Source organism: Falsiroseomonas oryzae, assembly GCF_027856955.1.
In the GTDB taxonomy this organism is placed as follows: domain Bacteria; phylum Pseudomonadota; class Alphaproteobacteria; order Acetobacterales; family Acetobacteraceae; genus Falsiroseomonas; species Falsiroseomonas oryzae.
Window position 1 is genome coordinate 1 of the sequence record NZ_JAPSMD010000002.1, and the last position, 55,898, is coordinate 55,898.

Below are 55,898 nucleotides of genomic sequence, written 5' to 3' on the forward strand. Positions count from 1 at the left end.
TCCGCCCGGCCGCGCCCCTCGCCGATGCGCCCCTTGCCGACGCGCCGCTTGCCTTCCTCGTCCCGCTCGCCGTCTTGGTGCGGGTGGTCTTGGCGGCAGCACCGCCGCTGCGGCCCGCGGTGGCGCGCTTGCTGCCCGCGGCGGCGCGGCGCGTGCCCGTGCGGCGGCGCCGTGGCTGCTCCTTTTCGGGCTCGGCCGATCCGCTCTGCTGGTCGTCGCCCGTTGCCGGCATCTGCTCCGTCTCGTCGCTCATGTGCTGATCCTCCTCCGTCAGGTCGTGTTCGCCGAGGTAACGCCGCTTGTCGCCAGCGTCGCCTCGTCCTGCGCGCGCCCTGCGCGTCACCGTCCCCCCGGAGTGCCGGACCCAGCGGCGTCGCCTGCTGCGAATCCGTCGGCTCCACGGTGTCGCGCGCCGGCTCGGCACGCCGCCGCGCGCTGCAATGGCGCGGGTGCCGAGGCGAACGTCACGTCGCGGCGATTGTTCCCGTGCAGGGACGCGTCACTGCCAATGAATCATCAGTGAGGCGGAGAGCGTGGCGCCTGGGTCGACTACGTGCATGGCGCCATGCGCGGCGGATGCGGCCCGGTTCGGCGCATCCGGTGCGTGGCTCACCGGCTCGACGGCCAGCACGGCGGCATGCGGCGGAGCGAAGACCTGGAGGTTCGCAGCCCACGCACCGGTGGCATGAAGGGTCAGCGCGTAGCCGTCCGGCCAAGCGATTCGCGCGACGCCATCCCAGCCAGCGAAATGCGTGTCGAGGCCCTGCAGAGCTTCATCGCTGCCATCCACTCCGGCGCTCGGGCGAGGTTCGATCGGCAGGTTGCGCTCGTCCCGACGGAAGGCGACGCGCGCTGCGGCGCTTAGCCGCGTGCCTGCTGGCCGCGGAAAATAGGGATGCCAGCCCAGGCCCATCGGTGTCGGGACGCCGCCGCGGTTCGTCAGGCCCACCGAGAGATGCAGCGCGCCTGCCGAGAGGTTCGCCGCGAGCCGGGCCTCCCCGGCGAACGGCACATGGTCGAAGGTACACGCCAGCAACGCCGAACCGTCATCCGCCCGTAGGACCGTCCACGGCATGTCGCGGAGAAAACCATGGATGGCAGTGCCCTCGTCGGGCCGGTTGACAGGCAAGCGGTGCTCGGTGCCGGCCACCACGATCCGTCCCCCGTCGAGCCGGTTCGTCCAGGGCGCCATGAGGAAGGACCCGTGGAAGCCGCGATTCGGGTCCTCCCCCGGCGGCACCGGCACCAGCAGATCGCGACCGGCGTGGCGCAGAGCGGCGAACGCGGCGCCCTGCTCGGGCAGGATGACGGCCTCGGCGCCGACGGCCCGCAGGGTGATCATTCCAGGCTGAAGGGATCGCGCGGGGAGAAGCCGCTCTTCCGGGAATACTCGATCGGGCAATAGAAGCCGCCCTGATAGCGCTCCTCGACGGGGTTTCCGCTGACCACCTTTTCGATTTCGGTACGGTAGGTCTCGGCGCTGTCCTTCGGCTGCCAGCCGATGCGGTCGCGGTGGTCCTTCGCCCAGAAGCTCTGCGGATTATTGGAGGCGCCCCAAATCACGGCGTGCCCGACGCGCTCCGCCTCAATGCAGCGGATCACGCAACTCGCCAGATCGGGGTAGGAGAGCCAAGTCGAGAGGCCGCGGGCGTTGTTCGGCTTCGGCAGGCAGGAGCCGATGCGGATGTTGACATTCTCCAACCCGTGCTTGTCCCAGTAAAGGCGGCCCATCAGCTCGCCATAAGCCTTGGACAGGCCGTAGTAGCCGTCCGGACGGAACTGGCAGTCGAAGTCGAGCTTGCCTTCGTTGCCGCGCGGCCGCTCGTGGAAGCCGATGGTGTGGTTGGAACTGGCGAAGACCACCCGCGCGCCCTCGCGCCGCGCCGCCTCGTAGATGTGGTAGAGGCCGCGGATGTTGGGCTCGATGATGGTCTCGAAAGGCTGCTCGGTGGCGTTGCCGCCGAAATGCAGGATGGTGGAGCATCCCTCGGCCTGGCGGACGATGGCCAGGGCCTCGTTCAGGTCGGCCCGGACGAAGCTCGCACCCTTCGGCAGCGGATCCGGGAAGGGGGCGATGTCGGTCAGGCGCAGCGTGTAGCCGGCCGCGCCCAGCTCGCGCGCCAGCATGCGGCCGAGCGCGCCGGAGGCGCCGGTCAGCAGGATCGGCTTGGTGTGCATCGGTACCTTCCTCTATCCGCCGTAGCCCAGCAGAAGGCGCGGCAGGGTCAGCGAAACGGCAGGCACGTAGGTGGTCAAGGCGAGCGCCACCACGATCGCCCCCCAGAAGGGCCAGATGGTGCGCATCACCTGCTCGATGGATATTCGCCCGATCGCGCAGCCGACGAAGAGCACGGCGCCGACCGGCGGCGTGGTCAGGCCGAGGCCGAGATTCATCATCATCACCATGCCGAACTGCACGGGGTCCACGCCGATGGCCACGACCACCGGCAGGAAGATCGGCGTGGTGATGAGGATCAGCGCCGCCATGTCCATCACGCAACCCAACAGCAGCAGGCAGAGATTGATCATAAGCAGGATGACGATGGGGTTGCTGCTGATCGCCAGCATCCCCTCGGTCAGCAGGTCGGGCAGGCGATACAGCGCGAGGAGGTAGGCGAAGGCGGTCGCCGTGCCGACCAGCAGGAACACCACCGCTGAGGTCCGGACGCTGGCCGCCACCGCGACCTTGAAGCTCTCCCAGCTCAGGGCCCGGTAGACGAGGATGGTCACGACCAGCGCCCAGATCGCGCCGAAGGCGGCGCTCTCGGTCACGGTGAAGATGCCCGAGAGCACACCGCCCAGGATGATGAAGGCGGTGAACAGTCCGGGCAGCGCATCCACGAATGTCCAGCCCAGGTAGCGGAAGCCCTTCCATCCCTCCGCCGGATAGCCGCGCCGCACCGCCATGACGTAGGCGGCGGCCGCGAGGAAAAGGCACATCATGACGCCCGGCACGATTCCGGCGATGAACAGCGCCGAGACCGAGATGCCGCCGCCCGCCGCCAGCGAATAGAGGATCATGTTGTGGCTGGGCGGGATCAGGATGCCGGCAATGGAGGAAGTGACGGTGAGGCTCACCGCGTAGTCCACCCCGTACCCCTTGGCCTTCATCGCCGGGATCAGGATGGTCCCGGTCGCGGATGTGTCGGCGACCGCCGAGCCTGAGATGCCGCCGAACAGCATGGAGGTGGACACGTCCACCATGCCCAGCCCACCCCGCATCCAGCCGACGCAGGCGGACGCGAGCGCGACCAGCCGCCGCGCGATGCCGCCATGCAGCATCAACTCGCCGGCGAAGATGAAGAAAGGGATCGCCAGCAGCGAGAAGATGCTCATACCCGACGTCATCTGCTGGAAGGCGACCGCGGGGTTCAGCCCCTCCCACAGGAAGCCGGCCAGCGCCGCGATGCCCAGCGTGAAGGCCACCGGGATGCCTGCAACCACGCCGAGGATGAAGACGGCGATGATCAGGAGCAGTCCGAATTCCACGCGCGGCTACTCCAGGAAGGCGGCCTTGATGCCGCGCTGCTCGGGCCCTTCCTTGCGGAGTATGTCGAGCAGCACCTGCTCGATGGCGAAGAGCGTTATGAGACCTCCACAGACCATCAGCGGCACGTAGGTCCAGCCTTGGCTGATGCCGAGCAGCGGGATGCGGAAGTTCCAGACCATTTCCACCAGCTCCTGCGAATAGATCATCATCGCGAAGCCGAAGAGACCGACCAGTGCGTCACAGGCCACAGCGATCCAGCGCTGCGCCGCCATGGGAAGCGATTCGCGGAAGCCGAGGACCGAGAGATGGAAGCGTTCCCGGACGCCGACGGCGGCGACAGGCAAGGCGATTGAGAGAATGGCGAGCGTGGCGCCGCGTTCCACCCAGGTCGGCGTGTCGTTCAGCACGTATCGTCCGAAGACCATCCACCCCATCATCGCCACCAGCGCCACCAATGCGGCCCCTGCGGTGATGATGACGAGGCGGCAAAAGATGTCGAGCATGCGCGAGAACAGCGCCATGACTGGTCTTGCTCCGGAAGGATGGGAGTTTCGCGCATGCTCTGGGCGTAGCCGCCTTGGCGGCCGCGCCCAGCCTGCATCATTCCGTCTCTCGGATGCGCCGGACGAGTGCCTGGAGCTGCGGCGTCCCGGCGTGCTTGGCGTACACGCTCTCCATCAAGTTCGCGAAGGGACGGCGGTCCGTGATGTCGACGACCGTGACGCCGGCTGCGACCACGATCTCCCGCGAACGGCGCTCGCGCTCGGCCCAGAGTTGACGCTGGAAGGCCGCAGACTCACGCGCTGCATCACGAAGGATGTTGCGCTCCTGATCGTTCAGCCGCTGCCAGCGCTGGCGAGAAACGGCGAGCACCTCCGGCACATTGGAATGCTCAGTCGTGGAATAAATCCGCGCGTGCTCGAAATGCCGCTGGCTCTCGTAGGAAGGCCAGTTGTTCTCTGCGCCGTCGATCACGCCTGACTGCAATGCGGTGTAGACCTCGCCGAAGGGAAGTGGCGTGGGGTTGGCTCCTAGGGCGCGCATCATGTCAATCCAGAGATCCGAAGTTTGAACACGGATCTTGAGGCCGCGCATATCCTCCGGCGTGCGGATCTGCCGGTCACGGGTGTAGAAGGAGCGCGCGCCGGCATCATACCAGGCTAGAGCGATGATGCCGATTGCCTCCAGATCACGAGCAAGCGCCTCGCCGACCGGGCCATCCATCACGCGATGCAGATGCGGCACGTCGCGGAATATGAATGGCAGCGTCACGACGTTCGTCGAGGGAGCGAGATTGTTGAAGGGCGACAGATTGTAGTTGGCGAAGTCGATTGTGCCGAGACGCATCTGTTGGATTGCTTCGTCCTGCTGGCCGAGCGTCGCGTTGTGATAGGTGCGCATGCGGATGCGGTTGTTGGTGCGCTGCATGACCAGTTCGCCGAAACGGTCCATGCCCCGGCTGTTCGGATAGTCCGGAACATGGATGTTCCAACCGCGCCATTCCTGGGCCTGACTCGGGCTGCCCATCCAGGGCAACAGGACGGCGACGGCAACCGCCGCGGCACGCAGCGCGCGCTTCAAGGACATGTCTCTTCCTCCCCTACCGTGGCGTCTTGGCCGCCTGTGTGTGTCGCCATCATACGAGCCGGTTGGGCGGCCCTGTCAAATCGGCGCTGGCCGGGAACGATACCGTCCGTCGGACGCTTCCCTCCCCCGGGTGATGGGGGTGAGGCCATGGATGCCGACGGCGAGACGCAGCGGACCGAGATGCCGGACGTGCCGCTCGTGCCGGCGGGCGCGGTGGGCTTCCTTCTGTATCCCTGGGCGGTGCAGTTGATCCTGGCGAACCCGCCGGCCAACGACGCAGGCCAGCCGTCGGCGCGCTGATCCGCCGCTTGCGGCCAGCGGGGGCACCGCGCAGCATCGGGCCGGTTCACGTGCCGGATGCCCGAGATGCCTCTCCCGACGATTGCCCAGGCCGCAAACGACCTCGCCGATGGCCGGACCGCTTCGGTTGTCCTGGTCGAAGAAGCGTTGTCACGCATCGGCGACCCGACCGGCGAGGGTGCACGTGCCTTCGTGGAGGTGCAGGCCGGCAGCGCGATGGCTGCCGCGCGCGCCATGGACGACCTGCGGGCCGCGGGCCGCCCACCCAGCCCCTGGGCCGGAATCCCGATCTCGATCAAGGACCTCTACGACCAGACCGGCCATGTCACGCGCGGCGGGTCCGCCGCCTTGTCCGGCGCGGATCCGGCGCTCGTCACAGCGCCATCCGTGGCCCGACTCGAGAGAGCGGGGTTCGTGGTGCTTGGCCGCACGAACATGAGCGAGTTTGCATTCTCGGGGCTCGGCGTGAATCCGCATTTCGGCACTCCACGCTCGCCTTGGGACCGTGCCACGGGACGCCTGCCCGGGGGCTCGTCATCGGGTGCGGCGGTCGCGACGGTAGACGGGATGGGCTTTGCCGGGCTTGGTTCCGATACAGGCGGATCCTGCCGCATTCCAGCGGCACTCTGCGGGATCGTCGGGTGGAAGCCGACCGCCAGCCGTGTGCCGCTCGCCGGCACCCTTCCGCTCTCCTTCACCCTGGACAGCCTTGGCCCATTGGCGCGCTCGGTTGCGTGCTGCGCGCTGATCGACAGCCTGATGGCGGGCGAGGAGCCCTGGTCGCCAGGCCTGCCGCTTCCGGTCGCCGGGCTGAAGCTGGGCGTGTTGCAGGGCTATGTGACACAGGACTGGGACAAGGACGTCACCGCCGCTTTCGAGGCGGCGCTGTCTCGACTCTCCGCTGCTGGCGTGCGGATCGAGCGGCTCGACCTGCCCGAGCTCGCCGAGATCCCGGCCGTGAACGCCACCGGCGGCTTCGCGGCAAGCGAGGCCTGGGCATGGCACCGCGAGCTGATCGCGGCGAAGCGTGAGCACTACGATCCGCGGATCCTGCGGCGCATCATGCGGGGCGAGCGCATGTCGGCCGCCGACTACATCATCCTGACCCAGGCGCGCGCCCGGATCATCGCGGCGATCGCGCCGCGCACCGCGCATCTCGATGCCGTCGTGACGCCCACCTGCCCCCTGGTTCCTCCCGCCATCGCCGAAGTCGAGGACGAGACGGAGTACAACCGGATCAACCTGCTGCTGCTGCGGAACACGAGCGTGGCGAATTTCCTGGACCGCTGCGCGATCAGCCTGCCCTGCCATCGCCCGGGCGACGCCCCCGTGGGGTTCATGCTGATGGGTGAGCGCATGGGCGATGCCCGGCTGCTCGCTGTCGCTCAGGCCGTAGAGGGCGTGCTCCGGTCCTGACCCGGCGGACCGCTCCGGGCGCGACGGCGGGGTTGCGACGCTTCCTACCCCTCCGCTCCGATCGCGACCTTCATGCCGGGTCGTCTCGGCCGGGGAGGGGGATGCCGGTCAGTGCCTGCCACACCCGGATCACGAACCCGTCGTCGGCCCGGCCATGGCCCATGGCGGACGCGGCCGTGAACAGCTGCTGCGCCTGGCTGGCCAGCGGCACGGGGTGGTCGAGTGATCGCGCCAACTCCGCGACCAGGCCAAGGTCCTTCACGAAGATGTCCACCGCCGACCGCGGCGCGTCATCACCCTCCAGCACCCGGGCCATGCGGTTCTCGAACATCCAGGAATTGCCGGCGGCGCTGGTGACGACCTCGTAGAGCTGGCGTGGATCTGCGCCGGCCCGGATGCCCAGGGACATCGCCTCCGCCGCCACCGCGATATGCACGCCCGCGAGCAGTTGGTGGACGACCTTCACGGTGGCGCCGATCCCCGGCCGGTCACCCAGCCGCCAGACCTTGGTCGCAACGGCCGCCAGCACCGGCTCGGCCTTGGCGAAGGCAACGGGATCTCCCGAAGCCATGACGGTCATCTCGCCCGCGGCGGCCTTCGCGGCGCCGCCCGAAACCGGCGCGTCGAGATAGAGGAGGCCATGTCCGGCGGTCGTCTCGGCCAGCCGGGCTGCGTCCGCGGGCGACATCGTCGCGGAGGAGATCACCACCGCTCCCGGTGCCAGACGGCCTGCGCAGCCTTCGGGGCCGAACAGGGCTGCCTCCGTCTGGGCGGCGTTGACGACCAGGAGCAGCACGGCCTCGAGGCCCGGAGGCAAGTCAGCCGGGCTGGCGCAGGCCGATCCGCCGGCCCCGGCGAACTCGGCGCGGGCGGAGTCACGCAGGTCGCATCCCGTCGTCTCCAAGCCGGCGCGCAGGCAGGACTTCGCAGCGCCCATGCCCATCGCCCCAAGCCCGATCACCCCGACGCGCATCGTCCGCACTCCCTCCGGAACGCGCACCCTCGCCGGGGGAGGTCTTCAGCGCAAGACGAGCACCAGGATCTGCACCAGGGCGGAGACGACGAGCAGCACCAAAACGATGCGGCTCAGGGTGGACATCGGCGGCATCGCAAAGAGATAGGGAGCGCGCGTCTCAATCTGGAGGGGTGATGATCTCCCGCAGCAGCGCCTTCAGCGCCGATGCGGCCTCGGCATGCCGGGCGAGAAGCTCGGTTTCGTGCCGCCGCGCCTCACGGATCAGGTCGGCCGCCAGCTGTTCGCCGTCGCCGGTCAGCTTGATGCGGGTCTGCCGCCCCTCACGCTGCCGCAGCACGATGCCGTCCTGCGCCATCCGGTCGAGGAGCTTGGTCATGGTCGGCTGCTGCATCAGGCAGGCTGTCGCGAGCCTGCCGACCGTTTCGCCGTCGGCGGCACCGTGCAGCGTGGCTACCACGCGCCATGTCGGAACTGCCACGCCGCGTCGCTTCAGGCGCGCATGGAAGCCGGCCGAAGCAGCATGCGAGGCGCGCGCGAGCAGATACAGCAGATAGTCGTCGATGAACCGCGGCGGATCGCCCATCACGACAAACATATGACTTTTCATGCGAGCCGCGCCAGCCCTACAATCGCCCTCAGGGGCGCTGGGAGGTTCAGGAATGCGAGACGACCGCATCGAGCCGCAATGGATCGATGCCTTCGAGACCGTGCTCCGCCTGTGCAAGGCGAGATCCGGAGAGGTCGTCTGCCTGCTGGCGGAGAGCCAGTCGCGGACCCTGAACCTCGATCTGGCAGAACTGGCCGCGCATCGTTTGGGCTGCCGCCCCTGCCGGCTGGTCTTGCCCACGCCGCCCCAGGCCACGCCCGTCCCGGTCCGCTCCACCGGGGCATCCCGGGCACTGCAGGCCCATCCTGTCGCCCTGGCGGCGCTGAAGGCCTCCACGCTGGTGCTGGATCTGACGCTCGAAGGCCTGCTGCATGCCCCGGAACTGAAGGACATCCTCGCCGCCGGCCCACGTATTCTGATGGTCAGTGACGAGCATCCCGAGGTTCTGGAACGCTTGGTGCCTCGGCCCGAGGACGAGGCGATGGTGAAGGACGCCTTGCGTCGCATGCGTTCCGCGAAACGAATGCGCGTGACGAGCGCGGCAGGCAGCGACCTCTGCATCGATCTGGACGGAGCCCCCAGTGCCGGCGTCTGGGGCTGGACCGATCGGCCGGGGACCGTCGCGCACTGGCCGGGGGGCGTGGTCGTCGCCTTCCCGAAGGCCGGCACCGTCAATGGTACGCTTGTCCTGGCGCCCGGGGACGTCAACCTCACCTTCAAGCGCTACATCGAGACTGAGGTCCGGCTGACGCTGCAGGACGACCATATCGTTGCTTTGGGCGGCGAGGGCGTCGATGCGCGGCTGATGCGCGAACATCTTGCGGCGTGGGGCAATCAGGCTGCCTATGCGGTGAGCCATGTCGGCTGGGGGTTGAACCCGCGCGCGAGGCGCGAGGCGCTGCTCTTCCACGACAGGCGCGACGTCAACGGCACGGAGCTGCGCGCCGCGGCCGGGAACTTCCTGTTCTCCACAGGTGCGAACGAATTCGCGGGCCGCTTCACCGATGGTCATTTCGATATTCCGGTGTTCGGCTGCACCATCACGCTGGACGACGTCATCGTGGTCGACGAGGGGAGACCGGTCCGATGAGCGTGGTGCTGCTGCACGGCATCGGCGGGCCCTCCTGGGGAGAGCTGGTGCCAGGCGCGCTGGATTGGCCGATGCCGGGCTTCTGCGGGACGCCGGCGCTGCCCGCCATGACGTTCCCGGCGCTCGCGGCTGCCCTCCGCGAGGCACTGGATGCCCGAGGCATCGCACGGGTGACCCTGGTCGGCCATTCGATGGGCGGCATGTTGGCGCAGGAGTTCATCGCGACCTGGCCCGATCGGGTCGAGAGGCTGGTGCTCTACGCGACCACGCCGGCCTTTGGTGGCCGGGACCCGGCCTTCGCCGAGGCGTTTCTGCAGGCGCGCCTCGGCCCGCTGGAGGGAGGGCGATCCATGGCGCAGGCCGCTCCGGAGATGCTGGCAGGAATGTTCGAAGCCGGGGCGGATCCTGATGCGGCGTCGCAGGCTTCGGCCGCGCTCGCGGCGATACCCGAGGCCGTGTATCGCGAAACCGTCCGCTGCCTGACGACCTTCGACCGGCGGGCCGAGCTTTCCCGCATTGGCGTACCGACGCTGCTGATCGCTGGTGAGCGTGATCAGGCGGCGCCGCTGAAGACGATGCAGCGCATGGCAACTGCGATCCCAGGATCGCGCATCGTCGTCGTTCCAGGGGCGGGCCACCTGCTTCACCTGGAGCGGCCGGTGGAGTTCCGGGCCGCGTTGCTCCCCTTCCTGTCGGAGTAAGGCCGATGGATGTCCTGCCAACGACGCACCAGGGCGACGCGCCGATCTTCGACCCCGTCGCCCTCCGGCTGACGGCACAGGAAGCGGCGCTGACGGCCAAGGCGCGCGAATTCGGCGGCCGTGTCCTGGCGCCCCGCGCGGCCCGGTGGGATCGCGACGCCGCCTTTCCGACGGACAACTACCGTGACATGCATGCCGAGGGCCTGCTTGGCATCTGCATTCCCGAAAGCGAGGGCGGGATCGGAGCGGGCTTCCGCGCCTATTGCCTCACGGCAGCGGAGCTGGGCCGCTATTGCGGTGCCACCGCGCTGACCTGGAACATGCATGTGTGCAGCACGCTGTGGACCGGCATGCTCACCGAAGACCTGGATCTGGACGCGGCCGAACGCGCCGAGCACCGCCGGCGCCGCCGCCTGCACTATGACCGGATCCTCAGGGACGGGGCCGTCTATTCGCAGCCTTTCTCCGAAGGCGGAGCCGCTGCCGCTGGCGCGACGGCCTTTGGCACCACGGCGCGCCGCGTCGCAGGGGGGTTCCTGATCAACGGGAAGAAGATCTTCGCCAGCCTTGCCGGCCATGCGGACTACTACGGCATCCTCTGCACGGAGCTGCGCGAGGGCGAGAAGCTGTCGCGGCGGGATACGCTGTATCTCGGCGTCCCCGCGGATGCGCCGGGCGTGAGTGTCGAGGGCGACTGGGACCCGCTGGGCATGCGGGGAACCGTCTCCCGCAATCTGGTCTTTACCGACGTCTTCGTGCCGGACGACGCGGCCCTGATGCCGCCCGGGCTCTACTTCCAGGCCGCGGCGCGCTGGCCGCACATGTTCCTGACCCTCTCGCCGACCTACATGGGGCTGGCGCAGGCGGCCTATGACTTCACCATCCGCTACCTGCGCGGCGAGCAGCCAGGCACGCCGCCGGTGAAGCGGCGCATGTATCCGACGAAGCAGATCGCCGTCGCCCAGATGAAGGTGATGCTGGAGCAGACGAAGGCGCTCTGGTTCCAGGCCATCACGGAGGCCGGACCTGACCCGTCGAAGGACCAGATGATGCGGGCCCTGGCCGCGCAGCACACGGTGATGGAGAGCGCGAACGCGATCGCGACGCTGGCGATCCGGACCTGTGGCGGTCAGTCGATGCTGAAGTCGCTGCCGCTGGAGCGGATCTATCGCGACAGCCGTTGTGGCGCGCTCATGCTGCCCTGGACCGCCGAGCTCTGCCTGGACCGGCTTGGCCGCGATTCGCTGTATGAGCGGGGCGAGACCGACGCATGATCTGGCGCTGGCTCACGCGCCATGCTGACCACAGCCCGGATCGCTGCGCGCTGCGCTGGGATGCTGGCTCGCTCGCCTACGCGGATCTCGCGCTGCGCGTCGAGGCGGTCGCCGGAGCGCTCGCGGCACGCGGCCTGGAGCGCGGCGACCGTGTGGCGTTCCTGGGCCACAACACCCCGGACCAGCTTATCCTACTGTTCGCCTGCGCGAGGATCGGCGCCATCCAGGTGCCGCTGAACTGGCGGCTCGCCGCACCCGAGTGGCGTTTCATCCTGGCCGACTCGGGGGCGCGGCTGCTGTTGGCCGAGGAGGATCTGCTCGAGAGCGCCGTTGCCGCGGCACCGGAAGGCTGCGCCGTGGCGCGGACGGCCGACCTCACGCCAGATCGCCTGCCAGCCGTCCCTGTTGGCACCGAGGAGGATCCGCTCCTTCTCGTGTACACCTCCGGCACCACCGGACGGCCGAAGGGAGCACTGCTCGACCAGCGTGCGGTACTCTTCAACGCGCTCAATGCGCAGCACGCCTTCGGCATGACGGCACAGGACCGGATCCTCACCGTGCTGCCCATGTTCCATGTCGGCGGCCTCAACATCCAGACCACGCCGGCGCTCTACACGGGTGCCGAAGTGATCCTGCACCGCCGCTTCGATCCCGACGCCTTCTTCGATGCCATCGAACGAGAGCGACCGACCCTTTCGTTGCTGGTGCCAGCCGTGATGCAGGTGCTTGTGTCCCACCCGCGCTGGCTTGGATCGAACCTCGACTCGTTGCGTGCCGTCGGGGCGGGTTCCTCCGACGTGCCGGTGCGGCTGATCGAGGCTTTCCATGCCAAGGGCGTCGCCGTGCAGCAGATCTATGGTGCGACGGAGACCTGCCCGATCGCGCTCGTTCAGACGCGTCCAGAGGCCCTGGCGGCGCCGGGTTCCATCGGACGTCCTGCGCTGCATGTCGAGTGCCGGCTGGCAATGCCGGACGGAAGCCCCGTGATTCGCGGCGCAGCCGGGGAGATCCAGGTGCGCGGCCCGTCCGTGATGCGCGGCTACTGGGGTGGCGAGGCAGCCCTGCACGACGGCGGGTGGTTTCCGACCGGCGATGTCGGGCGTGTCGACGAGGCCGGGCGCTGGTGGTTCAAGGACCGCCTCAAGCACGTGATCATCTCGGGCGGCGAGAACATCTATCCCGCCGAGGTAGAACGAGCCCTGGCTGGCGCACCCGGCATCATCGAGGGCGCCGTCGTCGGGCGCCCGGACCCAAGATGGGGGGAGGTTCCGGTGGCCGTGGTTGTGCCGGCCCCTGGCTTCGATCCAACGCGTGTGCTGGAGCATATCGCGGCACAGATTGCGCGCTTCAAGCAGCCGCGCGCGGTCATCCCCGTACCGGCCTTGCCGCGCACCGCTCTCGGCAAGGTAGCGATCGCCGAACTCAAGGCGCTGGTCGCCCGCAACTGACGCCTTGCCGCGCCCGCCATCAGCGTGATGTATGGTCAGCCATGCCGTTGCGACGCCTGATCGAATGCGCTCAGCCGCGGCCCTGATACGGGCCGCGCTCGCGGCGGCCGCGCTGGCGGTCGGTGCGGGGTGCACGCCTGTCGTCCTGCCAGCGGGCCCGCCGACCGCGGAACCCGGCCTGCGCGAGGGTGCAATCCTCGCCGCAGACGGCGCTTTGCTGCCGCTGCGCAGCTTTCCGCCCGCGGGCACGCCACGCGCGGTGCTGCTGGCGCTGCATGGCTTCAACGATCATTCTGGAAACTTCCTGACGGACAGCTTGCCAGCGCTGAATGGTGGCGGCCTGCTTGTGTATGCTTACGACCAGCGGGGTTTCGGACGAGCGCCGAATCGCGGATTTTGGGCCGGCGCAGAGACCCTGGCCGCCGATGCCGTGGCCGCTGCGGCGCTGTTGCGTCGACGGCATCCGGATCTTCCGTTGTTCCTCCTTGGCGAGAGCATGGGGGCTTCCGTCGCTCTCGTGGCGAGTGCCGCCGAAGTGCCGCCGCCGGTGGACGGCTATGTTCTGCTGGCGCCGGCGATCTGGTCGCGGGATGCGATGAACCCGTTCATGCGCGGTGGCCTGTGGCTGGTGGCACGCACCATCCCGGTCCTCGGCGTGCAGGGAGGAGTCGGCGGCGTGGTCGCCAGCGACAACATGGATGCGCTTCGCCGCCTGGGCCGCGATCCGCTTGCCATCCGTGTGACGCGCGTGGATTCAGCTGTGGGCCTGGTGGACCTCATGGATGCAGCGGTCCTGGCGCTGCCGATGTGTTGTCGCGGGGCGGACGGACGCCGGGTGCCCACGCTCATGCTGATTGGGGCGCAGGACACGGTCGTGCCGGCGTGGGCGAGCCGCGCGGCGTTGCAGCGCCTGCCACCGGGAACCCGTCCCAGGCTCGGCATCTACGAGCGCGGCTACCACCTGCTGCTGGCAGACCGGAACCGCGACGCCGTGACCAGCGACATCCTGTCGTTCCTGGCGGACCCAGCGGCGGCATTGCCCTCCGGCGCGGACGGCGACGCGCTCGCCTGGCTCCAGGGACGCCCCCTTAGTCCAAGGTCCTGAACACCGCGTACAGCGCGTTCTTCGCCTCGAAGCCGATCCCCGGCACCTCCGGCATGCGCACGCGGCTGTCCATCACGGGCACGTCGTCGGCGAAGCCGCCGAAGGGGGCAAAGACCTCGGGGTAGCCCTCGTTTCCGCCAAGGCCCAGTCCGACCGCGATGTTCAGCGCGAACTGGTGGCCGCCATGCGGCACGCATCGCCGCGGGCTCCAGCCATGCTCGGCCAGCATCTGGAGAGTCCGCAGATACTCCACCAGCCCATAGGACAGGGCGGGATCGAACTGCAGCACGTCGCGGTCGGGGCGCAGCCCGCCATGCCGGATCAGGTTCCGCGCATCGAGCATGGAGAACAGGTTCTCGCCCGTTGCGATCGGAGGGCCATAATGCTCGGCCAGCGTGGCGTGGGTAGCGTAATCCAGGGGGTCGAGCGGTTCTTCGTACCAGCGCAGGTTGAAGGGCCGCAGCGCGGCGGCATAGGTCAACGCGGCATGCAGGCCGAAGCGCCCATTCACGTCCACCGCCAAGCGGGAGCCATCGCCGCCCAGCAGCTTCAGGACGGCCTCGATCCTCGCCAGGTCCTCGGTCAGCGCGTCCTTCAGGGCCGTGCCCGGGGCGCCGCCGATCTTCATCTTCACCGTGCTGTAGCCGATGTCGAGGTAGCGCTTCATCTCCTCGACCAACTGATCCACGCCCTTGCCGGGATAGTAGTAGCCGCCGGCCGCGTAGACCCAGGCCGCCTCGTCGGCCCTGCCGCCATTGTAGCGGTCCGCCAGGAGGCGCCACAGCGGCACGCCTTCCAGCTTCGCCGCGGCGTCCCACAGCGCCATGTCCAGCACCCCGACGGCCACGCTGCGCTCGCCATGGCCGCCCGGCTTCTCGTTGCGCATCATCGCCGCCCAGGCGCCGGCGGGATCCAAACTGCCGTCAGCAGCTGTGATCTGGGCCTCACTGGCCTCAGTCAGCCGCGGCACGAACCGCTCTGCCAGCAGGCCCGGCTGGGCGTAACGGCCGTTCGAGTTGAAGCCGTAGCCTGTTGCGCGCCGACCACCCGGCGCCTCGACCGTCACGGCGACGATCGAGGCCGTCATCTTCGAGAAGTCGATATAGGCGTTGGCGATGGCGCTGCTGATCGGCGCAACACCCTGCTTCACGCTGACGATGCGCATGCGGCTGCTTCCTCGAACCCGTCCCCCTCTTGTCGCGCCGTGCGGGCTGACTGCACAAGAGGCAGGCCAACCCGGGAGGACCACATGGCCGACATCCTGCACGAAACCCGCGGTGCGGTGGCCTGGACCACGCTCAATCGGCCGCAGGCCCGCAACGCGATGACCTTCGCGATGTACGAAGGGCTTTTCGAGCGCGCGAAGGCGATCGCCGACGATCCCGCCATCCGGGCCTGGGTGATCACCGGCGCCGGCGGGAAGGCCTTCGCCGCCGGCACCGACATCAGCCAGTTCACCGAGTTCCGCACCGGCCAGGACGCGCTGGACTACGAGACCCGGATCGACCGCGTGTTGTCCGCCATCGAGGACTGCCCGAAGCCGGTGATCGCCGCCATCGCCGGAGCCTGCACGGGCGGCGGCCTCGGCATCGCCGGGGTCTGCGACCTGCGCATCGCCGCGGCCAACGCCCGCTTCGGCCTGCCGATCGCCCGTACGCTGGGCAATTGCTTGTCCATGGCCAACTACGGCCGCTTCGCCGCGCTCATTGGCGCAGCCCGCGTCAAGGAACTTGTCTTCACCGCAAGGCTCGTCGAAGCCGAGGAGGCACTGAAGCTGGGCCTCGTCACCGAACTACTGGAGACGCCGGAGGCGCTGGAGACGCGTGCGATGGAGCTGGCGACCCATATCGCGGGCCTCGCGCCGCGCACCCTCACCGCGACGAAGTTCGCGCTCAAGCGCCTCCGTCTCGCCGCCGGCACGATCCACGGGGACGACCTCGTGACGATGTGCTTCGGCAGCGAGGACTTCCAGGAGGGGGTCCGCGCCTTCCTCGGCAAGCGCCCGCCGAACTGGACCGGACGCTGACGGCGCGGCATCCTCCGCCGCCAACGACTTCCGGGAGGAACGCCATGATCCCACGTCGCACCCTGCTGGCGGCCGCCGGCGCCGCGGCGCTGCCCTGGTCCGCATCGGCGCAGGCCTATCCGACGAGGCCCGTCAGCATGCTGGTCGGCTTCGCCCCTGGCGGCGGCACGGACATTATCGCCCGCCTCCTGCAGCCCGCGCTGCAGGAGGAGCTCGGCCAGCCGATCGCGATCGAGAACCGGGCCGGCGGCTCCGGCACGATCGCCGCAGCGGCGAATGCGCGCGGCCGGCCGGACGGCTACCAGATGCTGATGACGACGGTCAGCGCCTCGGCCGTTGTCCCGCCCACCATGAACCCGCCGCCCTTCGACATCATCCGCGACCAGACCGCCGTGGTGCTGGCCGGCACGGTGCCCCTGGTGGCCGTGGTCCCGCTGAACTCGCCGGCGCAGACCTTCGCGCAGTTCCTGGATCACGCGAAGGCCAATCCCGGCAAGCTGAACTACTCCTCCTCCGGCGTCGCGACGCAGCAGCACCTGGCGGCGGAGGCGCTGTCGGCCGCAGCCGGCCTGCAGATGCAGCACATTCCGTTCCGCGGCACGGGCCAGGCTGTGAACGAGATCATGGCAGGCCGCATCGACATCGCCTTCGACACGCTGCCGACCTATCTGCCGCATATCCGCAACGGCCGGGTGCGTGCCCTGGCGACCACGCTGCCGCAACGCGTGGAATGGCTGCCCGACCTGCCGACTGTCGCTGAGAGCGGCTTCCCCGACTTCGACCAGAGCGTCTGGTACATGGTCATGGGGCCGCCCGGCCTGCCGGAGCCGATCATCGGCCGCTGGGTCGGCGCGGTGAACAAGGCGCTCGCCGATCCTGCTTTGCGTGCCCGCGTTCGCGATGCCGGCTTCATCCCGGGCGGTGGCAGCAGCGCCGATGCGGCGAACCTGCTGCGTCGCGACGCGCAGCGCTACGCCGACCTTATCCGGCGGGCGAACATCCGCTTCGACTGACCGGGGCTGGCCGCGACGCCTACGCGTTGCGGCCCAGCACCTCCGGGTTCACCACCACGTCGCGGTCCAGCCGACCTTCGAAGCAGGCGATCACCGCGGCCGCACTCTCCAGCGCCATTCGCCGCAGACCTTCCTGCGTGCTCGCCGCCACATGCGGCGTCATGATGAGGTTGGGTGCGGAGAACAGCGACAGCTCAGCCTCGATCGGCTCCTCCTCGAAGACGTCGAGGCCGGCCGCCACCAACTGTCCGGAGCGCAGCGCCGCTTCCACCGCCAGCTGATCGGTCAGCGTCCCACGCGCAGTGTTCACCAGCACGGCGCCGCGTTTCATGGCTGCCAGGAAACGCGCATCCACCATCCCACGCGTGTCGGCATTGGACGGGCAGTGCAGCGTGACGATGTCCGCCTGCCCGGCCGCCGCATCCAGATCGTCCACCGGCTCGTAGCCGGCACCGCGGATCGTACCCTTCGCGACGTTGGGATCGCGGACCAGCACCCGCATGCCGAAGGCGGCGCAGAGCCGGGCGACCCGCGTCCCGATCCGCCCGAACCCCACGACCAGCACCGACTTGCCGGCCAGCTCGAAGGATGGGAGGTCGGCCTGCCCTCCCCAGACCAGGCGCCGGATGTTCGCGTCGTAGCCCGGCAGCTTGCGCATGCACGCCAGCATGAGCATCAGCGCGTGCTCCGCCACGGAGACCGCATTCGCCTCCGGCGTGATGGTCAGCGGGATGCCGCGCTCCGTTAGCGCCGGCACGTCGATGATGTCGTAGCCGACGCCATGACGCGCCAGGATGCGGAGCTTCGGGCACAGCGCCAGGAAGGCGTGGTCCACCCGGATCGTCCGCAGGATCAGCGCGTCGGCGTCCGGCAGCCGCGCTGCAAGTGTGGCCGGGCTCCTGTCCGGCAGGATCTCCAGCGTGAAGCCCGGGGTCGCGCGGATCATCGCCTGCGCGTCGGGGTGGATGACCTGCGGACAGATCACGTGCGGCATGGCATCCGCCTCAGAGCTGGTGGTGCGCGGCGGGGCCTAGCACCGCTTCGCGGAAGCGCGCCGTCAGGAAGGCACCTTCGCGCGGTGGCAGGACAAGCGGGTGGTTGCCCGTCGCGATCTTCACGACGGCGAAGAGCGGTGCGGTCGTGGCATGGATGGCGTTCCGTAGCGGACCGATTTCCTGCGCGCCGTGCACGGCGCGGCAGTCGCCGATGCCGGCGCCGCGCGCGATGGCAACCAGGTCCACGCCGTGCCGCGTGGCGGTTTCCTGCCCGCCGGTCTCGCTGTAGTGCTCGTTGTCCAGCACCACGACGGCGAGGTTGGGTGGGCTCTGGACTGCGATGGTGCAGAGCGCGCCGAGCCCCATCAGCATCTCGCCGTCCCCGGTGATGACCAGCACGCGCCGGTCGGGTTGCGCCAGGGCGAGGCCCAGCCCGATCATGGCGGCGCCGCCCATGCCACCCCAGAGCGGGAAGTTCGTGGCGCAATCGCCGGCCGCCGTGATGTCCCAGGCGGAAGCGCCGAGCCCCGCCACCACGAGCAGGTTGCCGCGATCCTCGAGCAGGCCGCGCACCACGTCGCGGCGGTCCAGGGCGGGGATGTCGGTCGCCATCGTTCAATCCTTGCCGAAGGTCTTGGCGCCGATCAGCCGCTGGCCCAGCAGCGCCGCGGTCGGCCGGTAGGTGTTGAAGGCGAGGCGCAGCGTGGCGTCCACCACGGGCACGACATCGCCGGGCGTGTCCGCGCGCCGCACCAGCGTGCCCATGGCTTCGAGCACCGCCTGGGTCGCGCTGCCCATCGGCACCTGTGCCGGGTTGAACTCCCCGTAGTCGCCCCGCATGGTCACGATCATCGGCAGCGGTGCGCGATGCAGCACCGGCAGGGACAGCATGTTGATGCAGTTCCCTACGCCGGAGGACTGCATCAGCAGCACGCCTTTCGCGCCGCCGAGCCAGCCACCGACCAGCATGGCGACCCCTTCTTCCTCGGTCGTCAGCGTGACGACCCGCATGGCGGGGTCCGCAAGGCATCGGCGGATCAGGCGGGCATGCCCGGCATCCGGCACCAGGGCCACCTGCGTGACGGCTTGCGCCTTAAGCGTATCGTAGATGCGGTCCGGCCAGTCCGCCGCCGCATCGGGGCGCATTTCCAGCGCATCACGGTCCATGCCGGTCCTCCCGAAAGCGGCGGCATCCTCGGGGGACGCGTCGGCACTGGCAAGACGGCCGCGGCGCAGCCATCTTCGCCATGACAGGAGGTCCGGCATGGGGTTTGCGCATACCGTCGGTGGCACCCGCTACGTGTTCGACGACCTCCGCACGCTGCTGGCACGTGCCACGCCGGCGCGCTCGGGCGATCTTCTCGCCGGGGTGGCCGCAGCCTCGTCCGCCGAGCGCGTCGCGGCGCAGCGTGCCCTGGCCGACCTGCCGCTGGGCCACTTCCTGGACGAGTCGGTGATCCCCTACGAGGCCGACGAGGTGACCCGACTGATCGTCGATTCGCACGATCCCCGGGCCTTTGCGCCGGTGCGCCACCTGACGGTCGGCGGGTTCCGGGACTGGCTGCTGGCCGATGCGGACGGCGCGGTACTGTCCGCACTCGCTCCGGGGCTGACGCCGGAGATGGTTGCCGCCGTCAGCAAGATCTGCCGGGTGCAGGATCTCGTCGCGATTGCCGCCAAGTGCCGCGTGGTCACGCGGTTCCGGAACACGCTCGGCCTGCCGGGCACGCTCTCGATACGGCTGCAGCCGAACGACCCGGTTGACGACCCGAAGGGCGTTGCCGCGCAGATCCTGGACGGCCTGCTGCTGGGCGCTGGAGACGCTGTGATCGGCGTGAACCCTGCGACCGACAGCCCCGACAACATCTGCCGGCTGCTGACCATGCTCGATGCGCTGCGTGAGCGCTTCGCCATCCCGACGCAGTCCTGCGTGCTGGCCCATGTCACGACAACCCTGCTCGCCATCGAGCGCGGCGCGCCGGTGGACATCGTCTTCCAGTCCATCGGCGGCACGGAGGGCGTGAACCGCAGCTTCGGTGTCTCCCTCGACCTGCTGCGGGAAGCGCGCGAGGCGGCGCTTGGCCTACGCCGCGGAACGCTGGGCGACAACGTCATGTATTTCGAGACCGGGCAGGGCAGCGCGCTCTCGGCGGAGGCTCATCACGGCTGCGACCAGCAGACGCTGGAGGCCCGCGCCTATGCCGTGGCCCGGGCCTTCGCGCCGCTTCTGGTCAACAGCGTCGTGGGCTTCATCGGTCCCGAATACCTGTTCGACGGCAAGCAGATCCTGCGGGCGGGGCTGGAGGACCACTTCTGCGGCAAGCTGCTCGGCCTGCCGATGGGCGTGGACGTCTGCTACACGAACCACGCCGAAGCGGACCAGGACGACATGGACGCGCTGCTAACGCTGCTCGGCGTCGCCGGCGTAACCTATGTGATGGGCGTGCCGGGCGCCGACGACGTGATGCTGGCCTACCAGTCCACCTCCTTCCACGACGGCCTCTATGCCCGTGCCGTCCTCGGCAAGCGGCCCGCGCCGGAGTTCGCCGCCTGGTTGGACGCCATGGGCATCGCGCGGCGCACGCCAGAGCAGTTGCCGGCGGTCATGGCGCCGGTGCTTGCATGAGCGGCGGGGCCGACGAACCTGGTTCAGGCCGCGCCGAGGTCGGGCCACCGCTGCTCTGGCGCGATCTCCGGCGCTTCACCACTGCCCGAGTCGGCCTCGGGCGGGTCGGGCATGCCCAGCCCACGTCGGCGCATCTGGATTTCCAGGAAGCGCATGCGCGGGCGCGAGACGCTGTCTGGTCGGCGCTCGACAGCACCGCCCTGGCTTCATCCCTGGAGGCCTTCGGGGTCGCCACACGGCAGGTGGCGAGCGAGGCGGCGGATCGCCGGACCTATCTGCTGCGCCCCGACCTCGGCCGGCGCCTCGCGGCGGCCGACCGTGAGGTGCTCGCGGCCGATTCACGCCCGGGCTGCCTTGCTCTGGTGGTAGCGGATGGCCTCTGCGCCAGCGGCGTGCAGACCCAGGCCGCCGAACTGGTCGCGCACCTCCTTCCGGCGCTTGGGGCCTCTGGCTGGGATCTGGCGCCCGTCGTGTTGGCAAGCCAAGCGCGGGTCGCGCTCGGCGACGACGTGGGCGAGGTGCTCGGGGCGGTCGCCGTGGCTGTGATGATCGGCGAGCGGCCGGGCCTCTCCGCTATCGACAGCGTGGGGATCTACCTGACCTGGGCGCCGCACCGCGGCAGAACGGATGCCGAGCGCAACTGCATCAGCAACATCCGCCCGGCCGGCCTCCGACCCGCCGATGCTGCCCGGAAACTGCTTTGGCTGCTGGCGGCGGCACGACGGCTCGGTGCGACGGGCGTGGCGCTAAAGGACGACGAAAGTGTTGCCCTCGAGGGGACTGCCTCTCCGACGATCGATGCGATGCAGCGATAACGCCAAGAGCGAAACACAACCTTAGATTGTGTTTTTGCGCGGACGACACAACTTCCGGCTTGGCGCTGTCTACGCTTCCGGCGCCGCTGTGCTGTGCCGGACAACCAGCTTCGGCTGCAGCAGGATGTCCGTCCGGGATGTCGCCGGCTCCGTGATCGCCGCGAGCAGCAAGCCGGCGGCCCGTCCGCCCATCTCGGCATGCTGGATGCGAATGGTCGTCAGGGGGGGGCTGATCCGGTCCACGAAGGGCATGTCATTGAAGCCTGTGACGGAGACATCAGGGCCGACGCGTAGGCCAGCCGCCCCAAGAGCATCATAGGCGCCAAGAGCAAGCAGGTCGTTTGCCACGGCCACGGCGGTGAAGCCGCCGAGCTCGAGCAGGCGTTCCATCGCGCATCTGCCAGCCTCGATTGTGTAGGCGTCCGCGGCCATGATCGGCATGAGGTCCGGATCGAGCCCGGCCGCGCGGACTGCGCTGCGGAAGCCGCTGCGGCGGTCAACCGCGGTCGAGATGCCCGACGGCCCCGCCAGATGCGCGATGCGGCGGTGGCCAAGCGCAACCAGGTGCTCTACTGCCAGGGCCATGCCGTGCCGGTCGTCGTTCGTCACGGCAGAGAATTCGGCGCCAGGCAGGCGGCGATTGATAAGCACCGTTGGAATTCGCCGGCGCCTGCAGAGGTCAACGGCCTGGCTGCCCTTGGCGGCCGAGGCGAGCATCAGCCCGTCCACCAGATGGCCCGCCATGCGTTCGATCATCATCGCTTCGCGGTCCGGGTCGTTGTCGGTGTTGGCGACCAGCGTCGCGTAGCCCGCTTCGGCCAGTCGGACCTCCGCGGCATGAACGATGGGTGGGAACACAGGGTTCACGAGGTCTGGCACCAGGATGCCGATGGTACGGGACCGGCGCGTGCGCAAACCGGCCGCCAGCATGGAAGGGCGCCAACCCAGCTGTTCCGCGGCCTCCGCGACGCGTACCGCGACCGCGTCCGTGACCATGGCACGCGTATCCGGATTCAGTGCGCGGGACACCGTCGAGGGATGGACGCCTGCCGCCCGCGCGACGTCGGCGATCGTGGCGCGGGGCGGCTCAACGGACAGGGCGGGCGGGCGGCGTGGCATCGGGCCTGTCACCTTAACCGCAGATCGCCGTTCCTGTGCATGCCGCCTCGAGCATGCGGGTTGGGACGCAACGGGACGATGCGCGCGGGCACGTCGGCAGCTCGCGACGGCGCCTCGACCGTGCGCTGGCGCGCTTCTGCAATCGTTTGCAGAATTCGCTTGACCGGGTGGCCTGGAGGCGCCTAGGTGGCGTCCAAGACGCCGGAGCAACGTCCAGCCATGACAGATGCCGCCATGTCCAACGCTGTCTCCGCCTGGCCGACCGAGGCGCTGGCGCTGCGCTTCTCGGCGTTCGGCGGCCCCGACGTGTTGTCGGTGAGCCGTCTGCAGGTGCTGGCGCCGGAGCCCGGCGAGGCGCTGGTCGCGGTGCGCGCCGCCTCGATCAATCCGTCCGACGTGAAGAATGTCGCCGGCCGGATGAAGCAGACCGTACCGCCGCGAACCCCGGGCCGCGACTTTGCCGGGGTCGTCGTGGCAGGTCCGCCCGAATGGCTCGGTGTCGAGGTCTGGGGCACTGGCGGGGACGTCGGATTTACGCGCGACGGCAGCCATGCCGCGTTCCTGCGGCTGCCCGTCGCTGCCTTGTCCCGCAAGCCGGCAAACCTGTCCTTCGCCGCCGCCGCAGCCGTCGGCGTCAACTACGTGACGGCGCTGATCGGCCTCGACTACGCGGGCCTGGCCAATGGCGAGACCCTGCTGGTGATCGGCGCCACAGGGGGCGTCGGTGGCGCAGCCTGCGGCATCGCGGCCGCCCGCGGCGCGCGCGTCATCGCGGCGAGCCGCGGCGCGCCTGATGCGGCGTCTCCGGCATGTCGCGCCACGCGCGAGTTCGTCGATCTCGACGCAGGGGACCTGGCTGCTGCGGTCGCCGATCTCACCGGCGGGCGCGGTGTCGATGTGGTTTACGACTGCGTCGGTCGTCCCGACCTGACCGAGGCCGCCGTTGCCAGCCTGGGCTTCCGCGGCCGCCTCATCGCGATCGCCGGCACGCCGGGGGAGCATGTACGCCTGGAACTGATCCCCTTCTATCGGCGTGAATGCCGGCTGCTGGGCGTGGACAGCCTGAAGCGGAAGGCCACCGATTGCGCGCCGATGATGGACACGTTGCGCGATGGCTTTGAGTCCGGCGCCTATCCTGCCCCGGCCATTGCGGCCAGCTACCCGCTGGAGCGCGGGGCAGAGGGCTATGCCGCGGTCGCGCGCGGCACCCGTGGACGCATCGTCCTGACGATGCACGAAGGCTGAGGAGGACATCGCCATGGCTGACGGCCACGTCACCTACACGAGCGAAAACCTTACCGAGGCGGTGCTGGAGCGCATCCGCCCGGATGCGGACCCGCGCATCCAGAAGGTGATGACGGCGCTGATCCGTCACGTCCACGACTTCGTCCGGGAGGTCGAGCTGACTCCGGAGGAATGGGAGCAGGGTGTGGCCTTTCTCTCCGAGCTCGGCCGTTGGTGCGACGACAAGCGGCAGGAAGTGATCCTGCTGTCGGACATCCTCGGTGTGTCGATGCTCGTCGATGCCATCGCCCATCGCACGCATGCCAGCGTCAGCGAGACGACGGTGCTTGGGCCCTTCCATCGCGAGAATCCGCCGCCGATGGTCAACGGGCAGAACATGTCGCCAGGTGTCGAGGGCGAGCCGCTCGAGGTCGAAGTCAGGATCTGTGACGAGGCGGGCAATCCACTGGAAGGCGCGCAAGTTGATGCCTGGCACACCTCGCCTGAGGGCTACTACGACAGCCAGCTGGGCGACGCGCACAACATGCGCGGGCGCTTCGTGACCGGGAAGGACGGCATCGTCGCGTTCCCGACCGTGATGCCCGCCAGCTATCCGGTTCCGCATGACGGTCCTGTCGGCCGCGTGCTGGCCGCCATGGGCCGTGGCCCGATGCGCCCGACCCATGTCCACTTCTGGATCAAGAAGCCGGGCTACCGCGACCTGATCACGCACATCTTCCGCGACGGCGACCCGTATCTGCACGAGGACGCGGTGTTCGGCGTGAAGGCGAGCCTCGTTACCGACTGGGATGCGCCGAAGAAGGACGGCAAGCCCGCCAGGCTGACCTACGAGTTCCGTATCCCCAAGCTGGACAACGCCTGATGCTGTTCCTCATCCACTGCACGCAACGCCCGGACGGCCAGGCCATCCGCGACAAGCACTACGACGCGCATCGCGCCTACCTGCAGAACAGCCCGGTGGACATCAAGCTGGCCGGACCGATGGTGGAGGACGATGGTGGCAAGCGGATCGGATCCGTCTTCATCGTGGACGTGCCCGACCGCGCGGCGGCGGAGGCCTTCTCGGCCGCCGACCCGTTCAGCCAGAACGGCCTGTTCGAGCGCGTGATCATCACGCGCTTCCTCGACATCACGCGTGGCAAGCCGGCCTTCGGGCCGCCGAAGGATTAAGCGCATGCGCCGGAAATACATCCTCACCTGCGCGGTGACCGGGAACATCACGACGCCCGAGCAGACGCCGTATCTGCCGATCACGCCGGAGCAGATCGCCAATGCGGCGATCGACGCCGCAAAGGCGGGCGCGGCCGTCGCCCACATCCATGTGCGCGATCCCGAGACGGGCAGGCCGAGCATGTCGCTCGACCTCTACAAGGACGTGATGGACCGCGTCCGCAGCAGCGGTACCGACGTGGTGATCAACTTCACCACCGGGCCTGGCGGCCGCTTCGTGCCGGATCGCGAGAACCCGCGAAACGCTGCGCCCGGCAGCACGCTGCTTCCGCCGGACAAGCGCGTCGAGCACATCGTCGCGCTGAAGCCGGAGATCGCGACGCTGGACCTGAACACGATGTGGTCGGGTTCGGCTGTCGTCATCAACGCACCCTGGTCGGTGACGCGCATGGCGGAGCTCATCTACGCCGCAGGTGCAATCCCCGAGCTCGAGGTCTTCGACTCCGGCGACATCGGATTGGCGAAGCACCTGATGGCAGAGGGTGTGCTGAAGGGCCCCTGCCTGTTCCAGGTCTGCATGGGGATCCGCTGGGGCTTCGATTGGAACCCGGAGACCCTGAACTACGCGAAGTCCATCCTGCCCGCCGGCAGCCCCTGGGCCGCCTTCGCCATCGGGCGCATGGAATTCCCGATGCTCGTGCAGGCCTGGCTGCTCGGCGGCCATGTGCGGGTGGGGCTGGAGGACAACATCTACCTCAACAAGGGCGAACTCGCGACGAGCAACACCGTGCTGGTCGAGCGCGCGGTGCGCATCCTGCGCGAGTTCGGCGCTGAGCCCATGACGGCGGCGGAAGCGCGCGCCGAACTGGCGCAGGTAGGCGGGTGGAGCCGATGACCCGTGGCGTCCTGGTCGTCACCGGGGCAGGCCGCGGCATCGGTGCGGCCATCGCCAAGGCGGCCGCCGCAGATGGCTGGTACGTCGCGGTGAACTTTGCGCGCGACGCCGACAGCGCGGCTCGGACCGTCGCCGCCATTGAAGCGGTCGGCGGCAGGGCGAAGGCGATCCAGGCCGACGTCACGACGGAGCAGGGAATCGTCGCCCTCTTCCAGGCTGCCGATGCCATGGGGCCTGTACGGGGTCTCGTGAACAATGCGGGCGGCAGCGCGGAAGCGAGGATCTCCGACATCACGCAGGCCGACTATGACCGCATGATGGACGGCAATCTGCGCACGACCGTGTTCTGCTCGCGCGAGGCCGTACGCCGCATGGCGACCGACCGTGGTGGCGAAGGCGGAGTGATCGTGAACATCGGCAGCCGCGCCAGCGTGCTGGGTGGGCAGCCCGGACGCGTAATGTATGCCGCGGCCAAGGGTGCGGTGGACGGCTTCTCGGTTGGGCTTGCCAACGAAGTTGGCAAGCTCGGCATCCGGGTGTGCTGCATCCGGCCCGGCGTGATCCGCACGGAGAGTCACGAAGCGCGCGCGGGCGCCGATCGGCTGCGCCAGATCACTGCGCCCATCGCGCTCGGCCGTCCGGGCGAGCCGGAAGAGGTTGCGGCGGTTGCGGTATTCCTGCTCTCGCCTGCCGCGTCCTACATGACAGGGGCACTGGTCGATATCGGCGGCGGGCGCTAGGACCCCAGCAAGACAACGGAGGAGAGCGATCCATGCGGTTTGTTCGTCGCGCGCTGCTTGCGGCTGCGCTTTCGGTGCCTTACCTCGCGGCCGGAGCCGCGGCTGCGCAGGGCTTTCCGACCCAGCCGATCACCATGATCATCCCCTTCGCGCCGGGCGGGCCGACCGATGTTGTTGGACGCATGCTGGGCGAGGTGATGAGCCGCGAACTCGGCCAGCCTGTCCTGGTCCAGAATGTCGGCGGCGGCGGCGGCACCATCGGTGTGAACCGCGTGGTCCAGGCCCGCAACGACGGGCATACCATCCTCTACACCAATATCGGCATCGCGACGCAGCCGACCCTGTACAGGCGGCTGCCCTACAATCCACTGACCGACCTTGAGACAATCGGGTTGGTGACGCCGACGCCGATGGTGATTTCCCTGCGGCCCAACTTCCCGGGTACGACGCTGGCGGATTTCATCGCCTATGCGCGGCAGCGCCGCGATGGCGTGAACCTGGCCAATGCCGGCCTCGGTTCGGCAAGCCAGCTGTGCGGGACGCTGCTGCAGGCCGCTCTCGGGATCAACTTCACGACGGTGTCCTACACCGGATCCGGCCCGATCTTTCCCGAGTTGATGGCCGGCCGCATCGACGTCTACTGCGATCAGACGACGTCCTCCCTGCCGTTCGTTCGGGACAATCGTATCCGCGGCGTCGCGATGGCCACGGCCTCCCGCCTGCCACAGGCGTCCGAGATCCCCACTGCCGCCGAAGCGGGCCTTCCGAACTTCGAGGTCAGCATCTGGCACGGGTTCTACGCGCCGCGCGGCACCCCGCGGCCGGTGATTGACCGACTCAACGCTGCCCTGCGGGTGGCCATTCAGGATCCAGCCGTCGTCGCCCGTCTGAACGATCTGGCCAGCCCGCCCGAGCCGCTGGACCGCGTGACGCCCGAAGCTCATCGCGCCTTCCTGGAGGCCGAGATCAACCGCTGGCGGCCCATTCTGCAGGCCGCGGGGCAGTTTGCGGACTGACCGCTGGTCCGAACCGTCGGAGCACACCCACCGCGGACAGGGAGGTTTGCAGCGGAGACGTGCTCCGCGTCCTCGCTACGGATCAATGGTAGCCCTGTGCGGCCTTGATCGCAGGCAGGCCTGACCGGGCGATCGCCTGCGGCCAAGGCGGTCCGGCGGCGGACACGGCATGGTCGGGCAAGGCGGGGTCGTCAGGCGCCCACGCCCTACCGCGTCCACGCCACGGCGACACTAGGCCACCTCACGTGAACGTTGTAGGGCTGCGCCGCTGGTGGACCAAGCATCGCCTACGTTTCAGCCGAATACGTCCGCGGGAGAATCCGACCGCAGACTGGCACCAAGCTCCTGCCCCAGCCGCGCGGCATCAGCCGCGCTTCCGCACAGGCGGCGCTTGAGCAGGAAGGAGCCGTCCGCGCGTGCGACGAGACCGGTCAGTTCCAGGCTGCCATCTCGCTGAAGTCGTGCATGGCCACCGATCGGCGTACGGCAGGACCCGTCCAGTTCGGCCAGCAGCATACGCTCAGCCCGGCTAGTGACTGCAGATTCCCGGTCGTCGATTGCTGAGAGGAGTTCGCGCAGCTCGACGTCATCTGCGCGTACCGTAACGCCCACGATCCCCTGGCATGCAGCCGGAACCATCGTATCTGGGTCCAGCACCAGGCCGACCTCATGCTCCAGTTCCAAGCGCCGCAGGCCAGCCAAGGCGAGCAAAGATGCTTGTGGCCCGTCCACCGCACGGACCTTCGCCAGACGCGAGCCCACATTGCCGCGGATGATCTCGACCTGCAGGTCCGGGCGCGCGTGCAGAAGCTGGCTCTGCCGCCGCACCGAAGCCGTGCCGACAAGGGCGCCTCGCGGGAGGCAAGCGTACGGATCGGTGTTCTCCGGCGCACCGCAATCCGGGCCCAGGATGATTGCGTCGCGCGCGTCTTCACGACGGAGCGTGCAGGCGAGGACGATACCAGGCGGGAGCTCGGTCTCGAGGTCCTTGAGACTGTGCACGGCGAAGTCCACGCGCCCATCCGCCAATGCCTCATGGATCTCCTTGGCGAACAGCCCCTTCCCACCAATGTCGGCGAGCCGCTTGTCCTGGATCCGATCCCCCGCCGTGGAGATCACATGCTCCTCGAACGCGTTGACCTCCCGGAGCAGCGGACAGACTCGCGTGATCAGCGACAGGAAGTGCCGTGTTTGCCAGAGTGCCAGGGGGGACCCGCGGGTGCCGACCTTCAGCGGCAGAGCACGCGACGTGCCGCGCCGGTGCGGGCTGCCAGCGTAGCCCGTGGCCCGCAGGTCATGTAGCGGCGAGTCAAGGGAAGAAAGCTTCATTGGGCGTAAGCTCCGCGACGGTTGGCGCAGGGGGACGTCATGCCCGTGCAAAGCCGAACAGGTGCGCCAAATCCTTGAAGAAGATCCGCACATGCGCCAGCGGATCGCGGCGCACGAGTTCCTTGTTCATGTAACTCTGCCAGGTCAGGCGCTGCACATCCTTGTCCTCGCAGATCTTCACGAATTTCTCGCGCCGCTTGTCGGACGAGTACCAGAAGTACTGCATGATCCCGAGGATCCAGAAGACACGGCCGTGCTGCTTCATGAAGCGCTTCCGGGCCAGGGCGAGGGACGCGGGATTCCCGGTGGCGTAGAATGCCTCCGCGGCCTCTGCTGCCAGCCGCCCGCCGAGCATCGCGTAGTAGATCCCCTCGCCCGAGGCAGGCGCCACGACGCCTGCCGCGTCGCCAGCAAGCAGGACGTCGCGTCCGTTGTCCCACTTCTTCAACGGCTTCAGCGGTATCGGCGCGCCCTCGTGCCGGATGGTACGAACGCGGTCGAACCCGGTCGCCTTGCGCAATTCTGCTACGGAACCCCGCAGTGAGAAACCCTTCTGCATCGAGCCAGTCCCGATGCTGACCGTATCTCCGTGCGGAAAGATCCAGGCGTAGAAGTCCGGCGAGAGCTTTCCCTGATAGTACACGTCGCAGCGCTGGTCGTCGTACTTCGGGACCTGACCTCGCGGTGCCTCGACGATCTCGTGGTATGCGAAGACGCACTTCACATTCTCAGCGCCAGGGATGGCTTGACGACCGACTTGGCTGCGCGCGCCATCGGCACCAATGACGAGGCGCGCCCGCACTCTTTGCAGCGGTGCGTCGCTGGAATCGCCTTTGGTCCTGTACTCGACCACCGCCGCACCGTCAGCGTCTCTCGACAGTTGCTCGAAGCTTCCGGTTGCGCGGACAGCGCCGGCCGAAGCAGCACGCTCACGCAGGAACTCATCGAAGACATCGCGATCGACCATACCGACGTAACCGCCGGGGTCGATCGGCATATCGACTTCCTTGTCGGCCGGCGAAACCATGCGTGCCGACGTGATTCGCGCCACCAGAAGGTGTTGGGGAATCTCGAAGTCACGGATCAGTCTGGGCGGAATTGCCCCGCCGCACGGCTTGATGCGACCAGCCTTGTCGAGCAGCAGGACCGACCGCCCGTTGCGTGCTAGGTCGTTCGCTGCCGTGGCTCCCGAGGGACCGCCGCCCACAACAACGACATCGAAGGTTTCGGTCGCCATGTCGTCTGCCCGCCTTCTCTAAGGTGCCGCCGGCGCGGCCCGGCCGAAGCCGGGGCGCCCTGCGCCGGACGCTTGTCCGATGCGCAGTGCCAGCAGCGCCGATGCTAGGAACAACGCCGCATCCACCAGGAACACGACGCTGTAGCCGCCGGTGACGCTTCCCGTGATGAGGCGGCCGACGTCGAGGACGATCGTGCCAAGGAAGCCGCCTACACCGAAGGCGATCGCCTGCGCCGCACCGAACATGCCCATGCGCACGCCTTCGCGGCCCTGACGCCCGTTGCCGACAAGCTGCATCATCGTGGCGATGGCCGCCGCAGCGAAGGCGCCATTCGCGACGCCGAGGGCGAAGAAGGCGCTGCCGAGCGGGAATTCAGACCCAGACATATGGGCGAAGGCCAAGGTGATGAGCACGCCGAATGCCATGAGGCAGCCGCCGACAATCCAGCCACGCAGCACATGTGTGCCGCCCCTTGTCACACTGCCGACGATGGCGATCAGGATCATGCCTGCCAGAACCCCGCCATGCTGGACGGAGGACAGCTGCGTCGACTCCCCGAGGCTCATGCCGAAAACAGCACCCGCAAACGGCTCGAGAATCAGGTCCTGCGCGCTGTAGGCGAGCATCGACACGAACACGAACAGCGTGAAGTGCCTTGCCACCGGCTCATCCCAGACTTCACGCAAGGCGTCCTTGAAACGGGACGGAACGGGCGGTGCGCGGTCGTTGGACGCGGTAGCGCCTTCGACACCGGCAACGGCGAGCACGCTGACGATGAAGGCAATCAGGGCGACGGCGGCTGTGACAGTGACCAGGCGCTCCCCGGAATATGGATCCAGCAATCGTCCGGTGATTGCCGTTGTCACGACAAAGCCGGCAATCATCATGATCCAGACGATAGATGCGGATGCTGGCTTGCGGGCTGGGGCGACCCGGGCCGCGAGGAGCACCAGAAGCGAGGTCCCTGCCGCGCCGACCCCAAGTCCGACCAGAAGAAAGGCGACGACCGCCAGCAGAAGCCCTGGGAGCGGCGCCGTTCCCATCCACGCCGTCGCCGCGGCCGCCAGCACACCGCCCACGCCCAGCACAGCCATCCCACCGATAATCCACGGCGTCCTTCGTCCGCCCTGATCCGAGCCGTGGCCAAGCCTTGGACGCAGCATCTGCACCGCATAGTGCAGGGCTACGAGCGCACCAGGCACGGTCGCCGGCAAGGCATGTTCCACGACCATCACCCGGTTCAGCGCCGCCGTTGTCAGGACGACGACGGCTCCCAGCGCTGTCTGGACCAAACCGAGACGCAAGATGCCAAGCCAGCCAAGCATGCGCTCGCTCATGGTGCGCCTCCCGGAGCAAGGGCAACTGCACTGGCCATCATGCCGGCAACAAAGAGCGTGACCCCGGCGCCGTTGTACCAAGGAGCGAGACCGCGCGGATCGCGCAGCCACTTCTTCATCGACAGCCCCTGCAGCCCCAGGACGACCGCAACGATCAGCGCTGCTGTGGGCATGCCCCAACTCAGCAGCAGCGCGCCGACCACCACCTGGGGGGCCGCCATGACGATGCAGGCCACAATCGCCGCGCGCTCAGGGCCCAGCATGACCGGCAGAGAGTTCACACCGAAGCGCCTGTCACCCTCGATCGACTTGAAGTCGTTCAACGTCATGATGCCGTGCGCCCCAAGACCATACAGAAGGGCGACGACGACGACGCGCGGATCCGGCGCGCTGCCCGAGAGCACGGCGGCCCCTGTGATCCACGGCAGGGCTTCGTAGGAGAGGCCACAAGCAAGGTTTCCCCACCACCCGTTCTGCTTAAGCCGCAACGGCGGAGCGCTGTAGGCCCAGGCGAGGACCACGGCGAGCACTGTCGCTGCAAAGCCCCAGGGGCCCAGAAGCGCGCCAACTGCCAGGGACACAACCGTCCAGCCGATTGCGACGTAGAGCCCCCAGAAACCTGGCATCCGCCCGGAGGGGATCGGCCTCCGCGGCTCGTTGATCGCATCGACATGCCGGTCGAACCAGTCGTTCACGGCCTGGCTCATCCCGCATACGAGTGGCCCGGCCAGCAGAATGCCGAGGAAGGCGATAGGCCAGCGTTCTGCGAGGGAGGCGCCGGACGCGGCGATGCCGCATCCGAAAGCCCACATCGGCGGGAACCAGGTGATCGGCTTCAGAAGTTCGAGCACCACGGCCGGCGTGGGTCGCGCAGCGCTGCCTTCGGGCGTGGCAAGGGGTGCGAAGTTGGCCATGCGACGCCTCAGTCTTCTCCGCCGTCTTCGGCGCCGAGATCGCCCAGACCGTAGCGACGCAGCTTGACGTAGAGACTCTGCCGGCTCAGGCCGAGCATCTCCGCCGCGGATGCACGATTGTCGCCGGTCAGGTCCAGAGCAGCCTCGATGCAGAGACGTTCGATCGCATCGGTCGCCTCGCGGACAAGATCCTTGAGGGGAACGCGGCCGATCAATTCCGTCAGCTGCTCCACAGAGCGGGTTGCCCCATTGCCGGTGCGGGTGGGTGGACGCACCCGCGGGCCGACGTCCCGGATCGAGAAGCCGAAGCATTGCTGGCCGGCGTGCAGAACCGATACGCCGGAGATCTCGACATCGGTCAGCGAGCCAAGCTCGCCACGCAGTGTGCTGCCGTAGAGCCGCACGGCGCCGCGGCTGCGCAGCGTTGCAACAAGGACTTCGAACTCAACGCTTTGCCGCCCCAGCCATCGATCCAGAGGCGCTCCCCGCAACTGGTCCTCAGCCGTGAGCTGAACCATGTCGAGGAAGGCAGAATTCGCCGAGATGATGCCGCCGTCCGCGTCTGTCACGACGAAGGCGTCGGGCACGCCATCCAATACCTTGAGCAGTCTGGCGCGCGAATCGGGAAGGGACTCGGCGTTCTGCGTCGCATCTGCGATCTCGAGCCGCACCAGCAACAGCAGCCCGCCCTCCTGACGGAAGGTGGACGCCGAGACGATGACCTCCGGCCCGTCGTCTGCCAGACGCACCCTCAACTCATCGGCACGGCCCGCGCTCCGAAGTGTCGCAAGCAGCGTCTGCAGTGTCGGCCGATCTTCCGGTGCGAATGCCTCCGGCAAAGGGCGACCGGGCAAGCGGCGTACGCTGCGCATGAACAGCTTCTGCGCCGGCGGGTTCGCCTCAAGCACGCGCAGCGACTCGGCGTCGAGGACCAGCAGCGGGTCCACTGACATCTGGAACAGCAGTCGGTAGCGGGTCTCGGCTTGGCGGAGGCGAGAGTAGTCGCGCTCCATCGACTGCTGGACTTCGACCAGGCGCTGCTGCAGTTGCGACAACGGGCGAAGGTCGCGGCCGAACACCACCCGCCGTCCCGCGCGCCCGAGCGGTGCGACGGAACACAGGATGGGTAGCGATGCACCCTCTAGGGCCACATGGTTGACATGGCGCCAGCGCGGGGCGTCGCTCTGCGCGACGCCAAGAAGTGCCTCGACCTTACTGCGGCTATCGCGGCTGACAGTATCGATCCAAGGACGCCCGACCCAACCGTCAGCGACACTGAGGTCATGGGCAAGTTCGTTGCTGCCGAAGCCGACATCCCGGATGGAGCCTGCCTCGTCAAGCACGAGGGCAAGATCCGCCGATGCGACGACAAGCCCGGCTGCAGCCTCTGCATCGAGGTGTCCAAGCGACGTCTTGGGGGATCTGAACAATTTCACGCGGCATCCTGTCCTTCATGCCGGGGAACCCCTTCCCAAAACCGCCCTCCAGCTCGCCAGTCTCAAACCTCGAAGTCAGCATCATCCGGGGCGGAGGTCCTCAGTCCTCCTGCAGAAGCAATGCAAGCAGCGTCTCCGCCTTCAGCACGGCCTGCTGGCCGTCGCTCGCGGTCGCATCGGCGCCGACAAGTGCAGCCAGCTCAGGACGTTCGGTGAAGACCTGGCCGCCCACAAGCACGCCGAGATGCGGATTGCGTGTGGCACGACGTATGTCGCGGATGAGGCCTGAAAGGGCGTCGAGGCGGCTTTCGCCGGCGAGCGAGAAGCCGACCACGCTGAACCACTGCTTGCGCGCCAGCGCCACGAGCTCGCGCGCCGGTGCACCTGTCGCGCTATGGACGTCCCAGCCCTGCCGCCGAAAGAACTCCCCGACCATGAGAAGGCCGAAGCTGTGCTGCTCGCCAGGCGTGGCGGCAAGGAGAATGCGCCGATCGGCATCTCTCCGGCCGGGCCGGGGGCCGAAGGCATGGCTATTCTCGAGGACAAGCTGCTGAAGGCAGCAGAGACCGACCGTCACGCTCGTGAAATCGCACCGGTCCTCGGACCAGAGATCGCCGAGGTGCCTGGCGACAGGCGCCAGAAGTTCCAGGTAGATCCTCTCCAGCGGTAGCTGCCGGGCATGCATGCTTGTCATGAAGGTCTGCGCCGCGGCGAGATCGCCCTGCATGACAATGGAGGCGAGCGCCTCGACATCGCCAGAACTCGGACCCGATGCAGCCGCCGCATCGGGATGCTCCCAGACTGCCCTTTCGGCACGCGAAAGGAGGAGCCTCGGCAGCACCTGTGCCTCAAGCGTTTTCGCGAGGAGCGAGATCTGGCGTTGCTGAGCGGCGCGCTGACGTGACATGGCCGGCCCGAACGGGGCCTCCATCGCCTCCGGTCTTGCGCGCGCCAATACGCGGCTCGGCATCGGGCCCGGAGGGAGCGCGGCCACATCGTGATGTCCATGTTCGCTCATCTCGACCAGTGGCGCTCCCGCACTCATCGGTTTCGAGGCCATCACCCTCTCCCATCCGCGACTGTCATGTCCCGCGCCGGATCTGTCAATCCCGATTTACGTCAATGACGCTTGACACTCGCTGCGCTCGTTCTCTAGCGTTCACTCCGAGGCGCAGACGGGGAGCGACATGACGGAATACCAAACCCCGGCTCCTGGCTACCGCGGCCGTGCAGTCAGTATGCCGCACCACGACGCCGAACCTGCCTGTGCGTCTGACGTACGGGACAGCGGACTGCGATTGACCCGGAGTTGTCAAGCGATGCTTACAGCGCGCCGTCCAGCCGGTCTCTTCGACCTCTTCGACAGCTCTCCATGGGGAGCCGCCGCGGGGCGACGCCTACCACGCACCAACACTCCACCGCCGCTCTACACCCCTGAGGAGCGCGTCCGGCGGGACAGGTCGCCCTGGACCCTTGTGCAGGGCGTCCTGGCCCCGCTCCAGTTCGTCGTCTTCCTGGTCAGCCTGGCCTTGGTACTGCGCTATCTCGCCACGGGAGAAGGCTTCGCTATCGCGACCTCGTCCGTCGTGGCGAAGACCGCGGTGCTCTACACCATCATGATCACAGGCTGCATCTGGGAGAAGGAAGTCTTCGGTCGTTACCTGTTCGCGCCGGCCTTCTACTGGGAAGACATGTTCAGCATGCTCGTCCTGGCGCTACACACGGCTTACCTGGGCGCAGTGTTTGCCGGGTTGGGTGGGGCGCACTGGCAGATGCTTCTCGCCCTGGCCGCCTATGCGGCCTACGTGGTGAACGCGGCACAGTTCGTGATGAAGTTGCGCGCCGCGCGTCTTCAGGAAGCCCGAGTCGACTCCATGGGAGGGATGCGCACTACATGAGTGCCAGTCCCAACGGCCTTCCCTCCGACATCGGTTGCATCACGCCGCCGGTGCTGCGGGAAAGGGGGCAGCACGAGGTATTCTGCGGCCTCACCGGCATCGTCTGGCTGCACCGCAAGATGCCGGATGCCTTTTTCCTGGTCGTGGGGAGCCGCACGTGCGCTCACCTGCTGCAATCGGCTGCGGGCGTGATGATCTTCGCCGAGCCGCGCTTCGCCACCGCAATTATCGACGAACGCGATCTCGCGGGGCTGGCGGATTGCAATGACGAGTTGGACCGCGTCGTGACTCGCCTCATCGAGCGGCGCCCTGACATACGCATGCTGTTCCTTGTCGGCTCCTGCCCTTCCGAGGTCATCAAGCTCGATCTGTCTCGCGCCGCACAGCGCCTGTCGAGGCGCTTCTCGCCAAAGGTGCGTGTCCTGAACTACAGCGGCAGTGGCATCGAGACGACATTCACCCAGGGCGAAGATGCCTGCCTTGCCGCCTTGGTCGGGGAGATGCCGAAGGAGCCAGGCACCGCGCGATCGTTACTCGTCGTGGGTGCTCTCGCCGAGGTGGTGGAGGATCAACTGCTGCGCCACTTCGCCGCGCTCGGTGTCGGCCCGGTGCGCTTCCTTCCGGGCCGTAGTGCAGCAGAGCTCCCGGCGATTGGGCCTGGCACACGCTACATCCTGGCGCAGCCCTTCCTGGGTGACACGGCACGCGCCCTGGAGGCGCGTGGCGCGATACGGATCGCTGCACCCTTTCCGCTTGGGGCGGAGGGCACTACCGCCTGGCTGCGCGCGGCTGCCGAGACCTGGGGATGTGGCGACGATCGCATCCGTGCGGTTACCGGGCCGGGCGAGGCCCGTGCTCGCGCAGCTTGTGCAGGGCATCGTGCCAAGCTCGATGGAAAGCGGATCTTCTTCTTCCCGGACAGTCAGCTTGAGATCCCGCTGGCGCGTTTCCTGGCACGCGAGCTCGGTATGACCCCAATCGAGGTCGGTACGCCCTATCTGCACCGCGCTCATATGGCGGAGGAGATCGCGCTGCTGCCTGAAGGCGTGCTGCTGTCCGAAGGACAGCATGTCGAGAGGCAGCTCGACCGCTGCCGGGCTGCAATGCCCGATCTGACGGTGTGTGGGCTTGGGCTCGCCAATCCGCTGGAAGCCGAGGGCATGACGACCAAGTGGTCAATCGAGCTCGTCTTCACGCCGATTCAGGGATACGACCAGGCCGGCGATCTCGCCGCACTGTTTGCGCGCCCGCTCGATCGTCGTGCGCGGCTGGAGCGGTAGCGATGCAGCTTGCCGTCTGGACATACGAAGGGCCTCCGCACATCGGTGCAATGCGCGTCGCGACCGCGATGCGCGGCGTCCACTATGTGCTGCATGCGCCCCAAGGCGATACCTACGCCGACCTGCTGTTCACCATGATCGAGCGGCGCGCGGAAAGGCCCCCCGTCACCTACACGACCTTCCAAGCGCGCGACCTTGGCGGCGATACGGCCGAGCTTTTCAAGGCGTCCGTTCGCGATGCCTATGAGCGCTTCCGGCCGGAAGCGATGCTTGTCGGCGCATCCTGCACTGCGGAGCTCATCCAGGACGACCCCGGGGGCTTGGCCAGGACACTCGGCCTGCCAATTCCGGTGGTTCCGCTCGAACTGCCCGCCTACCAACGCAAGGAGAATTGGGGCGCCGCCGAGACCTTCTACCAACTCGTCCGTGCCATGGCAGGACCACACGCGTTGCCGCCCGGCATGAAGCGGCCGCCGCGCGCATCCGGCCGTGCCCCGAGTTGCAATCTGCTCGGCCCAACTGCGCTTGGCTTCCGACATCGCGACGATGTTGCAGAAGTCCGGGGCCTGCTCGAGACAATGGGCATTGAGGTCCTGATCGTGGCGCCGCTGGGCGCAACGCCCGCCGATCTCGCGCGGCTCGGGGAAGCCGACTTCAATGTGGTGATGTACCCCGAGGTCGCGGGCCAGGCCGCCGCATGGCTGAAGCGCAGCTTTGGGCAGCCTGCGACGACGGTGGTTCCGATCGGGCTGGATGCGACGCGGCGCTTCGTGGCCGAGGTTGCGGCGCTTGCTGGCGTTCAAGCCGCTGCCGAGGAAACTGCGTCGCGCATGGCGTGGTACTCGCGCTCAGTGGACAGCACCTATCTCACGGGCAAGCGCGTCTTCATCTTCGGAGATGCGACGCATGCCGTGGCCGCGGCTCACGTCGCGCAGCACGAGCTCGCGTTCGAGGTTGTCGGCATCGGCACATATAGTCGCGAGTTCGCTCGCGAGATCCGGGAAGCAGCGAAGTCCTACGGCGTCGAGCCGCTGATCAGCGATGACTACCTGGACGTCGAACAGGCTATCATCGCCCTGCAGCCGGAACTCGTGCTGGGCACCCAGATGGAGCGCCACATCGCAAAGAGGCTCGGTATTCCTTGCGCGGTGATCTCGGCCCCTGTGCATGTTCAGGACTTCCCGGCCCGGCACTCACCGCAGATGGGGGCCGAAGGTGCAAACGTACTCTTCGATACCTGGGTTCACCCCCTCATGATGGGCCTGGAGGAGCATCTGCTGACGATGTTCCGCGAGGACTTCGAATTCCATGACGGCGCCGCGCCGTCCCACCTCGGTGGCAAGCACGCGGCGTCAGAGCTGGGCATCGGGGGGGCGCCCGCCGCGCCGCCCTTGCCCGCGCCCGCAGCGGTGACTCCCCACGCCGCTGCGGGCGATCCTGTGTCCTGGGGCTCGGACGCGGAGAGGGAGCTCAGAAAGATTCCGTTCTTCGTACGTGGGAAGGCGCGACGGAACACGGAGCGATACGCTGCCGAACGGGGGATCGCGACCATCACGCTCGAGACATTGTATGACGCAAAAGCCCACTTTGCCCGCTGAGACACCCATCCGCGTCACGGTCGTGACGATGGACAGCCACTTGGCGGGGGCGATGCTGCATGCACGGACTGACCTCCGGCGCCAGATGCCGGGGTTGGAATTGACCGTGCACGCCGCCGATGAATGGGGGGGCGACCCTGCAGCCCTTGCCCGTTGCCATCAGGAGATCGCGCGCGCCGATATCGTGGTGGCCGCCATGCTGTTCCTCGAAGATCACATCAAGGCGGTTCTGCCTGCCCTGTGCGCGCGTCGCGAGCAGTGCGATGCGATGGTCTGCATGCTCTCAGCCGGCGAGGTGATGAAGCTGACTCGCATCGGCCGCTTCGACATGGGCGCCGAGGCGACCGGAATCATGGGCCTCCTGAAGAAGCTGCGCGGATCGAAGAAGGGCAGCGGCTCGTCGGGCCAAGGCCAGATGAAGATGCTACGCGAACTGCCCCGGCTGCTACGCTTCATTCCGGGAACGGCCCAGGACGTGCGGGCCTATTTCCTGTCGCTGCAGTACTGGCTGGCAGGAAGCCGGGAGAATCTCGGCAACATGATCCGCCTGCTGGTCAATCGCTATGCGTCCGGGCCGCGGGCGGGTCTAGTGGGCACCCTGAAGGTTGCACCGCCGGTGCACTATCCTGAGGTCGGGCTCTACCACCCGCAGCTGGCAGATCGCGTAACGGAGCGTCTGAACCAGCTGCCGAATTCAGGTGATGCCGGAACTGTCGGTCTGCTGATCATGCGCAGCTACGTCCTCGCCGGAAATGCAGCGCATTATGACGGCGTGATCGGAGCCTTGGAGGCGCGAGGCCTGCGTGTGATTCCGGCTTTCGCTTCAGGCCTCGACAACCGTCCTGCAATCGAGCGGTACTTCACCGCGCATGGCGTGCCGAACGTCGATGCCGTTGTCTCGCTCACGGGCTTCTCGCTCGTCGGTGGGCCCGCCTACAACGACGCGCATGCAGCCGAGGAGCTGCTCGCCAGGCTGGACGTCCCATACATCAGCGCGCATCCGCTGGAATTCCAGACGATGCGCCAATGGCAAGCCGATCCGCGCGGACTGCTGCCAGTTGAAGCTACGATGATGGTGGCTATTCCCGAACTCGACGGGGGTATCTGGCCGATGACCTATGGCGGGCGGTGCGGAGCCGACTCGTCCGGCAAGAGCTGCCCTGGCTGCGATGGCGTCTCGTGCCAGCGCGATATGCGCGCGCACCCTGAGCGAGCAGATCGGCTGGCAGAACGGGTGGCCCGGCTGGTCGCATTGCGGCGCTCTGACCGACGGGACCGCAAGATCGCAATGGTGCTGTTCAGCTTTCCGCCGAATGCAGGAAACATCGGCACGGCCGCCTATCTCGGCGTGTTCGAGTCGCTCCACAATACCCTGCGCGCGATGGAAGCTGCGGGCTATCAGGTGGACGTGCCGGACAGCGTGGATGCGCTCCGTGCCCGTGTATTGCACGGCAACGCCCAGCAATTCGGCGCCATCGCCAACGTCGCGGCCCGCATCGGCGCCGACGACCATGTGCGGCGCGAGAAGCACCTCGCCGATATTGAGCGTCAGTGGGGGCCTTCGCCCGGTCGCGCGCAGTCGGATGGCGCGAGCATTCACGTGCTGGGCGCGAGCTTCGGAAACGTCTTCATCGGCATCCAGCCTGGCTTCGGCTGGGAAGGCGATCCGATGCGCCTGCTCTTCGAGCGCGGATTCGCGCCGACGCACGCGTTCAGTGCATTCTATCGCTGGATCCGTGAGGATTTCGGCGCGCATGCCGTCCTGCACTTCGGCACCCATGGTGCGCTGGAGTTCATGCCGGGCAAGCAGGCGGGCCTTTCCGCCGAGTGCTGGCCTGACCGTCTTATCGGCGAACTGCCCAACTTCTACCTGTATGCGTCAAACAACCCTTCGGAAGGCATGCTCGCGAAGCGGCGGGCAGGAGCGGCGCTGATCTCCTACCTGACTCCGCCGGTGGCGAATGCAGGGCTGTATCGTGGCCTCCTGGATCTCAAGTCGTCGCTTGACCGCTGGCGCGGGCTCGATCCGGACTGCGACCAGGCAGTCCGGCAGTCCCTGGCGGAGCTTGTCCAGGCGCAGGCGGCGGCTGTCGACCTTGCGCCGAGCGAGCCAGCCTGGACCGCGGACGAGTTGCAGGCTCAGGTCGTCTCTCTCACCGAAGCACTGCTTGAGCTCGAGTACACGCTCATTCCGCACGGCTTGCACGTCATCGGCGAAGTGCTCAGCCGGCAACAACGCGCCGAGACACTTGACGCCGCCGGAGTCACTGACCCGGCCGAGCGGGCGCGACTGGACAGTTTGCTCGCCGCGGATCCGGAGTTGCCCGCCATCTTGCACGCCCTCGATGGAGGCTACATCCGACCAGCGCCGGGCGGCGACCTGCTACGCACCACGGCTGTCCTGCCGACAGGGCGCAACCTGCACGGTTTCGATCCCTTCAAGATTCCTTCTACGTTCGCTGTGCGCGACGGCGCGCGGCAGGCCGATCGTCTGCTGGCGCGCCATACCGCCGAGGGCAAGGGCCTTCCGGAGACTGTCGCGATCGTGCTCTGGGGCACGGACAACCTGAAGACCGAGGGAGGCCCGATCGCCCAGGCGCTTTGGCTGATGGGCGCGGAGCCACGTCACGACAGCTATGGCCGTGTCTCGGGCGCGAAGCTCATCCCTCTGGATCAGCTTGGTCGTCCGCGCATCGACGTCATGGTGACGCTGTCCGGCATCTTCCGCGATCTGCTCCCGTTGCAAACGCGGCTGCTGGCGGAGGCAGCATTGCTGGCCGCCGAGGCGGCGGAGCCGCCTGAGCAGAACTTCGTCCGAAAGCACGCACTCGCCTATCAGGCGCAGCATGGCGGTGACATCCAGCAAGCCGCGCTGCGGGTATTCGGCAACGCCGACGGCGCGTACGGCTCGAACGTTAACGGCATGATTGACGCCGGTGTCTGGACCGACGAGGACGAACTCGCCGAGACGTATGTTCGACGCAAAGGTTACGCGTATGGCGTGGACGGCAAGCCGGCACGGCACGACACGGTCCTTTCGCATCTGCTCAGGAGTGTCGAGGTCACGTATCAGAACCTCGACAGCGTTGAGGTCGGCCTGACAACCATTGATCAGTATTTCGACACGCTGGGTGGAATCAGCCGCGCCGTGCGCCGTGCCCGCAACGGCGCAGAGGCTGCGGTCTATGTCGGCGACCAGACGCGTGGCGAGGGCACGATACGGACCGTAGCTGAACAAGTTGCCCTTGAAACCCGTACGCGCGCGCTGAACCCGAAATGGTTCGAGGCCCTTCTGGCCCATGGTTACGAGGGAGTGCGTCAGATCGAAGCCCAGGTGACAAACACGATGGGATGGTCCGCCACGACGGGACAAGTGGCGCCTTGGATCTACCAGCAACTGGCACAGACCTACATGCTGGATCCGGAGATGAGGAGCCGTCTCGCAAAGCTGAACCCGACAGCGTCCGTCCGGATCGCCAACCGGCTGATCGAGGCGCACGAGCGACGGTACTGGCAGCCGAGTGACGAGACCATCGAGGCGCTCCGGCTAGCGGGCGAGGAGCTGGAGGATCGGCTCGAGGGCATTTCTGTGGAGATGGCGGCATGACCGTGATCATGAGACCACCGCCCAACACCAGCGTCTCGCGGCTGGGCGACGGCGAAGGGTCGGTCCAGGTGCATGCCGACGGGGGCGCGAAGATCGACGGCGCGACCGTCTTCGCCATCTATGGCAAGGGTGGCATTGGGAAGTCCACCACCTCGTCCAACCTGTCCGTCGCCTTCACGAAGCTGGGCAAGCGCGTATTGCAGATCGGCTGCGATCCGAAGCACGACAGCACCTTCACGCTCACGGGTCGGATGATTCCGACGGTGATCGACGTGCTCGACGGAGTCGGATTCCACGCGGAGGAGTTGCGGTCTGAGGATTTCGTGTTTGAAGGCTACAACGGTGTGCTCTGCATCGAGGCTGGCGGCCCGCCGGCGGGCACGGGGTGCGGCGGATACGTTGTCGGCCAGACAGTGAAGCTGCTGAAGGAGCATCACCTGCTAGAGGAGACGGACATCGTCATCTTCGACGTGCTTGGTGACGTCGTCTGTGGCGGGTTTGCCGCACCTTTGTTGCACGCCGATCGCGGGCTGATCGTGGCCGCCAACGACTTTGACAGCATCTTTGCAATGAACCGGATCGTTGCTGCCATCAAGGCAAAGTCGGCCAACTACGGCGTACGCCTGGGCGGCGTCATTGCGAACAGGTCGAAGGACACCGATCAGATCGAGAAGTTCAATGCCGTATCCGGCATGAGAACGCTTGCGCATTTCCCGGATCTCGACGTGATCCGACGCTCACGGCTCGCCAAGAAGAGCCTGTTTCAGATGGACGAGACGATTGCGGAAGTGAAGGCGGCGCAGGACGAGTACCTCAGCCTGGCAGCCACGCTGTTGGCCGGCGTCGCCCCGCTCGAAGCAGCGCCCCTCAAGGATCGTGAGATCTTCGACCTGCTGGGTTTCGACTGATGCCGACAGCCACCTATCTCACGCGCCGTGGCGAGCTGCACGAATACTTTGATCGCACCGCGCTGCCTGCATGGGAGCGCCTGACGTCCGATGCTCCTGTGTCGGGAATTCGCGCAACAGTCAGGGCCGGGCGCGACGCGATGCGCGCAACGCTGCTTTCCTGGCTGCCTGGCGACCTGACTGGCAAAAGGGTGCTGGATGGCGGATGCGGGACGGGGGCACTGGCGCTCGAAGCGGCAAGGCGAGGGGCGCACGTCGTCGCCGTCGACATCGCGCCGGGGCTGATCGAGATCGCCAAGCAGCGGACAGGCATCATTGCCGGTCCTGGCCGTATCGATTTCCTGGCGGGCGACATGTTCGATCCGGGACTTGGGCGCTTCGACCATGTCGTCGCGATGGACAGTCTGATCCACTACCAGCCCAGGGACACGGTCCACGTTCTGACCGGGCTGGCAGAGCGGACCGGGTGTTCGATCACATTCACCTTCGCGCCACGCACGCCCCTGCTGACGGCCATGCATGCCGTGGGTCGCTGCTTTCCCCGCGGCGACCGGGCACCCTCTATCGTACCTGTCGGAGAGGCGCAGTTGCGTCGACTGATCGCGCGGGAGCCTGGTCTGACTGGGTTCTCGGCAGGTCGGCACCGCCGGATCGCTTCTGGCTTCTACACGTCCCACGCGTTGGAGCTGTGCCGTCGATGAATCGCATCGAGGCTCGAATGGCGCGTATCTGGACCCGGGTGGGCAGCGATCTGCTACCTTTTGCGGACGCGACATCAAGAGAGCTCCCGTGGTCGCGCCTGCTGCGCCTGTCACTCTTCCAGATTTCCTGCGGCATGATGGCGGTGCTGCTGATCGGCACGCTCAACCGGGTCATGATCGTGGAGCTCAAGGTGCCGGCGGGACTGGTGGCAAGCATGCTTGCGCTTCCTCTGGTCTTCGCGCCCTTGCGTGCTTTGATCGGTTTCAAGTCCGACAACTACCGGTCGCTACTGGGCTGGCGGCGCGTGCCGTACATATGGCTCGGCAGCATCGCGCAGTTTTCAGGGCTCGCCATGATGCCGTTTGCGCTGATCGTGCTGTCGGGTGACACCTGGGCGCCGCCTTGGGCTGCGCAGTTGTCGGCAGCCATCGCCTTCCTCTGTGTCGGCGCCGGCATGCACACCGTGCAGACGGTCGGTCTCGCATTGGCGACCGATCTGGCGCCGGAGAAGTCGCAGCCGAACGTGGTTGCCGTGTTGTCGCTCATGTTGCTACTCGGCATGGTCGTGTCGGCGCTGCTGTTTGGCGTGCTGCTGGCGGAGTTTAGCCAACTCCGGCTGATCCAGGTCATTCAGGGCTGCGCGGCTGCGACGCTTATCTTGAACTTCATCGCGATGTGGAAGCAGGAACCGCGCAATCCCGATCGCACGCAGGGCGCGCGGGATGGCGATCCGGGATTCCTCGAGAGCTTCAGGACCCTGCGCGCGAGCGGCCCGTGGAACCGTCGGCTGTTCGCAGCGGCTCTCGGCTTCGCCGGCTTCGCGATGCAGGACGTGTTGCTGGAGCCCTACGGGGGGCAGATTCTCGGCTTGAGCGTAGGCGCGACGACGGGCCTGACTGCACTTCTGGCAGGCGGCAGTGCGCTCGGCTTCATCGCTGGCGCTCGATGGCTGTCGCGCGGGGCCGACGCGCATCGTCTGGCTGCCTACGGATCGCTCATGGGCATCTTCGCCTTTGCGATGGTGATCCTGTCCGGTGTGATGGAGTACACCCCGCTCTTTGCACTTGGCTCCCTCTGCATCGGGCTGGGAGGTGGGCTCTTCGCGCATGCCACCTTGACATCCTGCATGCGGGTCGCACCGCAGAACCAGATCGGCCTCGCACTTGGCGTTTGGGGAGCGGTGCAGGCAACGGCGGCTGGACTCGCCATCGCGACGGGCGGTGTCGTGCGCGATGTGCTCAGCGGCCTTGCAGAGCAAGGATCGCTTGGGGAGGCGATGTCCGGCCCCGCGACCGGCTATCTCGTCGTCTATGCAGCGGAGATCGCGCTGCTCTTCTTCACCCTGGCCGTGGTCGGACCGCTCGTGCGAGGCACGGGTGCACCCCGTTCGCGACCGCAACCGGGATCCGGCATCGCCGGGTCCGCCCACGTCTGAAGGGTCATACGGAGGTCCGCCATGACGTCAGCCCCAACTTCGGTCTTCCAGGACCTGGCAGCGCTGTCGCTCTACCTATTCTATGCGTTCTTTCTCGGTCTTGTGCTGTGGCTGCACCGGGAGGGGAAGCGAGAAGGCTACCCGCTGATTTCCGATCGTGAGGGGCGCGAGTTGCGTGCCCCCATCGAAGGCTTTCCAGCGACGCCCGAGCCCAAGACCTTCCGTCTCGCGCACGGGCACGGCGCGGTCATGGCGCCTGGCCCACGCGCCGAGCGCGACATGAGCTCCTTGTTGAAGGCCTACGATCCGTTCCCGGGTGCGTCACAGGTTCCCACCGGCGATCCCATGCAGACGGGCGTGGGTGCGGCCTCCTACTCCCTGCGCGCGGATACGCCCGACCTGACGTGGGATGAGGCGGAGGCGAAGATCGTGCCCCTGCGGGCGGCGCCGGGCTGGTACGTTCCAGAAGGTGACCCGGAGATCCGTGGTCGGCCGATCTTCGGTACCGACAAGAAGATCGCCGGCACGGTCGTGGACCTGTGGGTGGACAAGTCCGATGTGCTCCTCCGCTACGTCGAGGTCGAAGTCGTTGGAAGTGGCAAGCGCGTGCTGATTCCCCTGGGCCTCGTTCACTGGAGTGGCGACGGTCCGGTGAAGTGCGACACTGCCTCGTCGGCCCAGATCGCCGCCGCTCCGGTGACGGCGCACCCCGAGCGGGTGACACTCCGCGAGGAGGATCGCATTAGCGGCTACTTCGGTGGCGGCGAGCTGCACGGTGAGCCGGGTGCGAGCGAGCCGTTCCTATGAGCGAGCCCAGTCGTCCGGTCTTCAGCGAGCACGACACGGAGCCAGTGCCCGGCCTGCCCGGGCCACTGCCAGCCGGGGAAGTGATCCTTTGGCAGGGTGCGCCTGGCTTTGGTGGTCTGGCCCGGCGAGCCCTGCATCTGCGCTGGCTGTCCATCTACTTCCTGGCACTCGCTTTGTGGCGTGCGGTTGCGGTTAACGCGGCTGGCGGGGATGGCCTGGACGTGGCGCAGGCCGTGGCTCTCGTGCTGCTGCTCGGGGCGGTCCCGGTCGGCCTGCTGGCGCTTTATGGCTGGGCGACGGCCAGGCACACGCTCTACACGATCACGTCGCGCCGCGTCGTGATCCGGACCGGGGTGGCCTTGCCGCTGACCGTCAATGTTCCGTTCGCCCTGATCGGACGTGCCGGCCTCGCAAAGCATGCCGATGGAACAGGCGATATCGCGCTCGAGGTGATGGCGCCCCACCGGGTATCCTGGATTGCGCTCTGGCCCCACACGCGTTCCTGGCACGTGTCGAAGCCACAGCCGACCTTGCGTGCCCTGCCCGAGCCCGAGAAGGTCGCGCAGATACTCGGCAGGGCGCTGGCGTTGGCGGCTGCGCTACCCGTTAGGCCCGTCAGCGCCCGGGTCGAGGACCGGTCGGCGCAGCCGACCGCCGAAGCAATGGCGTGAAGGAGCGACCGATGGGGAGCGCGCTTCTTCGGACCGGACGTCTGCCTCGCGGCATGGTCCTCGGTACGGGCCTGGTGGTCGCCGGCACGTTCATGCTGGCGACCCTGGGTCACAGGGCACCGCTGGATCCTGCCGTCAGCGGCATGCTGCCGACGGCGACTCGAGAGCTTCGATTCGCGGATCGGGCGGACGGTGCCGTGGTGGTGACTGATGCCCGGACCGGGCGTCAAGTCGAAGTCGTGGAGCCTGGCACGGAGGGATTCGTACGCGGCGCCATGCGCGGGCTCGGGCGGCAGCGGCGCATCTCCGATGTCGGCCCTGACGTGCCATTCCGCTTGAGTGTCTGGCCCGACGGCCGGATCACCCTGCATGACATCGCCAACGGAAACACGATGGAACTGCACGCTTTCGGTCGGACGAATGCCGAAGCCTTCCTGCGTCTCTTGGCAACAGAGGAGTGAGGACGCCATGACGGACCACTGGGGAGTGGGCCGGGCGATCTTCGGCGGTCGAACCGTCGAGGTGCCCTGCACAGTGGAAATCGAGAGGACTGCCGAGTTCCTGTATGCGAACGCGATCCCGGAGGGAATCGACCTTCGGCCTGGCGACCGCGTCCTGGTGCACGGTGCGCCCGACCATATCGACTTCGGCGAGCGCATCTCTTTCGCGACGACCGCGACGGTCTACAGGGCCGGTCCGATCGAGCGGTTCTGGACCCAGTGGTCCGCGCTGTTCGAACTGACCGAGCTCTATCACTGCGGCTTCGAGCCGAAGGAGGTTGCATGAACGCGGTGACGCCGGCCGGGCGGCCTTCCTCCTCGTCGGAAAGCACCAAGCTCGCCATGACGGAGACTGTGCTTTCCCCGAGGTTCTACACGACCGATTTCGCTGCGATGGACTCGATCAGCGTCGAGAGCGTCCGCGAGCAGTGGGACAAGCTTATGGCGGAGTTCCACGCCGACCCGAACAAGGGCCACTTCATTCGGACCGAAGAGTTCGATGCCTTCGACCTCAACACCCTGCCCGAGCCGCTGCAGAAGGAGTTTCTGGAATTTCTCGTCAGCAGCGTGACGGCGGAGTTCTCGGGTTGTGTGCTCTACGCCGAGATCAAGAAGCGCGTGAAGAATCCGGACATGAAGGATCTGTTCGGCGTCATGGCGCGCGATGAATCCCGGCATGCCGGCTTCATCAACGACACGCTGAAGGACATGAATGTCGGTGTGGATCTGGGATTTCTGACTAGGGCAAAGAAGTATCATTACTTCCAGCCAAAATTCATCTTCTATGCTACTTATCTTTCCGAGAAGATCGGTTATGCGCGCTATATCACTATTTTCCGTCAGTTCGAGCGGCATCCAGAACTGCGCTTCCATCCGATCTTCAAGTGGTTCGAGAAGTGGTGCAACGACGAGTTCCGGCATGGCGAGGCGTTCGCGTTGCTGATGCGTGCCAACCCTGATCTCGTGAAGGGCGTGAACCGCTACTGGGCGCGGTTCTTCCAGCTTGCCGTCTTCGCGACAATGTACGTGCGTGACCATGCACGGCCGGAGTTCCACAAGGCTCTTGGGATGGACGCGACGGACTACGACATGCGCGTCTTCCGCATCACCGAGGAGATCTGCCGGCAAGCGTTCCCGGATACGCTCGACATCGACAACCCCGCCTTCCTCCGGAACCTCGAACGGCTGAATGCCATTGCGGAGGCGATGAACCGGGCCAAGGCTCAAGGTGGCGTGGTGGGCAAGGCGAAGCGGGTCGGCTTGTCGGCAATGGCAGCCGCTGTGTTCGGAAGGCTCTTCCTGCTGCGTCCGCGCCGCCACGCTCTGCCGGACGACGCCCGTCTGTCGCCGGCCTGGTAGGGACGAGCGCAGCATGGCCGACTACGGGCTTCCCGCCGTCTTCACGCTCCTGGTGTGGTGGTTCAGCACGGGACTGATCATCTACCTGGATGGGCTGCGGCGGGAGACCTTCCGCTGGACGATGCTGGGTGCGACCACGCTGTTGCTGGTCGGGCTATTCGGCCTGCACGCCTTGGCCTGGGACACCAGTGCCGCCGGCGCGTGGCTCGGCTTCGTTTGCGGGGTGCTGTGCTGGGCCTGGATCGAGATCGCCTTCCTTACTGGCCTGGTCACCGGCCCGCGGCGCACGCCGATTTCCTCGACGCTGCGAGGATGGCCGCGCCTGCGCGCTGCGCTCGCCGCGATCCTCTGGCATGAGCTTGCCATCATCGCGATGGCCGGGGCGATCGTTCTACTGACGTGGGACGCACCCAACAGGATCGGCACTTGGACATTCCTCGCCTTCTGGGCCATGCGACAGAGCGCCAAGCTCAACGTCTTCCTGGGCGTGCGAAACCTGTCCGAAGCCTTCCTTCCGGACCACCTGCGGTATCTCGAGAGTTTCTTTGCGCGGCGGCCGATGAATGCCCTTTTCCCGGTGTCGGTGCTCGCTGGCGCAACCGCCTGCGTCCTGCTGGCGCTGGCGGCACTGTCACCCGATGCGACACGGCATGAGGCCGTCGGGTTCACGCTGCTTGCCACCTTGGTCGCGCTGGGGCTGCTGGAGCATGTCTTCATGGTGCTCCCGTTCTCGGCGGATGCGCTCTGGAAATGGGGCCTCGCCGCGCGTCCTGACGTGAAGCAGAAGAGCCGGCCGCAGCCGTCGAGTGCGGCCTGATGACGATCCGATTGATCACGATCAAACCTATCCACCTGGCGACCTGCGAGACTGCGCATCGTGCCTTGCCGCCGCGAGAAGGTCGGCGTCAGGTGGCGCCAACATGGAAGTGGGGACCGACATGAACTACGAGAGCTTCTTCCGGGCGCAACTCGACGGGCTGCGGCGCGAGGGACGCTATCGCGTGTTCGCCGATATTGAACGCCAAGCAGGCGCATTCCCGCGTGCGGTCCGCCACGATGCCGGGAAGACTCGGGAAGTAACAGTGTGGTGCTCCAACGACTATCTAGGCATGGGGCAGCATCCGAAGGTTCTCTCGGCCATGCACGAAGCGCTCGACCGCTACGGCGCCGGGGCCGGCGGCACGCGCAACATCTCCGGCACGAACCACGCGCATGTCCTGCTGGAACGCGAGTTGGCCGATTTGCATGGCACAGAGGCCGCGTTGCTGTTCAATTCGGGCTACATGTCCAACTGGGCGACGCTCTCGACCCTGGCGTCGCGCATGCCGGGCTGCGTGATCATCTCGGACGAGATGAATCACGCCTCGATGATTGAGGGCATGCGCCACAGCCGGGCAGAGCGGCGCCTGTTCCGCCACAACGACGTCGCGGATCTCCGGCGCGTGCTCTCCGAGGTGCCAGCCGATGCGCCGAAGCTGGTCGCCTTCGAGAGCGTCTACTCCATGGATGGCGATGTCGCCCCGATTGCCGCGATCTGCGATGCCGCGGACGAGTTCGGCGCGATGACCTACTGCGACGAGGTGCACGCCACGGGCCTCTACGGTCCGCGGGGCGGCGGCATCACCGAGCGTGACGGCGTCGCCCATCGTGTGACCGTTATCGAAGGCACGCTCGCCAAGGCGTTCGGCGTCATCGGCGGATACATCGCAGGGTCCGCGGCGATGGTGGATTTTGTCCGCAGCTACGCCTCCGGCTTCATCTTCTCCACGGCCTTGCCGCCAGCCGTCGCCGCGGGCGCCCGTGCTGCCATCCAGCACCTCAAACAGAGCACGACGGAGCGTGATGCGCTGCAGGAACGCGCCCGGACCCTGCGGCGCCGACTTGACGAGATCCACGTTCCACATCTGGAGAACCCGAGCCACATCGTGCCGGTCATGGTCTACGACCCCGTACAGTGCAAGCGGATCAGCGACATCCTGCTCGACAGCTACGGCGTCTATGTGCAGCCGATCAACTATCCCACCGTGCCCCGCGGTACCGAACGTCTGCGCATCACGCCTGGTCCAGTGCACACCGATGCCGACATGGACCATCTTGTCACGAGCCTTGAGGCAGTGTGGTCCCAGTTCAGCCTTAGGCGGGCCGCCTGATGGACGCCACGGGCCCTAGGGGAGGGGCCGTGGCGAACGAAGGCGGTTCGATCGCAGCGGCACAGAGCAGGACGGGACGAAAGGCGCCGGCGCGACCGAGCCGCCTTGTCTTCCCGTTCTCGGCCATCGTCGGCCAGGACGAGATGAAGCTCGCGCTGCTGATCTCGGCCGTCGATCCGTCGGTCGGCGGCGTCCTGGTCTTCGGCGATCGCGGTACAGGCAAGTCGACGACTGTGCGGGCGCTGGCAGCCCTGCTGCCGCCGATGCAGGCCGTCGCGGGGTGTCCCTTCGCCTGCGATCCGGCGAAGCCCGGCGATCTTTGCGAGGCCTGCCGCACGGCTGCGCGCCGCGTTGCCATCAGCGTACCGGTTCCGGTCGTCGACTTGCCGCTCGGCGCCACGGAGGATCGTGTGACCGGTGCGCTGGATATCGAGCGCGCGCTGGCGGAGGGGGTGAAGGCTTTCGAGCCCGGTCTGCTCGCTCGGGCCCATCGGGGCTTCCTCTATATCGACGAGGTGAACCTCCTTGAGGACCACATTGTTGACCTCCTGCTCGACGTGGCGGCTTCCGGCGAGAACGTGGTCGAGCGCGAAGGCATCTCCGTCCGGCATCCTGCCCGCTTCGTGCTGATCGGCAGCGGCAATCCCGAAGAGGGCGAGTTGCGCCCCCAGCTCACGGACCGCTTCGGCTTGGCCGTCGAGGTGCGAACGCCGCGAGACCTCCCGACTCGCATCGAGGTGGTACGACGCCGGGACCTCTTCGACCGGGATCCGAAGCGCTTCACCGCCGCCTGGGCGAAGGAGGAAGCAGCGACGCGCACGCGTATCCTCGCGGCGCGCCGCCTTCTGCCAAAGGTCTCCGTGCCCGATGCTGCTCTTGAGGCCGCGGCCCGGCTATGTCTCGCCCTCGGTACGGACGGCCTGCGGGGCGAACTGACGCTGATGCGCACGGCGCGTGCGCTGGCGGCGCTCGAGGGGGATCGCGAGGTGACGGTTGCGCACTTGCGGCGCGTTGCCGCACCGGCGCTGCGCCATCGTCTGCGCCGCGATCCGCTTGACGAGGCCGTGGCTGGCACGCGGGTGGAGCGCGCCCTGGCCGAGGTCCTGCCACCGTGAGCACAGAGGCGGGCCCTCAGCCCGCAGATGATGCTGTGCAGGCCGCCCTGCTGCTAGCGGTAGATCCGGTCGGTCTGGGCGGTGCCGTGCTGCGTGCCCCCGCAGGGCCTGCCCGCGATGCATGGCTGGCGGTGCTGCGCGCAGGCCTGCCAGCGGCGTCGCCCTGGCGGCGGCTGCCGCTTGGCGTGCCGGACAGCCGGTTGCTGGGCGGCCTCGATCTCTCGGCGACGCTTGCGGCCGGACGTCCCGTGGCCGAGCGTGGCATCCTGGCAGAGGCGGATCGCGGCATCATTGTCGCCGCCATGGCGGAGCGCCTCGAAGCTGCCACCGCGGCCCGCATCGCCGCCGTCATGGACTCCGGTCAGGTCGCCGTGCAGCGCGATGGTCTATCGGACAACCTGCCATCGCGCTTCGCCCTCGTCGCGCTGGACGAGGGCGTCGCGCCCGAGGAGGTGGCGCCTGCATCGCTACGGGCACGGCTGGCGTTCCATCTGGACCTGACAGGACTCCGTCTGCCGGCACTGGCCGCTGAACCCATCCTGGCCGCGCGTGCTCTCCTGCCCGATGTCGAGGCCGGGGACGACCTCCCTGAGGCGATGTGCGGGGCCGCTGCGTCGCTCGGCATAGACGATCTGCGAGCACCTCTTCTCGCATTGCGCGCGGCACGCGCCGCGGCCGCACTGGCGGGCCGTGCGAGGGTTACGAAGGAGGATGCGGAGCTGGCCGCCCGGCTGGTGCTGGCGCCGCGCGCCACCATGGTGCCGACCGAGGAGTCGGCCGAGCCGCCGCCCGAGCCGCCGCCCCCGCCGGATGACCAAAGCGAGCAGAAGGAGCCGGACCGCGGGCCCGATCCCAAGGAGCTGCAGGAAATGCTGGTCGCCGCAGCGCAGGCTGCGCTGCCTTCCGGACTGCTCGAGGCCCTGCAGTTGAGGGAGGCGGCACGGCGTCGATCGGCTACCGATGGCAAGGCGGGCGCGCGGCGCAACGCGGCGCGGCGCGGCCGTCCGGTGGGCACGCGTGCCGGGCAGCTCCGATCCGGTGATCGGCTCGCGCTGGTGGAGACCTTGCGGAACGCCGCACCCTGGCAGGCCGTCAGGCGTCGCGAGAACCCTCACGGTCCTCCCATTCGCGTCCGCAAGGAGGACATCCGCCTCCGTCGCTTCCGTCACAAGGCCGGCACGACGGCGATCTTCGTCGTGGACGCATCCGGCTCCTCCGCGTTGCACCGGCTGGCAGAGGCGAAGGGCGCGGTGGAGATGCTGCTGGCCGACTGCTACGTGCGCCGTGACCAGGTGGCGGTTGTCGCATTCCGCGGCAGGGGCGCCGACGTGCTGCTGCCGCCGACGCCGTCGCTCGTGCGGGCGAAGCGCAGCCTCGCCGGTCTGCCGGGCGGCGGCCCTACACCGCTGGCCGCCGGCATCGATGCCGCCGCCGCCATCGCGACGGAGGCGGCGCGGCGCGGACGGACGCCCTTACTGGTGCTGCTGACCGATGGCCGTGCGAACATCGCGCGGGACGGCACGCCAGGGCGGCCCGCCGCCGAGGAGGACGCGCTCAGCGCTGCGGTCCCGATCCGGAATGCAGGCATCCCCGCGTTGCTGGTCGATACTGCGCCACGTCCGCACCCCTTCGCCAAGCGCATCGCCGAGGCGATGGGCGCGCGCTACGTACCGCTTCCCGCAGCCGATGCCGGGCGGCTTTCCACTGCCGTCGCGGCGGCTCGGCCAGCAGGTTGAGCGATGGTGGATCGTCCTTCCTGGGAGCATGACGGTCGCGACTGGCCGAACCGTGACGCCAGTCGCTTCGTGACGGCCGGCGGCCTGCGCTGGCACGTCCAGGTCATGGGGGATGGGCCGGTATTGCTGCTGGTGCACGGCACCGCGGCGGCCACGCATTCCTGGCGCGATCTCATGCCGATCCTCGCCACGCGGTTTCGCGTGGTGGCACCGGACCTGCCGGGGCATGGCTTCACCGACCTGCCCGCGCAGGCGCGGCTGTCACTCCCGGGGATGGCAGGGGCGCTCGCCGCATTGCTGCATGCCATCGATGCGCGCCCTGTGCTGGCGGCCGGTCATTCTGCCGGCGCGGCCGTGGTGCTCAGGCTCGCGCTCGACAACCGGATCGCGCCGGCCGTGATCGTCAGCCTCAATGGCGCGCTGCTCCCGCTCGGCGAGAAGCACGCGGCATTCTTCACGCGGGCAGCGCGGATGCTGGTCGGTCTGCCTTTCGTGCCAAGCCTCTTCGCGTGGCGCGCCTCGAACCGCGCCGTGGCGGAGAGGCTCCTGCGCGACACCGGCAGTCGCATCGACGCCCGCGGGGTGGATCTTTATGCGCGGCTCTTCCGCCACGCGAGCCACGTCTCCGCGGCTCTCGGCATGATGGCGAACTGGGACCTGCTGCCGCTGCTGCAGGATCTGCCGCGCCTGAAGACCAGACTAGTGCTGGCCGTCGGAGCGAATGACAGGTCCATCCCCCCGGCCCAGGCCGAGCGGGTCCGCAGCCGTCTTCCGACCGCCGAGATCGCAAGCTTTCCCGGCCTCGGTCACCTCGCGCATGAGGAGAAGCCGCGAGAAGTGGCGGAGCTGCTGTTCCGGTTGCTGGCGGTCGCGCCGGCGAACGGAATGGGCTCGCTCTCCGTGTCAGACCTGCCTTACAGTCGGGCTGGTTGAGTACGGATCCGCCCATGCCGCCAGCGACGCCCGAAACCGTGCATGCCGATCTCGCGGCCTGCCGGGCGATGCTGTCGGGTGGCTCCAAGTCCTTCGCCGCGGCCGCCAGGCTGCTGCCTCGTCGAGTTGCCGAGCCGGCGACGGCACTCTACGCCTTCTGCCGCGTGGCCGACGACCTGATCGATGAAGGCGGCGGGCCCGCTGCCCTGGCCGAGCTGCGTGGCAGGCTCGATGGGATCTATGGCGGCCAGCCTTTTCCTCACCCCGCAGACCGCGCCTTTGCGCGCGTCGTGGCGCGCTTTGCCATCCCGCGTCCGTTGCCTGAGGCTTTGCTGGAGGGCCTGGCCTGGGATGCGGAGGGGCGCCAGTGTCCTGATGCGGCGGCGCTCGAGGCCTACTCGGCTCGTGTTGCAGCGGCCGTAGGTGCCATCATGACGCTGCTGATGGGCGTGCGGGATGCCACCGCGATCGCGCGGGCCTGCGACCTGGGCGTGGCGATGCAGATGACGAATATCGCCCGCGACGTCGGAGAGGACGCCCGCAACGGCAGGCTCTACCTGCCGCATGACTGGCTGCGACAGGAAGGGATAGAGCCGGCCGCCTTCCTCGACGCGCCAGACTTCACGCCCGCATTGGCGCGTGTCGTCGCACGCCTGCTCCGAACGGCCGACGCACTCTATGCGCGATCGGAGGCCGGGATTGCCTGCCTGCCGCGCGACTGTCGCTCCGGTATTGCCGCCGCCCGCTTCGTCTACGCCGAGATTGGGCGGCAGGTGGAACGGCAGGGCCTGGACTCCGTCTCCCGCCGTGCTGTCGTCCCCGGACATCGCAAGCTGCGACTGATGGCGCGTAGCCTGAGCCTGCTGGCGCATCGCCCCGCCGACCTTATCGCGCCGCCGCTGCCTGGCACCGCCTTCCTGGTCGACGCCGTGGCAGACATGCCCGCGGCCGGCGAAGCCCTTCCTCCGGCTCCGGCCTTCAGGGACCGCTTGCTCTGGGCCGTCGAACTGTTCGATCGCCTCGACCAGCTCGATCGCGGCGCCGCCGGATCTGTCAGGGCAGCTTGACACACATCAAGGTCAATTTACGCGGACAGGGGTGATCCTGTTCCCGGCCGGCACCGGGCCGGCGGGAGCGTCCCGATGCGTATCGTCCTGATCCATCCCAACTACCATTCCGGCGGTGCGGAGATCGCGGGCAACTGGCCGCCCGCCTGGGCGGCCTACCTGACCGGCTACCTGAAGGCCGAGGGCTACACCGACATCACCTTCATCGACGCCATGACGAACCA

Annotated in this window: 55 protein-coding genes (1 of these 55 running past the window's edge); 36 read left to right on the top strand and 19 right to left on the bottom strand. The window is 67.7% G+C overall.

The window, feature by feature from the left end; all coding sequences use genetic code 11:
* From OZN99_RS00460 to OZN99_RS00485, 6 genes are all read right to left on the bottom strand, one after another.
* Window positions 1-253 (bottom strand): hypothetical protein (locus OZN99_RS00460; RefSeq protein ID WP_270933189.1); only part of this gene is annotated, 253 nt, incomplete at its 3' end.
* 246 nt (window positions 254-499) lie between these two features.
* Entirely contained in the window at window positions 500-1,342 is an 843-nt protein-coding gene (locus tag OZN99_RS00465) for an aldose epimerase family protein (RefSeq protein WP_270933190.1), read from the bottom strand.
* A complete protein-coding gene (locus OZN99_RS00470) occupies window positions 1,339-2,178 on the bottom strand; it encodes an NAD-dependent epimerase/dehydratase family protein (RefSeq protein ID WP_270933191.1) in 840 nt (279 codons plus the stop codon). Before OZN99_RS00470 ends, OZN99_RS00465 begins: the two co-directional genes overlap by 4 nt.
* Before the next feature lie 12 nt (window positions 2,179-2,190).
* Complete coding sequence (locus tag OZN99_RS00475) at window positions 2,191-3,489, bottom strand: TRAP transporter large permease (protein WP_270933192.1); 1,299 nt, start codon at window positions 3,487-3,489, stop codon at window positions 2,191-2,193.
* A 6-nt stretch (window positions 3,490-3,495) separates the two neighbouring features.
* Window positions 3,496-4,011, bottom strand: a complete 516-nt coding sequence (locus tag OZN99_RS00480) for a TRAP transporter small permease (protein ID WP_270933193.1) — start codon at window positions 4,009-4,011, stop codon at window positions 3,496-3,498.
* A gap of 79 nt (window positions 4,012-4,090) precedes the next feature.
* Window positions 4,091-5,077, bottom strand: a complete 987-nt coding sequence (locus OZN99_RS00485) for a TRAP transporter substrate-binding protein (RefSeq protein WP_270933194.1) — start codon at window positions 5,075-5,077, stop codon at window positions 4,091-4,093.
* A gap of 147 nt (window positions 5,078-5,224) precedes the next feature.
* On the opposite strand from OZN99_RS00485, the gene OZN99_RS00490 reads away from it, so the two are divergent.
* Together OZN99_RS00490 and OZN99_RS00495 are read left to right on the top strand one after the other, a co-directional pair.
* On the top strand, window positions 5,225-5,377 hold the full coding sequence (locus tag OZN99_RS00490) for a hypothetical protein (RefSeq protein WP_270933195.1): 153 nt from the start codon (window positions 5,225-5,227) through the stop codon (window positions 5,375-5,377).
* Window positions 5,378-5,443: 66 nt separating this feature from the next.
* On the top strand, window positions 5,444-6,793 hold the full coding sequence (locus OZN99_RS00495) for an amidase (RefSeq protein ID WP_270933196.1): 1,350 nt from the start codon (window positions 5,444-5,446) through the stop codon (window positions 6,791-6,793).
* A 70-nt stretch (window positions 6,794-6,863) separates the two neighbouring features.
* On the opposite strand, the gene ltnD is transcribed toward OZN99_RS00495, so the two are convergent.
* Together ltnD and OZN99_RS00505 are read right to left on the bottom strand one after the other, a co-directional pair.
* Window positions 6,864-7,766 carry an L-threonate dehydrogenase gene (ltnD, locus tag OZN99_RS00500; RefSeq protein WP_270933197.1) on the bottom strand — a complete coding sequence of 301 codons (903 nt, stop codon included), beginning with the start codon at window positions 7,764-7,766 and terminating at the stop codon, window positions 6,864-6,866.
* A 160-nt stretch (window positions 7,767-7,926) separates the two neighbouring features.
* Window positions 7,927-8,364: a MarR family winged helix-turn-helix transcriptional regulator gene (locus OZN99_RS00505; protein WP_270933198.1), complete on the bottom strand. Its 438-nt coding sequence runs from the start codon at window positions 8,362-8,364 to the stop codon at window positions 7,927-7,929.
* Window positions 8,365-8,428: 64 nt separating this feature from the next.
* Here OZN99_RS00505 and OZN99_RS00510 point away from each other — a divergent pair, with 64 nt between their 5' ends.
* From OZN99_RS00510 to OZN99_RS00530, 5 genes are read left to right on the top strand one after another with little or no spacing between them, the layout of a single operon-like run.
* Window positions 8,429-9,466, top strand: a complete 1,038-nt coding sequence (locus OZN99_RS00510) for a 2,5-dihydroxypyridine 5,6-dioxygenase (RefSeq protein ID WP_270933199.1) — start codon at window positions 8,429-8,431, stop codon at window positions 9,464-9,466.
* On the top strand, window positions 9,463-10,167 hold the full coding sequence (locus tag OZN99_RS00515; protein WP_270933200.1) for an alpha/beta fold hydrolase: 705 nt from the start codon (window positions 9,463-9,465) through the stop codon (window positions 10,165-10,167). Before OZN99_RS00510 ends, OZN99_RS00515 begins: the two co-directional genes overlap by 4 nt.
* A 5-nt stretch (window positions 10,168-10,172) precedes the next feature.
* On the top strand, window positions 10,173-11,441 hold the full coding sequence (locus OZN99_RS00520) for an acyl-CoA dehydrogenase family protein (RefSeq protein WP_270933201.1): 1,269 nt from the start codon (window positions 10,173-10,175) through the stop codon (window positions 11,439-11,441).
* Complete coding sequence (locus tag OZN99_RS00525) at window positions 11,438-12,889, top strand: AMP-binding protein (protein WP_270933202.1); 1,452 nt, start codon at window positions 11,438-11,440, stop codon at window positions 12,887-12,889. Before OZN99_RS00520 ends, OZN99_RS00525 begins: the two co-directional genes overlap by 4 nt.
* Before the next feature lie 31 nt (window positions 12,890-12,920).
* The gene (locus OZN99_RS00530; protein ID WP_270933203.1) at window positions 12,921-13,994 is read left to right on the top strand and encodes an alpha/beta fold hydrolase; all 1,074 of its coding nucleotides are present in this window, start codon (window positions 12,921-12,923) and stop codon (window positions 13,992-13,994) included.
* Here the strand turns inward: OZN99_RS00530 and OZN99_RS00535 are convergent.
* Window positions 13,978-15,159 carry an enolase C-terminal domain-like protein gene (locus OZN99_RS00535; RefSeq protein WP_270933204.1) on the bottom strand — a complete coding sequence of 394 codons (1,182 nt, stop codon included), beginning with the start codon at window positions 15,157-15,159 and terminating at the stop codon, window positions 13,978-13,980. The two genes, OZN99_RS00530 and OZN99_RS00535, sit on opposite strands and share 17 nt — an antisense overlap.
* Before the next feature lie 84 nt (window positions 15,160-15,243).
* Between OZN99_RS00535 and OZN99_RS00540 the strand changes: the two genes are divergently transcribed.
* Window positions 15,244-16,020, top strand: coding sequence for an enoyl-CoA hydratase/isomerase family protein (locus OZN99_RS00540; RefSeq protein ID WP_270933205.1), 777 nt, complete (start codon window positions 15,244-15,246; stop codon window positions 16,018-16,020).
* 44 nt (window positions 16,021-16,064) lie between these two features.
* Window positions 16,065-17,033 carry a Bug family tripartite tricarboxylate transporter substrate binding protein gene (locus tag OZN99_RS00545; protein ID WP_270933206.1) on the top strand — a complete coding sequence of 323 codons (969 nt, stop codon included), beginning with the start codon at window positions 16,065-16,067 and terminating at the stop codon, window positions 17,031-17,033.
* 19 nt (window positions 17,034-17,052) lie between these two features.
* Here OZN99_RS00545 and OZN99_RS00550 read toward each other — a convergent pair whose 3' ends face one another.
* Genes OZN99_RS00550 through OZN99_RS00560 form a run of 3 tightly spaced genes read right to left on the bottom strand, consistent with a single transcriptional unit; the run spans window position 17,053 to window position 19,195 of the window.
* Window positions 17,053-18,027: an NAD(P)-dependent oxidoreductase gene (locus OZN99_RS00550; protein WP_270933207.1), complete on the bottom strand. Its 975-nt coding sequence runs from the start codon at window positions 18,025-18,027 to the stop codon at window positions 17,053-17,055.
* A 10-nt stretch (window positions 18,028-18,037) separates the two neighbouring features.
* On the bottom strand, window positions 18,038-18,640 hold the full coding sequence (locus tag OZN99_RS00555) for a thiamine pyrophosphate-dependent enzyme (RefSeq protein WP_270933208.1): 603 nt from the start codon (window positions 18,638-18,640) through the stop codon (window positions 18,038-18,040).
* 3 nt (window positions 18,641-18,643) lie between these two features.
* The gene (locus OZN99_RS00560) at window positions 18,644-19,195 is read right to left on the bottom strand and encodes a thiamine pyrophosphate-binding protein (RefSeq protein WP_270933209.1); all 552 of its coding nucleotides are present in this window, start codon (window positions 19,193-19,195) and stop codon (window positions 18,644-18,646) included.
* Between the two features lie 97 nt (window positions 19,196-19,292).
* Here OZN99_RS00560 and OZN99_RS00565 point away from each other — a divergent pair, with 97 nt between their 5' ends.
* Together OZN99_RS00565 and eutC are read left to right on the top strand one after the other, a co-directional pair.
* Window positions 19,293-20,654, top strand: a complete 1,362-nt coding sequence (locus OZN99_RS00565) for an ethanolamine ammonia-lyase subunit EutB (RefSeq protein ID WP_270933210.1) — start codon at window positions 19,293-19,295, stop codon at window positions 20,652-20,654.
* Window positions 20,651-21,469: an ethanolamine ammonia-lyase subunit EutC gene (gene eutC, locus OZN99_RS00570; RefSeq protein WP_270933211.1), complete on the top strand. Its 819-nt coding sequence runs from the start codon at window positions 20,651-20,653 to the stop codon at window positions 21,467-21,469. Before OZN99_RS00565 ends, eutC begins: the two co-directional genes overlap by 4 nt.
* Before the next feature lie 69 nt (window positions 21,470-21,538).
* On the opposite strand, the gene OZN99_RS00575 is transcribed toward eutC, so the two are convergent.
* On the bottom strand, window positions 21,539-22,588 hold the full coding sequence (locus OZN99_RS00575) for a LacI family DNA-binding transcriptional regulator (protein ID WP_270933212.1): 1,050 nt from the start codon (window positions 22,586-22,588) through the stop codon (window positions 21,539-21,541).
* 186 nt (window positions 22,589-22,774) lie between these two features.
* On the opposite strand from OZN99_RS00575, the gene OZN99_RS00580 reads away from it, so the two are divergent.
* The 6 genes from OZN99_RS00580 to OZN99_RS00605 are packed head-to-tail and all read left to right on the top strand — an operon-like array spanning window position 22,775 to window position 27,654.
* Window positions 22,775-23,833 (top strand): quinone oxidoreductase family protein, encoded by a 1,059-nt coding sequence (locus tag OZN99_RS00580; protein ID WP_270933213.1) that lies wholly within the window; start codon window positions 22,775-22,777, stop codon window positions 23,831-23,833.
* Window positions 23,834-23,846: 13 nt separating this feature from the next.
* Window positions 23,847-24,695: a dioxygenase family protein gene (locus tag OZN99_RS00585; RefSeq protein WP_270933214.1), complete on the top strand. Its 849-nt coding sequence runs from the start codon at window positions 23,847-23,849 to the stop codon at window positions 24,693-24,695.
* Window positions 24,695-25,003, top strand: coding sequence for a YciI family protein (locus tag OZN99_RS00590; RefSeq protein WP_270933215.1), 309 nt, complete (start codon window positions 24,695-24,697; stop codon window positions 25,001-25,003). Before OZN99_RS00585 ends, OZN99_RS00590 begins: the two co-directional genes overlap by 1 nt.
* Before the next feature lie 4 nt (window positions 25,004-25,007).
* Window positions 25,008-25,898: a BKACE family enzyme gene (locus OZN99_RS00595; RefSeq protein WP_270933216.1), complete on the top strand. Its 891-nt coding sequence runs from the start codon at window positions 25,008-25,010 to the stop codon at window positions 25,896-25,898.
* Window positions 25,895-26,638, top strand: coding sequence for an SDR family NAD(P)-dependent oxidoreductase (locus OZN99_RS00600; RefSeq protein ID WP_270933217.1), 744 nt, complete (start codon window positions 25,895-25,897; stop codon window positions 26,636-26,638). The genes OZN99_RS00595 and OZN99_RS00600 overlap by 4 nt, the downstream gene beginning before the upstream one ends.
* A 32-nt stretch (window positions 26,639-26,670) precedes the next feature.
* On the top strand, window positions 26,671-27,654 hold the full coding sequence (locus OZN99_RS00605; RefSeq protein ID WP_270933218.1) for a tripartite tricarboxylate transporter substrate-binding protein: 984 nt from the start codon (window positions 26,671-26,673) through the stop codon (window positions 27,652-27,654).
* Window positions 27,655-27,948: 294 nt separating this feature from the next.
* Here OZN99_RS00605 and hemC read toward each other — a convergent pair whose 3' ends face one another.
* The 6 genes from hemC to OZN99_RS00635 all read right to left on the bottom strand — a co-directional run bounded on the left by hemC (window position 27,949) and on the right by OZN99_RS00635 (window position 34,968).
* Window positions 27,949-28,983, bottom strand: coding sequence for a hydroxymethylbilane synthase (gene hemC / locus OZN99_RS00610; protein WP_270933219.1), 1,035 nt, complete (start codon window positions 28,981-28,983; stop codon window positions 27,949-27,951).
* 37 nt (window positions 28,984-29,020) lie between these two features.
* Window positions 29,021-30,220 (bottom strand): geranylgeranyl diphosphate reductase, encoded by a 1,200-nt coding sequence (locus OZN99_RS00615; protein ID WP_270933220.1) that lies wholly within the window; start codon window positions 30,218-30,220, stop codon window positions 29,021-29,023.
* Between the two features lie 18 nt (window positions 30,221-30,238).
* Window positions 30,239-31,558 carry a BCD family MFS transporter gene (locus OZN99_RS00620; RefSeq protein WP_270933221.1) on the bottom strand — a complete coding sequence of 440 codons (1,320 nt, stop codon included), beginning with the start codon at window positions 31,556-31,558 and terminating at the stop codon, window positions 30,239-30,241.
* The gene (gene chlG, locus OZN99_RS00625) at window positions 31,555-32,472 is read right to left on the bottom strand and encodes a chlorophyll synthase ChlG (RefSeq protein ID WP_270933222.1); all 918 of its coding nucleotides are present in this window, start codon (window positions 32,470-32,472) and stop codon (window positions 31,555-31,557) included. Before chlG ends, OZN99_RS00620 begins: the two co-directional genes overlap by 4 nt.
* An 8-nt stretch (window positions 32,473-32,480) precedes the next feature.
* The gene (gene ppsR, locus OZN99_RS00630) at window positions 32,481-33,908 is read right to left on the bottom strand and encodes a transcriptional regulator PpsR (RefSeq protein ID WP_270933223.1); all 1,428 of its coding nucleotides are present in this window, start codon (window positions 33,906-33,908) and stop codon (window positions 32,481-32,483) included.
* 100 nt (window positions 33,909-34,008) lie between these two features.
* Window positions 34,009-34,968, bottom strand: coding sequence for a cobalamin B12-binding domain-containing protein (locus tag OZN99_RS00635; protein WP_270933224.1), 960 nt, complete (start codon window positions 34,966-34,968; stop codon window positions 34,009-34,011).
* A 259-nt stretch (window positions 34,969-35,227) separates the two neighbouring features.
* Between OZN99_RS00635 and bchF the strand changes: the two genes are divergently transcribed.
* The 19 genes from bchF to bchE form a co-directional block, all read left to right on the top strand.
* The gene (gene bchF, locus OZN99_RS00640) at window positions 35,228-35,806 is read left to right on the top strand and encodes a 2-vinyl bacteriochlorophyllide hydratase (RefSeq protein WP_408611790.1); all 579 of its coding nucleotides are present in this window, start codon (window positions 35,228-35,230) and stop codon (window positions 35,804-35,806) included.
* Entirely contained in the window at window positions 35,803-37,086 is a 1,284-nt protein-coding gene (locus OZN99_RS00645; RefSeq protein WP_270933225.1) for a ferredoxin:protochlorophyllide reductase (ATP-dependent) subunit N, read from the top strand. Before bchF ends, OZN99_RS00645 begins: the two co-directional genes overlap by 4 nt.
* Before the next feature lie 2 nt (window positions 37,087-37,088).
* Window positions 37,089-38,684: a ferredoxin:protochlorophyllide reductase (ATP-dependent) subunit B gene (gene bchB / locus OZN99_RS00650; protein ID WP_270933226.1), complete on the top strand. Its 1,596-nt coding sequence runs from the start codon at window positions 37,089-37,091 to the stop codon at window positions 38,682-38,684.
* Entirely contained in the window at window positions 38,656-42,291 is a 3,636-nt protein-coding gene (locus OZN99_RS00655; protein WP_270933227.1) for a magnesium chelatase subunit H, read from the top strand. The genes bchB and OZN99_RS00655 overlap by 29 nt, the downstream gene beginning before the upstream one ends.
* Window positions 42,288-43,199 carry a ferredoxin:protochlorophyllide reductase (ATP-dependent) iron-sulfur ATP-binding protein gene (gene bchL / locus OZN99_RS00660; protein WP_270933228.1) on the top strand — a complete coding sequence of 304 codons (912 nt, stop codon included), beginning with the start codon at window positions 42,288-42,290 and terminating at the stop codon, window positions 43,197-43,199. Before OZN99_RS00655 ends, bchL begins: the two co-directional genes overlap by 4 nt.
* A complete protein-coding gene (gene bchM, locus OZN99_RS00665; protein WP_270933229.1) occupies window positions 43,199-43,900 on the top strand; it encodes a magnesium protoporphyrin IX methyltransferase in 702 nt (233 codons plus the stop codon). Before bchL ends, bchM begins: the two co-directional genes overlap by 1 nt.
* The gene (locus OZN99_RS00670) at window positions 43,897-45,336 is read left to right on the top strand and encodes a PucC family protein (protein ID WP_270933230.1); all 1,440 of its coding nucleotides are present in this window, start codon (window positions 43,897-43,899) and stop codon (window positions 45,334-45,336) included. Before bchM ends, OZN99_RS00670 begins: the two co-directional genes overlap by 4 nt.
* 21 nt (window positions 45,337-45,357) lie before the next feature.
* Window positions 45,358-46,143 (top strand): photosynthetic reaction center subunit H, encoded by a 786-nt coding sequence (gene puhA, locus OZN99_RS00675; RefSeq protein WP_270933231.1) that lies wholly within the window; start codon window positions 45,358-45,360, stop codon window positions 46,141-46,143.
* Window positions 46,140-46,814 (top strand): photosynthetic complex putative assembly protein PuhB, encoded by a 675-nt coding sequence (gene puhB, locus OZN99_RS00680; protein WP_270933232.1) that lies wholly within the window; start codon window positions 46,140-46,142, stop codon window positions 46,812-46,814. Before puhA ends, puhB begins: the two co-directional genes overlap by 4 nt.
* 11 nt (window positions 46,815-46,825) lie before the next feature.
* Complete coding sequence (puhC, locus tag OZN99_RS00685) at window positions 46,826-47,275, top strand: photosynthetic complex assembly protein PuhC (RefSeq protein WP_270933233.1); 450 nt, start codon at window positions 46,826-46,828, stop codon at window positions 47,273-47,275.
* 7 nt (window positions 47,276-47,282) lie between these two features.
* Window positions 47,283-47,600 (top strand): hypothetical protein, encoded by a 318-nt coding sequence (locus OZN99_RS00690; RefSeq protein ID WP_270933234.1) that lies wholly within the window; start codon window positions 47,283-47,285, stop codon window positions 47,598-47,600.
* Window positions 47,597-48,673, top strand: a complete 1,077-nt coding sequence (acsF, locus tag OZN99_RS00695) for a magnesium-protoporphyrin IX monomethyl ester (oxidative) cyclase (RefSeq protein ID WP_270933235.1) — start codon at window positions 47,597-47,599, stop codon at window positions 48,671-48,673. The genes OZN99_RS00690 and acsF overlap by 4 nt, the downstream gene beginning before the upstream one ends.
* 13 nt (window positions 48,674-48,686) lie before the next feature.
* Entirely contained in the window at window positions 48,687-49,490 is an 804-nt protein-coding gene (gene puhE / locus OZN99_RS00700) for a putative photosynthetic complex assembly protein PuhE (RefSeq protein WP_270933236.1), read from the top strand.
* 121 nt (window positions 49,491-49,611) lie between these two features.
* Entirely contained in the window at window positions 49,612-50,823 is a 1,212-nt protein-coding gene (gene hemA / locus OZN99_RS00705; RefSeq protein ID WP_270933268.1) for a 5-aminolevulinate synthase, read from the top strand.
* A gap of 29 nt (window positions 50,824-50,852) precedes the next feature.
* Window positions 50,853-51,938, top strand: coding sequence for a magnesium chelatase ATPase subunit I (gene bchI / locus OZN99_RS00710; protein WP_270933237.1), 1,086 nt, complete (start codon window positions 50,853-50,855; stop codon window positions 51,936-51,938).
* 35 nt (window positions 51,939-51,973) lie between these two features.
* The gene (locus OZN99_RS00715) at window positions 51,974-53,674 is read left to right on the top strand and encodes a magnesium chelatase subunit D (RefSeq protein WP_270933238.1); all 1,701 of its coding nucleotides are present in this window, start codon (window positions 51,974-51,976) and stop codon (window positions 53,672-53,674) included.
* Window positions 53,675-53,677: 3 nt separating this feature from the next.
* A complete protein-coding gene (gene bchO, locus OZN99_RS00720; protein WP_270933239.1) occupies window positions 53,678-54,607 on the top strand; it encodes an alpha/beta fold hydrolase BchO in 930 nt (309 codons plus the stop codon).
* Between the two features lie 14 nt (window positions 54,608-54,621).
* Window positions 54,622-55,674: a phytoene/squalene synthase family protein gene (locus tag OZN99_RS00725; RefSeq protein ID WP_270933240.1), complete on the top strand. Its 1,053-nt coding sequence runs from the start codon at window positions 54,622-54,624 to the stop codon at window positions 55,672-55,674.
* A gap of 75 nt (window positions 55,675-55,749) precedes the next feature.
* Window positions 55,750-55,898, top strand: the start of a protein-coding gene (gene bchE, locus OZN99_RS00730) for a magnesium-protoporphyrin IX monomethyl ester anaerobic oxidative cyclase (protein ID WP_270933241.1). 1,555 nt of this gene lie beyond the right edge of the window; the window shows 149 of its 1,704 coding nt (coding positions 1-149); it begins with the start codon at window positions 55,750-55,752; its stop codon lies beyond the right edge, outside the window.

Coding starts and splice junctions, on each gene's coding strand:
- OZN99_RS00480 (WP_270933193.1), bottom strand. CDS start 4,011: ATGGCGCTGTTCTCGCGCATGCTCGACATCTTTTGCCGCCTCGTCATC.
- OZN99_RS00515 (WP_270933200.1), top strand. CDS start 9,463: ATGAGCGTGGTGCTGCTGCACGGCATCGGCGGGCCCTCCTGGGGAGAG.
- bchO (WP_270933239.1), top strand. CDS start 53,678: ATGGTGGATCGTCCTTCCTGGGAGCATGACGGTCGCGACTGGCCGAAC.
- OZN99_RS00645 (WP_270933225.1), top strand. CDS start 35,803: ATGAGTGCCAGTCCCAACGGCCTTCCCTCCGACATCGGTTGCATCACG.
- OZN99_RS00525 (WP_270933202.1), top strand. CDS start 11,438: ATGATCTGGCGCTGGCTCACGCGCCATGCTGACCACAGCCCGGATCGC.
- OZN99_RS00575 (WP_270933212.1), bottom strand. CDS start 22,588: ATGCCACGCCGCCCGCCCGCCCTGTCCGTTGAGCCGCCCCGCGCCACG.
- OZN99_RS00510 (WP_270933199.1), top strand. CDS start 8,429: ATGCGAGACGACCGCATCGAGCCGCAATGGATCGATGCCTTCGAGACC.
- OZN99_RS00465 (WP_270933190.1), bottom strand. CDS start 1,342: ATGATCACCCTGCGGGCCGTCGGCGCCGAGGCCGTCATCCTGCCCGAG.
- OZN99_RS00615 (WP_270933220.1), bottom strand. CDS start 30,220: ATGGCGACCGAAACCTTCGATGTCGTTGTTGTGGGCGGCGGTCCCTCG.
- puhB (WP_270933232.1), top strand. CDS start 46,140: ATGAGCGAGCCCAGTCGTCCGGTCTTCAGCGAGCACGACACGGAGCCA.
- OZN99_RS00635 (WP_270933224.1), bottom strand. CDS start 34,968: ATGGCCTCGAAACCGATGAGTGCGGGAGCGCCACTGGTCGAGATGAGC.
- puhA (WP_270933231.1), top strand. CDS start 45,358: ATGACGTCAGCCCCAACTTCGGTCTTCCAGGACCTGGCAGCGCTGTCG.
- hemC (WP_270933219.1), bottom strand. CDS start 28,983: ATGAAGCTTTCTTCCCTTGACTCGCCGCTACATGACCTGCGGGCCACG.
- hemA (WP_270933268.1), top strand. CDS start 49,612: ATGAACTACGAGAGCTTCTTCCGGGCGCAACTCGACGGGCTGCGGCGC.
- OZN99_RS00485 (WP_270933194.1), bottom strand. CDS start 5,077: ATGTCCTTGAAGCGCGCGCTGCGTGCCGCGGCGGTTGCCGTCGCCGTC.
- puhE (WP_270933236.1), top strand. CDS start 48,687: ATGGCCGACTACGGGCTTCCCGCCGTCTTCACGCTCCTGGTGTGGTGG.
- bchM (WP_270933229.1), top strand. CDS start 43,199: ATGCCGACAGCCACCTATCTCACGCGCCGTGGCGAGCTGCACGAATAC.
- OZN99_RS00545 (WP_270933206.1), top strand. CDS start 16,065: ATGATCCCACGTCGCACCCTGCTGGCGGCCGCCGGCGCCGCGGCGCTG.
- bchB (WP_270933226.1), top strand. CDS start 37,089: ATGCAGCTTGCCGTCTGGACATACGAAGGGCCTCCGCACATCGGTGCA.
- OZN99_RS00620 (WP_270933221.1), bottom strand. CDS start 31,558: ATGAGCGAGCGCATGCTTGGCTGGCTTGGCATCTTGCGTCTCGGTTTG.
- OZN99_RS00600 (WP_270933217.1), top strand. CDS start 25,895: ATGACCCGTGGCGTCCTGGTCGTCACCGGGGCAGGCCGCGGCATCGGT.
- OZN99_RS00565 (WP_270933210.1), top strand. CDS start 19,293: ATGGGGTTTGCGCATACCGTCGGTGGCACCCGCTACGTGTTCGACGAC.
- OZN99_RS00490 (WP_270933195.1), top strand. CDS start 5,225: ATGGATGCCGACGGCGAGACGCAGCGGACCGAGATGCCGGACGTGCCG.
- OZN99_RS00725 (WP_270933240.1), top strand. CDS start 54,622: ATGCCGCCAGCGACGCCCGAAACCGTGCATGCCGATCTCGCGGCCTGC.
- acsF (WP_270933235.1), top strand. CDS start 47,597: ATGAACGCGGTGACGCCGGCCGGGCGGCCTTCCTCCTCGTCGGAAAGC.
- OZN99_RS00495 (WP_270933196.1), top strand. CDS start 5,444: ATGCCTCTCCCGACGATTGCCCAGGCCGCAAACGACCTCGCCGATGGC.
- ltnD (WP_270933197.1), bottom strand. CDS start 7,766: ATGCGCGTCGGGGTGATCGGGCTTGGGGCGATGGGCATGGGCGCTGCG.
- OZN99_RS00540 (WP_270933205.1), top strand. CDS start 15,244: ATGGCCGACATCCTGCACGAAACCCGCGGTGCGGTGGCCTGGACCACG.
- OZN99_RS00555 (WP_270933208.1), bottom strand. CDS start 18,640: ATGGCGACCGACATCCCCGCCCTGGACCGCCGCGACGTGGTGCGCGGC.
- OZN99_RS00520 (WP_270933201.1), top strand. CDS start 10,173: ATGGATGTCCTGCCAACGACGCACCAGGGCGACGCGCCGATCTTCGAC.
- OZN99_RS00560 (WP_270933209.1), bottom strand. CDS start 19,195: ATGGACCGTGATGCGCTGGAAATGCGCCCCGATGCGGCGGCGGACTGG.
- OZN99_RS00670 (WP_270933230.1), top strand. CDS start 43,897: ATGAATCGCATCGAGGCTCGAATGGCGCGTATCTGGACCCGGGTGGGC.
- OZN99_RS00530 (WP_270933203.1), top strand. CDS start 12,921: ATGGTCAGCCATGCCGTTGCGACGCCTGATCGAATGCGCTCAGCCGCG.
- OZN99_RS00605 (WP_270933218.1), top strand. CDS start 26,671: ATGCGGTTTGTTCGTCGCGCGCTGCTTGCGGCTGCGCTTTCGGTGCCT.
- OZN99_RS00550 (WP_270933207.1), bottom strand. CDS start 18,027: ATGCCGCACGTGATCTGTCCGCAGGTCATCCACCCCGACGCGCAGGCG.
- bchF (WP_408611790.1), top strand. CDS start 35,228: ATGCTTACAGCGCGCCGTCCAGCCGGTCTCTTCGACCTCTTCGACAGC.
- OZN99_RS00690 (WP_270933234.1), top strand. CDS start 47,283: ATGACGGACCACTGGGGAGTGGGCCGGGCGATCTTCGGCGGTCGAACC.
- OZN99_RS00655 (WP_270933227.1), top strand. CDS start 38,656: ATGACGCAAAAGCCCACTTTGCCCGCTGAGACACCCATCCGCGTCACG.
- OZN99_RS00590 (WP_270933215.1), top strand. CDS start 24,695: ATGCTGTTCCTCATCCACTGCACGCAACGCCCGGACGGCCAGGCCATC.
- puhC (WP_270933233.1), top strand. CDS start 46,826: ATGGGGAGCGCGCTTCTTCGGACCGGACGTCTGCCTCGCGGCATGGTC.
- OZN99_RS00535 (WP_270933204.1), bottom strand. CDS start 15,159: ATGCGCATCGTCAGCGTGAAGCAGGGTGTTGCGCCGATCAGCAGCGCC.
- OZN99_RS00470 (WP_270933191.1), bottom strand. CDS start 2,178: ATGCACACCAAGCCGATCCTGCTGACCGGCGCCTCCGGCGCGCTCGGC.
- chlG (WP_270933222.1), bottom strand. CDS start 32,472: ATGGCCAACTTCGCACCCCTTGCCACGCCCGAAGGCAGCGCTGCGCGA.
- eutC (WP_270933211.1), top strand. CDS start 20,651: ATGAGCGGCGGGGCCGACGAACCTGGTTCAGGCCGCGCCGAGGTCGGG.
- bchL (WP_270933228.1), top strand. CDS start 42,288: ATGACCGTGATCATGAGACCACCGCCCAACACCAGCGTCTCGCGGCTG.
- OZN99_RS00585 (WP_270933214.1), top strand. CDS start 23,847: ATGGCTGACGGCCACGTCACCTACACGAGCGAAAACCTTACCGAGGCG.
- OZN99_RS00595 (WP_270933216.1), top strand. CDS start 25,008: ATGCGCCGGAAATACATCCTCACCTGCGCGGTGACCGGGAACATCACG.
- OZN99_RS00505 (WP_270933198.1), bottom strand. CDS start 8,364: ATGTTTGTCGTGATGGGCGATCCGCCGCGGTTCATCGACGACTATCTG.